We start from the raw sequence: 56,163 nt of genomic DNA, 5'->3' as shown, positions 1-56,163 counted from the left end.
ACGAGACTTCTGCTGCTAGTGTTGCTGGGTCTGCTGACCACTGCCTGTGCACCTTACGAGGGGCCAGCCTATTACCGCACCGACGTGTATGCCGGCGGTGCCTATCCCTACGGCTACTACCCCTACGGGTCGACGTACTACAACTCCGGTTACTACGTGCGTTCGCCGCGTTATTACGCACCGCCCCCGCACTATTATCGTCCACCGCCTGGCCCCGGCTACCGCCCGGGTGGTTGGGGTGGCCCGGGCTGGGGTGGGCATCGCCCCCCTGGCCCACCACCAGGCCGCGGCCCTGGCCGGGGCAACTGGCAAGGGCATGGTGACCATGGTGACCACGGCGGGTTTGGTGGGCCTGGGCGGCGCTAATGGCGCACTGGAAGGGCGCGAAACACTGTAGCCGCTGCCGCCAGGCTGCGCTGGCCCATACAACCGCTGGAGATCTTCAGCGGCCCTGATGGCCAGCGCAGCCTACGGCAGCGGCTACGGTGTGGTGTAGCTGCCGCTGAAGTTCAGTAATCAGACAAATCTGCCAGCGGATGCCGGCCTTCCCACGCCTTGCTGAAATGCGCGTCCACCACCGCTTGCGGGATGCTGGCGACGTCAGGCCAGTGCCAACGCGGCTTCTGGTCCTTGTCGATCAGCCGCGCACGCACGCCCTCGCTGAACTCGGGGTGGCGGCAGCAGTTCAGGCTCAGGGTGTACTCCATCTGGAACACCTGGGCCAGGGACAGGTAGCGCGCCCGCTGGATCTGCTCCCACACCAGGTGTGCGGTCAACGGGCAGCCTTCTTCAAGGGTGTGCGCAGCCTTCGCCAGCAGCACGTCGTCGCTGTGGCGCTGGTGCACCAGCGCGCGCCAGGCGGCGGCCACGTCGCTTGTGTCCAACAGGCTGTCGATGCGCGTGCGCCGCGGCAGCCACTGGGCTTCGGGCAACTCGCCCAGCGCTTCCTGCTGCAGCGCCTTGAGCAGGCTGTTGAGCTGCACGGCGGTCTGTTCCTGCCAGTTGAGCTGCAACAGCCCCTCGATCAGCGCCGGTTGTTGGTCGTCGCGCAGGAAGCGGTCGGCCAAATCCAGGTCGAGGGCGTCGCGGCCGTTGATGTGCGAGCCGGTGAGGCCCAGGAACAGCCCCAGCTTGCCGGGCAGCCGCGACAGGAACCAGCTGGCGCCCACGTCCGGGTACAGGCCGATGCTGATCTCCGGCATGGCCAGGCGGCTGCTGGGGGTGACGATGCGGATATTGGCGCCCTGCAGCAGGCCCAGGCCACCGCCCAGCACGTAGCCGTGGCCCCAGCAGATCAGCGGCTTGGGGAAGGTGTGCAAGCGGTAGTCCAGGCGGTATTCGCCGGCGAAGAAGTGCGCAGCCAGCGGCGGCACCTCGCCGGGGTGGGCGCGGCACGCCTGCACCAGGCTGCGCACGTCGCCGCCGGCGCAGAAGGCCTTGGCACCGTTGCCGCGCAGCAGCACGCAGACAATCTGATCGTCCTTTTCCCAGCGTTCCAGCTGGTCGTTGAGGGCCTCGACCATGGGCAGCGACAACGCGTTGAGGGATTTTTCAGCGTCCAGGGTAGCCACGCCAAGGCGTGCGCCGTCGACGCCGACAAGCTCTTCGAATTGCAGATTCATCCTGACCTCTTGAGTGACGCGAATGGGGCAGTGTCCAATTCAGCAGTATGGCCCGCCGTCGGCACGGCGTCAGTCTCCGGTTACATTGATTGACAATCAGGGGCGGCTTTCCTAGTGTCCGCCCCATTGTTTGCCAGGCTATGCCCATGACCACCGACGACCGCATCAAACTCGAACCCAGCTGGAAACACGCCCTGCGTGACGAATTCGACCAGCCGTACATGAACCAGCTGCGTGAGTTCCTGCGCCAGGAACACGCCGCCGGCAAGGAAATCTACCCACCCGGCCCGCTGATCTTCAACGCGCTGAACCTGACGCCGCTGCCGCAGGTGAAGGTGGTCATCCTCGGCCAGGACCCGTACCACGGCCCGGGCCAGGCCCACGGCCTGTGCTTCTCGGTGCAGCCGGGCATTGCCACGCCGCCGTCGCTGGTGAACATCTACAAGGAATTGAAGCGCGACCTGAACATCGACATCGCGCCCCATGGCTGCCTGCAGCACTGGGCCGAGCAGGGCGTGCTGCTGCTCAACACCACCATGACCGTGGAGCGCGCCAACGCCGCGTCCCATGCGAAGAAGGGCTGGGAGTCGTTCACCGACCGCATCATCCAGACCGTCAGCGACCAGCAGTCGAGCGTGGTGTTCCTGCTGTGGGGCGCCCATGCCCAGAGCAAGCAGAAGCTGATCGACAGCAGCAAGCACCTGGTGCTGACCTCGGTGCACCCCTCGCCGCTGTCGGCCTACCGCGGTTTTATCGGCAATGGGCATTTCAGCCGTACCAACAAGTTCCTGCAGCAGAGCGGCCTGGCGCCGATCGACTGGCAGTTGCCGCCCGTGTGATGCCATCGCGGCCAAGGCCGGCTCCTACCACGGACAGTGTAGGAGCCGGCCTTGGCCGCGATGCGGGCAACGCGGTCTAGGCAACAGCCGACACCGCGCGCTTGCGCCACAAGCGCAGCAACGGCAACAGCAGCATCAGCGCCGTCAGCACCCACACCCCCGCGGTGATCGGGCTGGACCACAGGATATTCAGCGCCCCGTCCGAGATCGACAGCGCGCGCCGCAGGTTCTGCTCCATCAGCCCGCCCAGGATGAACCCCAGCAGCACCGGCGACAGCGGGAAGTCCAGCTTGCGCAGGATGTAGCCGAAGATACCGATGCCCACCATCAGGAACAGGTCGAAGGTGGTGGCATGCACCGCGTACACGCCGATGCCGGTGATGATCGCGATGACCGGCACCAGTGCCCAGTTGGGCACCGAGAGGATGCGCGTGAAAATTCGGATCATCGGGATGTTGAGGATCACCAGCATGATGTTGGCGATGAACAGCGAGGCAATCAGCCCCCAGACGATGTCCGGCTGCTGCTGGAACAACAGCGGCCCGGGGGTGATGTTGTACAGCGACAGGGCGCCGATCATCACCGCCGTGGTGCCCGAGCCGGGCACGCCCAGGGTCAGCATCGGCACCAGGGCGCCACAGGCCGAGGCGCCGATGGCGGTTTCCGGCGCCGCCAGGCCGCGCTTGTCGCCCTGGCCGAAGGTGCCGCTGGCGCCGGCCATGCGCTTCTCGGTCATGTAGGCCACGGCGCTGGCCAGGGTGGCACCGGCACCGGGCAGCACGCCCATCACGAAGCCCAGCAGGCCGCAGCGAATGTTCACCACGAACACCGAGGCCGCTTCCTTGACGTTGAACATCATGCGCCCGGTGGCCTTCACGGCTTCCTGGCCACGGTGGGTCTTCTCCAGCAACAGCAGAATCTCGCTGACCGAGAACAGCCCCAGCACCAGCACCACGAACTGGATGCCGTCGGCCAGGTGCACGTTGTCGCCGGTGAAACGGTACACGCCGCTGTTGGCGTCGATGCCCACGCAGGCCAGGAACAGGCCGATCAGCGCGGCAATGAAGGTCTTCAACGGCCGGTCGCCGGCCATGCCGCCCAGGCAGACGATGGCGAACACCATCAGCACGAAGTATTCGGCGGGCCCGAAGGCAATGGCCCATTGCGCCAGCAGCGGCGCGAACAGCACCATGCCGCAGGTGGCGATGAAGGCGCCGATGAACGAACTCCAGGCCGACAGCGACAGCGCCACCCCGGCCAGGCCCTGGCGGGCCATGGGGTAGCCGTCGAGGGTGGTCATCACCGTCGAGGCTTCGCCGGGGATGTTGAGCAGGATCGAGCTGATGCGCCCGCCATACTCGCAACCCAGGTACACCGCTGCCAGCAGGATCAGCGCCGACTCGGGTGGCAAGCCCAGGGCGAAGGCAATCGGGATCAGCAGCGCCACGCCGTTGATCGGCCCCAGGCCCGGCAGCAGGCCGACCACGGTGCCGATCAGCGTGCCGCACAGGGCAGTGACCAGGTTGTAGGGGCTCAGGGCCACGCCGAAACCCTGGCCCAGGTAGCTGAAGGTATCCATATCAGTTCTCCAGTACGTCGAGCAGGCCCAGGGGCAGGGGTACGTCCATGGCCTTGTCGAACAGCAGGTACAGGGCAACGCTCATCAGGCTCACCACCACCGCGCTGGGCAGCCAGCGGCCGCCGTACAGGCGGGCCATGGGGATGCCGGTCAGCACGCTGGCAAGAATGAAACCCAGGGGTTCGAAGGTGCCGGCGAACACCAGCAACAGCACCACGCAGGCGCCAATCTTGCCCAGGGTGGCGCGGTCCAGTGGCGGTGCCTCGTCGCTGTGGATGATGGCGCTGGGGCGCACGGCCATGTACAGCAGGGCTGCGGCCATCAGGCCCAGCATCAGCAGTGGGTAGGCGCGCGGGCCCACGGGTTCGTAGGAAAAAGCGGCCTGGTAGGGCCAGGCCATCACCGCCAGCACGGCGCAGGCCAGCAGCAGGGCAATGGCAAACAGTCGTTGCAGGGCCATGGTCGAAACTCCTTGGCGAGAGGGGGCTGCCTCGGGACGAGGCAGGCCGCAGGTCACTGCACCAGGCCGAATTCCTGGGCCAGGGCCTTGTACTCGGTTACCTGTTTCTTCACGTAACCGTCCAGCTCGGCGCCGGTCATGGCGAAGGGGAACAGCGCGCGCTGGGTGCGCAACGTGGCGAAGTCGTCGGACGCCAGCATCTGGTCGAACGCTGTTTTCCACCAGTCGTATTCGGCATCGCTGACCTTTGGCCCCAGGTAGAAGCCGCGCACCACCGGCCAGACGATGTCGTAGCCCTGCTCGCGGGCGGTGGGGATGTCTTTCATGCCCGGCTCGTCGATGCGCTTGTCGGCAAACACCGCCAGCATGCGCATGTCGCCGCTCTGGATGTGCGGCATGGAGTCGGAAATGTCCGTACTGCCCACCTGAATGTGCCCGCCCAGCAACGCGGTGGCGATTTCACCGCCGCCTTCCAGGGCCACGTAGCGCAGCTGGCGCGGGTTGATGCCGGCGGCCTTGGCAATCAGTGCAGTCTGCATCCAGTCCTGGCTGCCGACCGTGCCGCTGGCACCGATCACTACCTTGCCGGGCTCTTTTTTCAGCGCCTGCACCAGGTCGTCGAGGTTCTTATAGGGCGAATCGCTCTTCACCGCGATGGCGCCGTAGCTGGTGCCCACCGCCGCCAGCCAGCGCACTGCGTGTTCGTCAAAACGACCGAACTTGCCCTGGGCCAGGTTCAGCAGCGAACCGCTGGACCAGGCCACCAGCGAGCCGCCATCGGCCGGGCGCTGGGCGACCACGGCGTTATAGGCCACGGCGCCCACGCCGCCAGGCATGTAGGTGACGCGCATGGGTTTGGTGAGGATTTTCTCGTTGACCAGGGCGCTTTGCACCAGCTTGCAGGTCAGGTCGAAACCGCCGCCGGGGGAGGCCGGGGCAATGCATTCGGGGCGCTTGGGTTCGGCGGCGAACGCCGTGTTGGCCAGCAACAGGCAGCTGGCCGCCAAGGCCAGCTGGCGCAGGGTAGGGCTCATGTGATGTCTCCAGTTCTTGTTCTTGTTATGGCGAAAACGCATCGTGGCGTCTTGCGCGGCAGGCCCATGGCGGACCTGTCGTGGCTCGATCCTAGGGGCTCAACCTTTCGCCAACCTTTCAGCCGAAAATTGCCCTTCGCAGCCCTTCACAGCCGTGGATCGGGGCGTACACTGCCGCGTCGATACCTACAACAAGAGATACCTGACCATGCGCGTCCTACTTGCCGAAGACCACTTGCCGCTGGCTGAAAGCGTGGCCCAGGCGCTCAAGCATACCGGCCTGACGGTGGATGTGCTGCACGACGGCGTGGCCGCCGACCTGGCGCTGGGCAGCGAGGAGTACGCCCTGGCCGTGCTCGACGTCGGCCTGCCGCGCATGGACGGTTTCGAGGTGCTGGCGCGCCTGCGCGGGCGTGGCAAGCACCTGCCGGTGCTGATGCTGACCGCGCGCAGCGACGTCAAGGACCGCGTCCACGGCCTCAACCTGGGCGCCGACGACTACCTGGCCAAGCCCTTTGAGCTCAGCGAGCTGGAGGCGCGGGTCAAGGCGCTGTTGCGCCGCAGCGTGCTGGGTGGCGAGCGCCAGCAGCGCTGCGGCGCGCTGGTGTACGACCTGGAGACCCGGCGCTTCACCCTCGGCGATGAGTTGCTGACCCTGACCTCTCGCGAGCAGGCCGTGCTCGAAGCCCTGATCGCCCGGCCGGGGCGGGTGATGAGCAAGGAACAGCTGGCGGCCCAGGTGTTCGGCCTGGACGAGGAGGCCAGCGCCGACGCCATCGAGATCTACGTGCACCGCCTGCGCAAGAAACTCGATGGCCAGGCCGTGGCCATCGTCACCTTCCGCGGCCTGGGCTACTTGCTCGAAGGTCGCGATGCGTAAGCTCGACAGCCTGCGCGGGCGCCTGCTGTGGAACCTGGCGTTGCTGCTGGTGGTGCTGATGCTGGCCAGCGGCCTGAGCGCCTACTGGAACGGCCGCGAGGCCGCCGACACCGCCTACGACCGCACCCTGCTGGCGTCGGCGCGGACCATCGCTGCCGGCCTGTCCCAGCGGGACGGCAGCCTGAGCGCCGACGTGCCCTACGTGGCGCTGGACACCTTCGCCTACGACAGCGCCGGGCGCATCTACTACCAGGTCAACGACATTCACCAGCAGCTGATCTCGGGCTACGAAAACCTGCCGGCACCGCCGCCGGGCACGCCGCGCACCGACGACTACCCGGCGCTGGCGCGTTTCTACAACGGCCGCTACCTGGGCCAGGACGTGCGCGTGGTCAGCCTGCTCAAGGCGGTCAGCGAGCCGGAAATGAACGGTATGGCCGAGATTCGCGTGGCCGAGACCGAGGAGGCGCGCATCCGCATGGCCCGCGGGCTGATGGCCGACACGCTGCTGCGCCTGGGCATGCTGGGGCTGGGCGCGCTGATGCTGGTGTGGTACGCGGTCAGCGCCGCGCTACGCCCGCTGGAACGCTTGCGCGCCGAGGTTGAAGCACGCCAGCCTGATGACCTGCGGCCGCTGCCAGAGGTCAGCGTGCAGCGCGAACTGGTGCCGCTGGTGGCCTCGCTCAACCACTTCACCGAACGCCTGCGCGGGCAGTTCGAGCGCCAGGCGCAGTTTATCGCCGACGCCGCCCACGAGCTGCGCACGCCGCTGGCAGCGCTGAAGGCGCGCATTGCCCTGGGCCAGCGGGCCGAGCAGGGCGAGGTGTGGCGCCAGACCCTGGACGCCGCCGGCCAGGACGCCGACCGCCTGACCCACCTGGCCAACCAGCTGCTGTCCATGGCGCGGGTGGAGAACGGTGCCCGCGCCATCGCCGAGGGCGGCGCCCAGCGCTTGGACCTGAGCCAAGTGGCCCGCGAACTGGGCATGGCCATGGCGCCCCTGGCCCATGCCCGTGGCGTGGCCCTGGCGCTGGAGGCCGAGCAGCCGGTGTGGCTGCGCGGCGAGCCGACGCTGCTCAACGAGCTGCTCAGCAACCTGCTGGATAATGCCCTGGCGCACACGCCGGTGGGCGGCAACGTGATCTTGCGGGTCAGCGCCCCGGCCGTGCTGGAAGTCGAAGACGACGGGCCGGGTATTCCCGAGGGCGAGCGGGGGAAGGTGTTCGAGCGTTTCTACCGGCGCAGCGCCAAGGGCTCGGGGTTGGGCCTGGCGATCGTCGGCGAGATCTGCAAGGCCCACCGGGCGCAGATCAGCCTGCACGATGGCGCGCAGACCGGCTTGAAGGTGCGGGTGAGTTTTGTCGCCGATTAGCGGAACATCGCCATCGCTGCGTCCAGCTCGAGCCTGTCCAGCGGCACTTCGTCGCCCACGCCCAGGTGCTGGTAGGCCGCCAGGTCAGGCAGGCGATGGACGTCATGCTGGCGCAGCAGCCGGGCGATCTGGATCAGCCCCGTGTAGTCCAGCTGAACGCTGGGGCGGTTGAGGTCGAGGTATTCGCCCGGCACCTGCACCAGCGCCTGGGAAAATTCCCACTCGGCGAGGATCTTGCTGCCCAGCACCGGCTGGATGCGCTCGATGACGTGGTTCAGGCACACCGGGTCGGCCAGCAGCTCATTGTGCTCTTCGGCGTAGGTGAGAATCGGCAGCACGCCGATCTGGTGCACCAGGCCGGCCAGCGCCGCCTGGTCCGGCTTGAGCCGGGTGTAGCGGCGGCAAAGCTCGTAGCTGATGCCGGCCACTTCCAGGCTGGCCTTCCACACCTCATGCAGCTTGGCCTGCACCACGGGTGCGCGGGCGTTGAAGATCTGCTCGATCACCAGGCCAATGGCCAGGTTGCTGCTGTAGTTGATGCCCAGGCGGTTGATGGCGCCGGTCAGGTCGGTGACTTCCTGGGTGGCGCGCAGCATCGGGCTGTTGACCACCTTGATCAGCCGCGCCGCCAACGCCGGGTCGCGACCGATGACCTTGCCCAGGGCAGGAATGCTGATATCGACGTCCTCGGCGGCCTCGCGAATCTGCAAGGCCACTTCGGGCAGGGTGGGCAGCACCAGGTCATCGTTGGCGATGGCCGTCAGCAAATGCTCTTGGACTGTCTCGGCCAGCTCGCTCATGGGGACTTCCTGGACGCGGTCGCGGGGGCGGGGCAATGTAGCCTAGCGTTGGATCTCGCGGTCGCGATCCAGTTCATACGGCAGGTCCAGCAGGCTCAGGCGCGGGCCTTCCGGGCTGCCCAGGTGCAGGTTGCCGTCTTCCACGGCGTCGGCCTGCAGCACGGCCAGCAGCTCCACGCCTTGCTCGGCAGCGGCCGCCAGGGCCACTTCGCCCACGGCGCTGGCGTGGTTGGGCGAGAACAATGCGGTGCCTGGCGCCGGCGGCTGGCCGTCAGCCAGCGACAGGCGGTACAGGCGGCGCTTGAGCTTGCCCAGGTACTGCATGCGCGCCACGATTTCCTGGCCGGTGTAGCAGCCTTTCTTGAAGCTGACGCCACCCACGGCCTGCAGGTTGAGCATCTGCGGAATGAACGTCTCGCGGGTTTCCGGCATCACCTGGGCGATACCGGCGCGCACCTGGCCCAGCAGCCAGGCGTCCAGCTCGCCCTGGGGCAGGTGCTGCGCAAGCTGCTGGCGCACGGCCTCGGCCTGCTCGGCTGGCACCCACAGCTCGGCACGCTGGGGCGACACGCGCACGGCGATCAACGCTTCGTTGCGGGTGGCGACGTTGCTCTCTTCGCCCAGTTCCAGGCCCAGGGCCGCCAGCGCCGGCTGGCCGTCGACCAGGCCGAAGCGCACCCAGGCGTCACTTTCGTCGGTGAGCTTGGACTTGGAGAACACCGCGTACTTCTTCAGGTCCGCCAGTTGCGGCTCCACCAGCTCGCGGGCCATGGCCAGCAGCACGCCATCGCCTTGCAGCAGGATGCGGAAGCTGGACTGCATGCGGCCCTTCTGGGTACAACGCGCGCCCAGGCTGGCGTACTGCTCGGTGAGGTAGTTGATGTTGCAGGTCAATTGACCCTGCAGGAACTTGCCGGCATCGGAGCCGCGTACGGCGAGGACGCCTTCGTGGGACAGCGCGCAGAAAAAAGCAGAATTGGCCATGGGGCATCGCAAGGGCTAAAAGACTGGGCTCCATCATAGAGCGCTGCCGGGAAAATAGGTAGGTGACTATGGTTGAACAGCGTGTTGGTGCCGGACGCCGCCTGCGGCAGCTGCTACGGGTTGGAGGTGTGCCGCAGGCCGGCGCCGAACCGGATCGGTGGCACCCCGCATCCGGATTGGCGACACCCCACACACCTGTAGCAGCGGCCGCAGGCCGCGTCCCGCGCACCCCACACATATATAGACATGCGTCCAAGTGCCGCGCGGCGCAGGTCGCTGTATACTGCGCGCCTATTTGAGGAGCGCTCCATGGTCGAAGATATTGAACTCAACCGGCTCTACTGGCATAGCCGCCGCGGCATGCTGGAGCTTGACGTGTTGCTGGTGCCTTTCGTCAAGGAGGTGTACCCCAGCCTCAATGACGTGGACCGCGAATGCTACCGCCGCCTGCTGGAATGCGAAGACCAGGACATGTTCGGCTGGTTCATGGAACGCACCGAATCCGAGGACCCGGAGCTGCAGCGCATGGTTCGCATGATCCTGGACCGTGTCCAGCCCAAGTAAGCTGTTCCATTGCCGCTGGCACGCCTCGCGGCGATTGCTGGCGGCCTACCTGGCGGCATTGGGGCTGGCTCTGTTCAGCCTGGTGCTGCTCGATGCGCCGTTCGCCTGGCGTGGCCTGGGCATGTTGATGTGCCTGGCCCACGCCGCCTGGCACCTGCCCCGCAGCCTTCTGCTCAGCCACCCCCGCGCCTGGCGCGCCCTGCGCCGTGATGCCGGCGGCTGGGCGCTGTGGAACCGTGGCCAGGGCTGGCAGGCGGTGCAACTGCTGCCCGACAGCATGGCGTTGCCGGGCCTGGTGCTGCTGCGCTTCCGCCTGCCGGGGCAGTGGTGGCCGCGCAGCCTGTGCCTGCCCGCCGACACCCTGGGCACCGACGAGCATCGGCGCCTGCGGGTGCGGCTCAAGTTCAGTCGTCGAAGGTGGGCGGCACCAGGATAGTGTCCAGCGCCTCGGGCAGCATCTCCGGGTAATCGAGCGTGTAGTGCAGCCCGCGGCTTTCCTTGCGCTGCATGGCCGAGCGGATCATCAACTCGGCCACCTGGGCCAGGTTGCGCAGCTCGATCAGGTCGCGGCTGACTTTATAGTTGCTGTAGAACTCGTCGATCTCGTCCAGCAGCAACCGCACCCGATGCTCGGCACGTTGCAGGCGCTTGGTGGTGCGCACGATACCCACGTAGTCCCACATGAAGCGCCGCAGCTCGTCCCAGTTGTGGGCGATGATCACGTCTTCGTCCGAATCGGTCACCTGGCTGGCGTCCCACTGCGGCAGGCGCTCGGGCAGCGCGGTATGCGGCAGTTGCTCGACGATGTGCGCGGCGGCGGAGCGGCCGTACACGAAGCATTCGAGCAACGAGTTGCTGGCCATGCGGTTGGCGCCGTGCAGGCCGGTGAAGGTGGTTTCGCCGATGGCGTACAGGCCGGGCACGTCGGTGCAGCCGTGCTGGTCGATCATCACGCCGCCGCATGTGTAGTGCGCGGCCGGCACCACCGGGATGGGCTGGCGGGTGATGTCGATGCCGAAGGCCAGGCAACGCTCGTACACAGTGGGGAAGTGGCTGGTGACGAACTCGGCCGGCTTGTGGCTGATGTCGAGGAACACGCAGTCCACGCCCAGGCGCTTCATTTCATGGTCGATGGCGCGGGCGACGATGTCCCGTGGCGCCAGCTCGGCGCGCGGGTCGAAGCGTGGCATGAAGCGTTCGCCGTTGGGCAGTTTCAGCACCGCGCCTTCGCCGCGCAGGGCCTCGGTCACCAGGAAGCTCTTGGCCTGGGGGTGGTAAAGGCAGGTGGGGTGGAACTGGTTGAATTCCAGGTTGGCCACCCGGCAGCCGGCGCGCCAGGCCATGGCAATGCCGTCGCCGCAGGCGCCGTCGGGGTTGCTGGTATAGAGGTAGACCTTGGCCGCGCCGCCGGTGGCGAGGATGGTGAAGCGCGCGCCGAAGGTGTCGACCTCGCCGGTGTTGCGGTCCAGCACGTAGGCGCCCAGGCAGCGGTCGCCGGCCAGGCCCAGGCGCCGCTCGGTGATCAGGTCGACCGCCACGCGCTGTTCCAGCAGCTCGATGTTGGGCCGCAGGCGGGCCTGGGCCAGCAACGTCCGGAAGATCGCCGCGCCGGTGGCGTCGGCAGCGTGGATGATGCGCCGGTGGCTGTGGCCGCCCTCGCGGGTCAAGTGGAACTCGAAGCTGTTCTCGTCGTGGGCCGGGTCGTCGTCACGGGTGAACGGCACGCCCTGGTCGATCAGCCACTGGATGGCCTCGCGGCTGTGCTCCACGGTGAAGCGCACCGCGTCTTCATGGCACAGGCCGCCGCCGGCGTTGAGGGTGTCCTCGACGTGGGACTGCACGGTGTCGGTGTCGTCGAGCACCGCGGCCACGCCGCCCTGGGCCCAGAAGGTGGAGCCGTTGGACAGGTCGCCCTTGCTCAGTACCGCAATGCGCAAATGCCCGGGCAAGGTCAGGGCCAGGCTAAGCCCGGCGGCACCGCTGCCAATCACTAGAACGTCGTGTTGATACTGCTGGCTCATGTCTTTATTCCGCGGGGGCGACTATTGTTTTCGGCGCAGTCTCCTCCAAGCGGCCCTGCGCGCGCAATCCTCACTTCGTAGCGGTTGGTACAGGACGCCGCCTTTGGCAGCTGCTACTGGCGCATGAGCATCGCGGATCGGTCATGGGCTACTAGTATATAGAGGGGGGTATCGGCACAATAGCCAAGCCTTCATGGCGTTGTGGAACTATACCGTTGGTCGGGCTATCTGATACACGAACCGACGGATGGGGCGCTTGCGCCTGATCGACCGGGCTTGAGCCTTGTTTCATGGCTGAAACACCGGCGGTCAACGCACAATCGCGCAATGTCCGCGGGCGATCCCTGCAAATACCGGGAACTTTATTCAACACCCCGGTATCCATAGACGGTCGCCCATGAGAAGGGAAACGGCGTCGGCTTTATGTGGGGCTGAAGTCGCTGGCCACTGCAAGCGGATTCGACGACAAGATTATTGACGCAGCCGGCCATGACCGCGCTGCGGTTTTCGTGCAGGTCAAATCATGGCGTGCAGGAAACTTGCTTGGAGGGGAGAACTTTTGCGAAAAGCCCGAGTCTATGATTGCAAGCCTGAACGATGGCTTAAGCAATGCTCCTCCCGGCTCAACGAGGAGTGTTCATGCTAACCCAGGAAGAGGATCAGCAACTGGTCGAGCGTGTTCAACGCGGCGACCGGCGAGCTTTCGATCTGTTGGTGCTGAAATACCAGCACAAGATTCTCGGGTTGATCGTGCGATTCGTGCACGACACCCATGAAGCCCAGGACGTGGCGCAAGAGGCCTTTATCAAGGCGTATCGGGCGCTTGGCAATTTCCGCGGTGACAGTGCCTTTTATACATGGCTGTACCGCATCGCCATCAACACGGCGAAAAACTACCTGGTGTCCCGCGGTCGTCGGCCGCCAGATAGCGATGTAAGTTCCGAGGATGCCGAGTTCTACGACGGCGATCATGGCCTCAAGGATCTGGAGTCTCCGGAGCGCTCCCTGTTACGAGATGAGATCGAGGGCACCGTCCACCGGACCATCCAGCAACTGCCAGAAGATTTGCGTACGGCGTTAACTTTACGTGAATTCGACGGTCTGAGTTACGAGGACATTGCCAGCGTCATGCAATGCCCGGTGGGTACCGTGCGATCTCGGATTTTCCGCGCTCGGGAGGCCATAGATAAAGCCCTGCAGCCTTTGTTGCAGGAAACCTGAGACAGCGGCGACAGCCAAGAGAGGAACCGCCATGAGTCGTGAAGCTTTGCAGGAATCGCTGTCCGCGGTGATGGATAACGAAGCGGACGAACTGGAACTGCGCAGGGTCATCAACGCCCTGGAAGATCCAGAAACACGTGCAACCTGGAATCGCTACCAGATTGCCCGTGCGGTAATGCACAAGGACTTGCTCGACCCACGCCTGGACCTGGCCACCGCCGTATCGGCAGCCATTGCCGAGGAAATCGCACCGGTCAAGGCCACTCGTGGTCCATGGCGCAGCCTGGGCCGCCTGGCCGTGGCAGCCTCGGTCACCGTGGCGGTGTTGGCAGGCGTGCGCCTGTACAACCAGGACGAAATCGCCGGCAACCAGCTGGCCCAGCAGCAACCGGCTACCCAGCAGGCACCTTCCGTGCCGCAGGTGCAGGGCCCGGCCGTGCTGGCAGGCTACACTGAGAGCAACGACCAGAGCACTGGCCCCATGGCCAACGGTGTTCTGCAAGGTCAGGCTGGCATGCATGACCAGCGCTTGCCAGGCTACCTGCGCCAACACGCCCAGGAAGCTGCGTTGAAAGGGACCGAAAGCGCGTTGCCATACGCACGTGCCGCGAGCCTTGAAAACCGCTAAGGAGGACCATGCGCGCCATACCGCTACTACCGCTATTGCTCGGTTCCTGTCTGAGCGTCCCGGCCTTCGCGGCCAGCGACGCTTCGCAGTGGCTTAACCGCCTGGCCCAGGCCGAGCAGCAGCAGAGCTTCCAGGGTACCTTCGTCTACGAACGCAACGGCAGTTTCACCACCCACGACATCTGGCATCGCGCCCAGAACGGCAAGGTCAGCGAGCGGCTGTTGCAGCTCGATGGCTCGGCCCAGGAAGTCGTGCGCGTGGATGGCCGTACCCAGTGCGTGAGTGGCGCCCTGGTTCCCGGTGTGAGCGAGACGCCTGATTCCTCTGGCCGCGTGCTCGACCCCCTCAAGCTGATGTCCTGGTACGACCTTGCTGTCGCGGGGCAATCACGCGTGGCCGGGCGCGATGCCACCATCGTTACGCTGACCCCCAAGGATCAGCACCGCTACGGTTTCGAATTGCACCTGGACAGCAAGACTGGCCTGCCGCTCAAGTCGTTGTTGCTCGACGACAAGGGGCGCCTGCTGGAACGCTTCCAGTTCACCCGCCTGGACACCGACGTGCCCACGGATGCGGAGCTGGCTGCCAGCGACAACTGCAAGCCCCTGGGGCCGGCCGTTGTCGCCCAGGCCTCGGCGCCCGCCGCCGGCCATTGGCGTTCGGACTGGCTGCCGCCGGGCTTCGAGTTGGCCGGCAGTTCCTCGCGCAAGGACCCCGACACCAAGACCACCGTCAGCAGCCTGATGTATGACGATGGCCTGGCGCGCTTCTCGGTGTTCCTCGAGCCGCTCAATGGCAGCGTCGGGGCTGACACCCGCACGCAGCTGGGGCCGACCTCGGCCGTGTCGCGGCGCCTCACCACCCCCAATGGGGAAGTGATGGTCACCGTGGTGGGTGAGATTCCCATCGGCACCGCCGAGCGCATCGCCTTGTCGATGCGTGCCCAAGACGCCCAGGCGAAGAATTGAGGCGCCTGTGCTGAGCAGGAGTGGGCGTGCAGGGAGCGCGTCACATAGTGCGTCACGGCATCCGTTACAAAGGATGACGAAATGAAACTTCTGTCAGTCAGGTTGCAAAACCCCCTGAATTTTTCTATAGGTCAGACCCTCAAGGGTCTGGCCTTGTCTGCTGTTTCAGGATCGCCACTGCCGACACCCCCGGACCCGGACATTGCCTTGCGGCAGTGCCCGGGTTTTGTGCGTCTGGCGAACCCACTTGCTAAACCTAGCTCGTTAAATACGGGAGCCGTATGTCGATACTACGCTTGAAGCATTACCTGACCGTGTGCGCCGCCGTGCTGATGCTCGGCCAGGTCGTTACCGCCCAGGCCGAGGCGCTGCCTGACTTCACCAACCTGGTGGAGCAGGCCTCGCCCGCGGTAGTCAACATCAGTACCACCCAGAAGCTGCCCGACCGCAGCGCCGGCGCCGGCGACATGCCGGACCTGGACGACCTGCCCCCGGCCTTCCGCGACTTCTTCCGCAACATGCCGCGTTCGCCGCGCAGCCCCAAGGGCGGTGATCGCCAGCGTGAGGCCCAGTCGCTGGGCTCGGGCTTCATCATCTCGCCCGACGGCTATGTGCTGACCAACAACCACGTGATCGCCGACGCCGATGAAATCATCGTGCGCCTGTCCGACCGCAGCGAACTGAAAGCCAAGCTGGTGGGCACCGACCCGCGCACCGACGTGGCCCTGCTGAAAATCGACGGCAAGAACCTGCCTACGGTCAAACTGGGTGATTCCGACAAACTGAAGGTGGGTGAGTGGGTGCTGGCCATCGGCTCGCCGTTCGGCTTCGATCACTCGGTCACCAAGGGCATCGTCAGCGCCAAGGGCCGTACCCTGCCCAACGACGCCTACGTGCCGTTCATCCAGACCGACGTGGCCATCAACCCGGGCAACTCCGGCGGCCCACTGTTCAACATGAACGGCGAGGTGGTGGGTATCAACTCGCAGATCTTCACCCGCTCCGGTGGCTTCATGGGCCTGTCGTTCGCGATCCCGATCGACGTGGCCATGGACGTGTCCGACCAGCTGAAGAAAGACGGCAAGGTCAGCCGCGGCTGGCTGGGCGTGGTCATCCAGGAAGTGAACAAGGACCTGGCTGAATCCTTCGGCCTGGACAAGCCGGCCGGCGCCCTGGTGGCGCAGATGGTCGAGGACGGCCCTGCGGCCAAGTCCGGCCTGCAGGTGGGTGATGTGATCCTGAGCATGAACGGCCAGCCGATCGTCATGTCGGCAGACCTGCCGCACCTGGTGGGCGGCCTCAAGGCCGGCGCCAAGGCCAGCCTGGAGGTGGTGCGCGAGGGCAAGCGCAAGACCATCGACGTGACCGTCGGTGCCATGCCGGCCAATGACGACGACATCCTCGCCGGTGGCGCCGCCAAGTCCCAGGCCGAGAGCAACAGCAACCGCCTGGGCGTCTCGGTGGCCGACCTGACCGCCGATCAGAAAAAGTCCCTGGACCTGCAAAGCGGCGTGGTCATCAAGGACGTGCAGGACGGCCCTGCAGCGCTGATCGGCCTGCAGCCGGGTGACGTCATCACCCACCTGAACAACCAGGCCATCGGTTCGGCGAAGGAGTTCACCGACATCGCCAAGGGCCTGCCGAAGAACCGCTCGGTGTCCATGCGCGTGCTGCGCCAGGGCCGTGCAAGCTTCATCACCTTCAAGCTGAGCGAGTGATAAGCTGGCGTTGAAACAGGGGAGGGCGGCCGGTGGGCCGCCCTTTTTTGTGAGCGGATGTCGATGGGGGTGGGCTTCCCCAGGATGTTCATGATCAACCGTCTCCCACATCGCCCCGTAATTCAGGTACAATTCCCGGCTATTTTTCGTTGGGCGTCCGGCCCGCAGCCTTTTTGAGTGTTGATCCGTGAGTGATTTGAGTCATATCCGCAATTTCTCCATCATCGCCCACATTGACCATGGCAAGTCGACGCTGGCCGATCGGTTCATCCAGATGTGCGGCGGCCTGGCCGATCGCGAGATGGAAGCTCAGGTGCTGGACTCCATGGACCTGGAGCGTGAGCGTGGCATCACCATCAAGGCCCACAGCGTCACGCTGCATTACAAGGCGCAGGACGGCAAGACCTACCAGCTGAACTTCATCGACACCCCCGGCCACGTCGACTTCACCTATGAAGTCAGCCGTTCGCTGGCCGCCTGCGAGGGCGCGCTGCTGGTGGTCGATGCCGGTCAAGGCGTGGAGGCCCAGTCGGTCGCCAACTGCTACACCGCCATCGAGCAGGGCCTGGAAGTCATGCCCGTGCTGAACAAGATGGACCTGCCCCAGGCCGACCCCGATCGCGTCAAGGACGAGATCGAGAAGGTCATCGGCATCGACGCCACCGACGCCGTGGCCTGCAGCGCCAAGAGCGGCATGGGCGTGCTCGACGTGCTCGAGCGCCTGGTCCAGGACATTCCGGCCCCTACCGGCAACATCGAAGATCCGCTGCAAGCGTTGATCATCGACTCCTGGTTCGACAACTACCTGGGCGTCGTCTCCCTGGTACGCGTGCGCCACGGCCGCGTGAAGAAGGGCGACAAGATCCTGGTCAAGTCCACCGGCAAGGTGCACCTGGTCGACAGCGTGGGCGTGTTCACCCCCAAGCACACCGCCACCGCCGACCTGAAAGCGGGCGAAGTGGGCTTCATCATCGCCAGCATCAAGGACATCCACGGCGCGCCGGTGGGTGACACCCTGACCCTGAGCAGCACCCCGGACGTGCCGGTGCTGCCTGGTTTCAAGCGCATCCAGCCACAGGTCTACGCCGGCCTGTTCCCGGTCAGCTCCGAAGACTTCGAAGACTTCCGCGACGCGCTGTCCAAGCTGACCCTCAACGACTCGTCGTTGCAGTACCTGCCGGAAAGCTCCGACGCCCTGGGCTTCGGTTTCCGCTGTGGCTTCCTGGGCATGCTGCACATGGAAATCATCCAGGAGCGCCTGGAGCGCGAGTACGACCTGGACCTGATCACCACCGCGCCAAGCGTAATCTTCGAGGTGGTGCTGAAAACCGGCGAGACCATCTACGTCGACAACCCGTCGAAGCTGCCTGATGTGTCCTCGGTGGAAGATTTCCGCGAGCCGATCGTGGCCGCTACTATCCTTGTGCCTCAAGAGCACCTGGGCAACGTCATTACCCTGTGCATCGAGAAGCGTGGCGTGCAGCGCGACATGCAGTTCCTCGGCAGCCAGGTGCAGGTGCGCTACGACCTGCCGATGAACGAGGTGGTGCTGGACTTCTTCGACCGCCTGAAATCCACCAGCCGCGGCTATGCTTCCCTGGACTACCATTTCGATCGCTACCAGTCGGCCAACCTGGTCAAGCTGGACGTGCTGATCAACGGTGACAAGGTTGACGCCCTGGCCCTGATCGTTCACCGCGACAACGCCCACTACAAGGGCCGCGCGCTGACCGAGAAGATGAAAGAACTGATTCCTCGGCAGATGTTCGACGTTGCGATCCAGGCCGCCATCGGCGGGCAGATCGTGGCCCGGACCACTGTCAAGGCGCTCAGAAAGAACGTACTGGCCAAATGCTATGGCGGTGACGTCAGCCGTAAGCGCAAGCTTCTGGAGAAGCAGAAGGCCGGTAAGAAACGCATGAAACAGGTCGGTAACGTGGAAATTCCACAAGAAGCCTTCCTCGCCGTGCTCAGGTTGGATAGTTAGGTCCTATGTCTCTAAATTTCCCGCTGTTGTTGGTCATTGCTGTCGCCGTCTGCGGTTTGCTGGCCCTGTTCGATCTGGTCTTCCTGGCTTCGCGCCGCAAGACCGCGATCGCAACCTACCAGGGTAGTGTCAGCGAGCCGGACCCGGTGGTGCTCGAGCAGTTGAACAAGGAACCGGCGCTGGTCGAATACGGCAAGTCGTTCTTCCCGGTGCTGTTCATCGTGCTGGTGCTGCGCTCGTTCCTGGTCGAACCCTTCCAGATCCCGTCGGGTTCCATGAAGCCGACCCTGGAAGTGGGTGATTTCATCCTGGTCAACAAGTTCTCCTACGGCATCCGCCTGCCGGTGATCGACCAGAAGATCATCCAGATCGGTGACCCGCAGCGTGGCGATGTCATGGTGTTCCGCTACCCAAGCGACCCGAACGTCAACTACATCAAACGCGTCATTGGCCTGCCGGGCGACAAGATCCGCTACACCAATGACAAGCGCCTGTACGTCAACGACCAGCTGGTGGCCGAGCAACTGCTGGGCGAAGAGCCCAACAGCCTGGGCACCGCCGAGCTGTATCAGGAAAAACTCGGCGACGTCGAGCACCTGATCCGCAAGGAAATGGGCCGTTACCACATGCCGCCGGACAATCAATGGACCGTGCCTGCCGGGCACTACTTCATGATGGGCGACAACCGCGACAACTCCAACGACAGCCGTTACTGGGATGACCCGCGTATTCCCAAGGAACTGCTGGGCATGGTCCCGGACCGCAATATCGTCGGCAAGGCCTTCGCGGTCTGGATGAGCTGGCCGGAGCCGAAGATGAGCCACTTGCCGAACTTCTCGCGAGTCGGGCTGATCAAGTAACACCAGGCGGCGCTGTCCAGTGGACAGCGCCGAATGCTTTTCAGGCGGCAGCAGGGATGGAGAGCTTGAGCATGAACGCAGCCAGTTCGCAGAAAGGTATTTCGCTGCTGGGAGGGCTGGTACTGCTGGCCATACTGGGGTTTGTCGCCAGTACGGCCTTCAAGGTGCTGCCGCACTATTTCGACTACTGGACGATGAAGAAGATCATCGAATCGGCAGCGACCGACAAGGCGGAGAAAATCGACACGGTTGGTGATTTCTACAACCATGTGGACAAGGGCATGAGTGTCAATAACATCCGTGACCTGCAAGCCCGCAACATCATGAAAGTGACACTGGACGACGACGTGTTCGCCGCCCATTTGCAATACGAACAGCGTGAGCCACTGATCGGCAACGTCGATCTGGTGGTGAAATTTGACCACGAATTCAGCGTGCGTAAACCGTGAGTGTTTCCTTGAGCCGTCTCGAGCGTCAGCTCGGCTATACCTTTAAAGACCAGGACCTGATGGTGCTGGCCTTGACTCACCGCAGCTTCGCCGGGCGCAACAATGAGCGCCTGGAGTTCCTCGGTGATGCCATCCTCAACTTCGTGGCCGGTGAATCGTTGTTCGAACGTTTCCCCCAGGCCCGCGAAGGCCAGCTGTCGCGCCTGCGCGCCCGGCTGGTGAAAGGCGAGACCCTGGCCGTACTGGCCCGTGGTTTCGACCTGGGCGAATACCTGCGCCTGGGCAGCGGTGAATTGAAGAGCGGCGGTTTCCGTCGCGAATCGATCCTGGCCGATGCCCTGGAAGCGCTGATTGGTGCCATCTACCTGGATTCGGGCATGGAAGTGGCCCGCGAGCGTGTGCTGTCCTGGCTGACCAGCGAGTTCGACAGCCTGACGCTGGTGGACACCAACAAGGACCCGAAAACCCGCCTGCAGGAATACCTGCAGTCGCGTGGTTGCGAACTGCCGCGTTACGAAGTGGTGGATATCCAGGGCGAACCGCATTGCCGGACGTTTTTCGTCGAATGTGAAGTGACCCTTTTGAACGAAAAAAGCCGAGGTCAGGGTGTGAGCCGTCGTATTGCCGAACAGGTAGCGGCCGCTTCAGCCCTGATTGCCCTGGGCGTGGAGAATGGCAATGACTGATACAACCCCAACCCGCTGTGGCTATGTCGCAATCGTCGGCCGCCCGAACGTGGGCAAGTCCACGCTGCTCAACCACATCCTGGGCCAGAAGCTGGCGATCACCTCGCGCAAGCCGCAGACCACCCGCCACAACATGCTGGGCATCAAGACCGAAGGCGAGATCCAGGCCATCTACGTCGACACCCCCGGCATGCACAAGAGCAACGAAAAGGCGCTCAACCGCTACATGAACAAGACCGCCTCGGCGGCCTTGAAAGACGTGGACGTGGTGATCTTCGTGGTGGACCGCACCAAGTGGACCGACGAAGACCAGTTGGTGCTGGAGCGCGTGCAGTACGTGCAGGGCCCGGTGATCCTGGCCATCAACAAGACCGACCGCATCGAGGACAAGGCCGAGCTGATGCCGCACCTGGCCTGGTTGCAGGAACAGCTGCCCAACGCCGAGATCGTCCCGGTGTCGGCCCAGCAGGGTCACAACCTCGACGCCCTGGAAGGCCTGATCGCCAAGCACCTGCCGGAAAACGATCACTTCTTCCCGGAAGACCAGATCACCGACCGCAGCAGCCGCTTCCTGGCCGCCGAACTGGTACGCGAGAAGATCATGCGCCAGCTGGGCGCCGAGCTGCCGTACCAGATCACCGTCGAGATCGAAGAGTTCAAGCAGCAGGGCAAGACCCTGCACATCCACGCCCTGATCCTGGTGGAGCGTGATGGTCAGAAGAAGATCATCATTGGCGACAAGGGCGAGCGCATCAAGCGCATCGGCATGGAAGCGCGCAAGGACATGGAGCTGCTGTTCGACTCCAAGGTCATGCTCAACCTGTGGGTGAAAGTGAAAGGCGGCTGGTCCGACGACGAACGCGCCCTGCGCTCGCTGGGTTACGGCGACCTCTGATCTGCGCCACATTCCCCCTTGGGGGAATGGTTTTTTGTGGGAGCTGGCTTGCCAGCGAGCTTTTGAGGCCCGAAAGCTCGCTGGCAAGCCAGCTCCCACAATTGTTTGGAACGCCTGAAACCGAGTGCCGACCCATGTCCACCCTCGTCCTTTACCCCGCCTACGTCCTGCACTCGCGCCCCTACCGCGAGAACAGCGCCCTGGTCGACTTCCTCACCCCGGGCGGCCGCCTGCGCGCCGTGCTGCGCAGCGCCCGGGGCAAGGCCGGCAGCCTGGCGCGGCCGTTCGTGCCGCTGGAAGTGGAGTTCCGTGGCAAGGGTGAGCTGAAGAACGTCGGGCGCATGGAAGCGGTGGGCGTGGCCTCCTGGATGGTCGGCGACGCGCTGTTCAGCGGCCTGTACCTGAACGAACTGCTGACCCGCCTGCTGCCGGCCGAAGACCCCAACCAGGTGATCTACGACAGCTACGCCGCCACTTTGCAGGCGCTGGCCGCCGGCCTGCCGCTGGAGCCGCTGCTGCGCGCGTTCGAATGGCGGCTGCTGGACGAGCTGGGCTACGGCTTCGCCATGGACAGCGACGTCAACGGCGACCCGGTGGAGGCCGACGGCCTGTACCGCCTGCAGGTGGACGCCGGCCTTGAGCGCGTGTGGCTGATCCAGCCCGGCCTGTTCAAGGGCAGCGAGCTGCTGGCCATGGCCGAAGCCGACTGGACTGCCCCCGGCGCATTGAGCGCTGCCAAGCGCCTGATGCGCCAGGCGCTGGCCGTGCACCTGGGCGGTCGTCCGCTGGTCAGTCGGGAACTGTTTCGCAAGCCGTGAGCACCACGTATCCTTGGGGTCTCAATTCCAAGGAGCGCTCCCGTGACCACCAGCAATCGCATTCTTCTCGGCGTCAACATCGACCACGTGGCAACCCTGCGTCAGGCCCGCGGCACCCGCTACCCTGACCCGGTCAAGGCTGCGCTGGACGCCGAAGAGGCGGGCGCCGACGGCATCACCGTGCACCTGCGCGAAGACCGCCGGCACATCCAGGAACGCGACGTGCTGCTGCTCAAGGACGTGCTGCAGACGCGCATGAATTTCGAAATGGGCGTTACCGAAGAGATGCTGGCGTTCGCCGAACGCATCCGTCCGGCCCACGTGTGCCTGGTGCCGGAAACCCGCCAGGAGCTGACCACCGAAGGCGGCCTCGACGTGGCCGGCCAGGAAGCGCGTATCCAGGCGGCGGTAGAGCGCCTGAGCAAGATCGGCTGTGAAGTGTCGCTGTTCATTGACGCCGACGAGCGCCAGATCGCTGCCTCCAAGCGCGTGGGCGCGCCGGCCATCGAGCTGCACACCGGCCGTTACGCCGATGCCGAGACTCCGGCTGAGGTGGCTGAAGAGCTCAAGCGCATCGCCGATGGCGTGGCGTTCGGCGTGGCCCAGGGGCTGATCGTCAATGCCGGCCATGGCCTGCACTACCACAACGTGGAAGCGGTGGCGGCCATCAAGGGCATCAACGAGCTGAACATCGGCCACGCGCTGGTGGCCCATGCGTTGTTTGTTGGCTTCAAGGCGGCGGTGAGCGAGATGAAGCAGCTGATCGTGGCTGCTGCTCGCTGATTGCGTAGGCCTTGGACGCGGCCTTCGGCCGCTGCTACGGGTTGCGGTTTCGGACGCGGCCTTCGGCCGCTGCTACGGGAGGGGGAGGGCACAATCCTCCGTAGCAGCGGCCGAAGGCCGCGTCCGCGGTTTCAACCTTTCAAATAACCTTCCACCAACCCCACCCAGCACGCCGCGCCCAGCGGGATCACCGCGTCGTCGAAGTCGTAGTGGTCGTTGTGCACCGAGCACCCGGTGAACTCGCCGGTGCCGTTGCCCAGGATGAAGTAGCAGCCCGGCTTCTCGTGCAGCATCCAGGCAAAGTCCTCGCTGCCCATGATGCGCACCGGCATTTTCTCCAGCACGTTCTGCGCGCCCAGCACCTCACGGGCCACACCCAGCATGCGCTCGGTCTCGGCCTTGCTGTTGACCAGCACTGGGGCCAGCAGGCAGTAGTCGATCTCGGCCTTCACGCCGAAGCTGGCGGCTTGCCCCTCGACAATCTCGCGAATGCGCTTCTCCACCCGCTCACGCACAGCCGGGTCGGCGGTGCGCACGCTGAGCATCACCTTGGCCGTCTCGGGAATGATGTTGTACGCGGTGCCGGCCTGCACCATGCCCACGCTGAGCACAGCGGCGTCATCGGTGGACAAGTTGCGCGAGATCACCGTCTGCAGCGCGGTGATGATGCTGGCCAGCGCCGGCACCGGGTCAATGGCCCGCTCGGGCATGGCGCCATGGCCGCCACGGCCGGTCAGGGTGATGGTGACGCGCTCGGACGAGGCCATGAAACCGCCGGCCTGCACCACGGCCTGGCCCACGGGCAGGCCGGGCATGTTGTGGTAGGCGTACACCGCGTCGCAGGGGAAGCGGGTGAACAGGCCGTCGTCGATCATCTGCTTGGCGCCGCACAGGCCCTCTTCGTCCGGCTGGAAGATCAGGTTCAGGGTGCCGTCGAACTCAGCGTGCAGCGCCAGTTGCTCGGCCGCGGCCAGCAGCGTGGCGGTGTGGCCGTCGTGGCCGCAGGCGTGCATGCGCCCCTGGTACTGGCTGGCCCAAGGCAGGCCGTTCTTTTCCAGGATCGGCAGGGCGTCCATGTCGGCACGGATGCCCAGGGTGCGCGCGCCGTTGCCGCGCTTGAGCACGCCCACCACGCCGCAGCCGCCCACCCCGGTGTGCACCTCGTAGCCCCAGGCACCGAGCATCTCGGCCACCAGGCCGGCGGTGCGTGGCACCTCGCCGCCCAGCTCGGGGAAGCTGTGAATGTCGCGGCGAATGGTGGCGAAATGTTCAGCGCTGGCTTGCAGTTTCTGGTTGATGATCAGGTTGCTCACGGTTGCTTCCTTTTTCTGGCAGTAAAGGGGGGAGTCAGTCGCGGCCCGGGTGTTCGGGGAACAGGCGCAGGGCGATCAGGCTCATGATCAGGGTGGCGATCAGGTACAGGGCCGGGGTCAGCGGGTTGCCCGTCAGGCCGATCAGCCAGGTCACCAGCAAGGGCGAGAAGCCGCCGAACAGGGTCACGCCGAAGCTGTAGATAACCGACAGCCCGGTGACGCGCTGCTCGCGGGGGAAGGCCTCCATCAGCATGGCGAAGCTGGCACCCACGCCCACGGCCATGGGCATGATCAGCAGGGTGATGGCCAGCATGCACAGCCAGGTGCTTTGCAGGCCCAGCAGCAGGAACGCGGGGTAGGCGAACACCAGTGCCAGGCCGGCGATCCAGTACAGCAATGGCTTGCGCCGGGGCAGGCGGTCGGCGTAGCGCGAGGCAATGGGCGGAATCACCGCCAGCAGGGCGCTGGCCAGGCCCACCAGGGCGAAGGCAAAGCTGCTCGGGTAATGCAGGGTGCGCACCAGGTAGGTGGGCATGTAGAACACCACCATGTACATGCTCACGGTGGAGGCGGCCATCCACATGATGCCCAGCAGCAGCGTGCCTTTGTGCTCGCGCAGCAGTTGCATCAGCGAAGGCGTGTTGGTGGTCTCGGTATGGGTTTCCTCCAGGTGCTGGCGAATGAACCAGCCCACCGGACCAATCAGCAGGCCGATCACGAACGGCACGCGCCAGCCCCAGCTTTCGAGCGATTCGGGGCTCAGGTTGCTGCTCAACAGCAGGCCGGTGAGGGCGCCCAGCAGCGCCGCCGCGCCCTGGCTGGCGCCTTGCCAGCTGACCATGAAGCAGCGGTTGTCGGTGTGCCCCGATTCCATCAGGAACGCCGAGGCGCTGCCCACTTCGCCGCCGGCCGACAGCCCTTGCAGCAGGCGGCCGAACACCAGCAGCAGGGTGGCGGCGATGCCGATGCTCGAATAGGTGGGGGTGAAGGCGATGATGCCGGTGCCCAGGGTCATCAGCGCGATGGTCAGCGACAGCGCCGCCTTGCGGCCCTTGCGGTCAGCCACGCGGCCGATCAGCACCGCGCCCAGCGGGCGCATCAGGAAGCCCACGGCGAAGGTCGCCAGGGACATCAGCAGCGAGGCCAGCGCCGACTCGCCGGGGAAGAACAGCTTGCCGATGATCACCGCGAAGAAACTGTACACGGTGAAATCGTAGATCTCCAGGCCGTTGCCCAGGGACGAGGCAATCACCACGCGGCGCATCCTGCGCGCTTGCAGCGAGGCCTGGGCCGGGCTGGGTTGGAGGGGCAAATCACTGGCGGGGGTGCTCTTCATGGCGATGTTCCTGTACCCGGGATCGTGGTGGTCCGCAGTGTTGAACAGCGCCGGTGAAAGTGCACATCGCTTTTATGCAAGCCCCCAACCGTTGGTGCGGGTCAGGGGCGGCGCAGGAAATGGCGGGAGCGCCGGGTGGGCATTTTCGACTCGCGGTGCGCGAATGTGGTGCCCTTGAGGTGGGCAGATGGGTAACGCGAGACGCTCTCCAGACAGGACGCCGGTATTTGCGTATCAGAACAAACCCCGTGGCAGAGGCCCCACCCGCCTCATCCAGCGCGCCGTGCAACCCCTTGCGCAATGCTCCATTGGGATGCCGGATCGTTTTTGTGGGAGCTGGCTTGCCAGCGAGCTGTTCAAGTGCCAAAAGCTCGCTGGCAAGCCAGCTCCCACCCGATATCGTTGTTACGGATTAGACGATGGCGGGCTTGTTGGCCAGTTGTTCCTGCAACTGGGCAAACAGCTGCCCTGCGGTCTTGGTCAGGTAGCTGCGGTTCACGCACACCAGGTTCACCGAGTATTCGGGCACCGGCTCCTGAATGTCGACCTTCAGCAGGTGCTTGGACATGTCGCTCAGGCCCACCAGGTCATGCCCCAGCGCCGGCTGGCTCATGATCATCACCGCGTCGCTGTCGATCAGCATCTTGATCGCCAGGTTCATGGCCGTGCATTCGAACACCTTGCGCGGGCGGCCCAGGGCGCTGCCTTCGAACAGCTGGTTGAACTGCGACTGGCTGTCGGTGAGCGGGTCGACGCTGATCCAGTGCGCCTGCTGCAACAACCGCAGCGAGCGCACCATGCGCAGCGGGTGGTCCTTGCGCACCACCACCACGCCGGGAATGCGGCACAGCGGCTGCCAGTCCAGGCCCACGGCGTTGGCCGGCACCTGGGAGGTCAGGGCAAAGTCCAGCAGGCCGTCGCGCAGGTGCTGCAGCAGCTGGGTGGGGCGCATTTCCAGCACCTTCAGCGTGGCGTTGGGGTAGCTGTGCTGGAAGTCCACCAGGCTCTGCTTGAGCGGCTGCAGCAAAGCGGTGACGGGCGTCACGCCGATGGTGATCTCGCTCACCACCAGGCCCTTCATGTCTTCGATTTCCTGGCGCGCGCGGCGCACGCTTTCCAGTGCCTGGCGGGCATGGCCGAGCATGCGCTGGCCGTATTCGGTGAGGGTCATGCCCTTGTTGGAGCGCACCAGCAAGGTGATGCCCAGCTCGTTTTCGAGCTCCTTGATGGCGCGGCTCAGGGCCGACTGGGTCAGGTGCAGCACTTGCGAGGCGTCTTGCAGGCTACCGGTTTCGTGGATGGAGACTAAAGCGCGAAGTTGATGCAGTTTCATTGTTATTCCCGACATGGGCCCGCAGGCCTGCTAGGTTGCCCTACTTGGCAGTTCTTCCGGGCGAAGTGTGCCAGAGGGCAACCCGGCCCGACTAGCGGCCGTATACCGGGAAGTCGCGGCTTAGTGCCGCAACCTGGGCGGCTACCTCGGCTTCCACGTCGGCATCGCCCAAATGATCCAGCACGTCGCAGATCCAGCCGGCCAGGCGCGTGCACTCGGCGGTACCGAAGCCGCGGGTGGTGACCGCCGGGGTACCGATGCGCAGGCCCGAGGTCACGAACGGCGACTGCGGGTCGTTGGGCACGGCGTTCTTGTTGACGGTGATGTGCACGCGGCCCAGGGCGGCGTCGGCGTCCTTGCCGGTGAGGCCGTGGCGGATCAGGCTGACCAGGAACAGGTGGTTGTCGGTGCCGCCGGACACCACATCGTAGCCACGGTCAACGAACACCGCGGCCATGGCTTGGGCGTTGTCGATGACCTGCTGTTGATACGCCTTGAATCCGGGCGCCAGCGCCTCCTTGAAGCACACCGCCTTGCCGGCGATGACGTGCATCAGCGGGCCGCCCTGGCCGCCGGGGAACACCGCCGAGTCGAGCTTCTTCTCCAGCGCCGGGTTGCTGCGCGCCAGGATCAGGCCGCCGCGCGGGCCGCGCAGGGTCTTGTGCGTGGTGGTGGTGACCACGTCGGCGTAAGGCAGCGGGTTGGGGTACAGGCCGGCGGCCACCAGCCCGGCGACGTGGGCCATGTCGACGAACAGGTAAGCGCCGATCTTGTCGGCGATGGCGCGGAAGCGGGCAAAGTCCAGGGTGCGCGAATAGGCCGAGAAACCGGCAATCAGCATCTTTGGCTGGTGCTCCACGGCCAGGCGTTCCACTTCGTCGTAGTCGATCAGGCCCTGGTCGTCGATGCCGTACTGCACGGCGTTGTACAGCTTGCCGCTGAAGCTCACCTTGGCGCCGTGGGTCAGGTGCCCGCCGTGGGCCAGGCTCATGCCCAGCACCGTGTCGCCCGGTTGCAGCAGGGCCAGGAACACCGCGGCGTTGGCCTGGCTGCCCGAGTGCGGCTGCACGTTAGCGTAGTCGGCGCCGAACAGCTGCCTGGCGCGGTCGATGGCCAGTTGCTCGACCACGTCGACGAACTCACAGCCGCCGTAGTAGCGCTTGCCCGGGTAGCCTTCGGCGTATTTGTTGGTCAGCACCGAGCCTTGGGCCTCGATGACCTGCGGGCTGGTGTAGTTCTCGGAAGCGATCAGCTCGATGTGCTGCTCCTGGCGGCGCGCCTCCAGGGCGATGGCGTCGTGCAGGGCGGGGTCGAAATCGGCGAGGGTGAGGCTTTTGGAGAACATGGCGCGGTCCTTGTGTTCTGTTTGGAATGAGGTTGAACAGAGCAAGGGCAGTGCCAGAAATTAAATCGTTATAAATCAATTATTTACGGTTTTACGTCTTTAAGAGTGCAATGAAATCATTACGGCTCCAAAGCCACCGAGGTCCGGTATCGCTCGATAAGCCGGACGCTCGGTTCATTTCGTATTGATTTCATTCCTTTGGAGTGAAATCAATACGGCCTAGCGCTCCGACAACCGAATCACCCACCGCGCCAGCCACGCGCCCGTCACGATCACCCCGAACAGCCGCAGCGTCTGCATCGCCAGCACCAGCCCTACGTCCGAATGGGTGTCCACCGCGATGATTGCCATGGAGTCCAGGCCGCCCGGGCTGGTGGCCAGGTACACCGAGAGGAAGTCCTTGCCCAGCAGGTCTGCCACCAGCCACGCCGACAGCGCGCACAGCACGATCAGCAGCAGCGAGCCGCTGATCATCGCCGGCAGGCGCTTGAACACGTAGCGGATGGTGGTGCGGTCGAAACGCAGGCCCACGTAGCAGCCTACCGTGGCATAGGCCAGGCTCAGCACCGGCGCTGGCAGCACGATGTGGATCAGCCCGCACAGCTGCAGCACGCCGCCCAGCAGCAACGGCCCCAGCAGGGCGCCGGCCGGCAGGCGCGTGCCCAGCAGCACGCCGATGACGATCACCGCCAGGCTCAGCGCCAGGTCCAGTAGCGGCGCGCCCTGCAGGCTGACCACCGCGCCGTGGGCCTGGGTGCCGCTGCCGTCGGCGCCCAGCAGGCGGCTGACCAGCGCGCCGATCATCACCACGCACACCACCCGCACGTATTGCATGGTGGCGACGATGCGGCCATCGAGACCATGGCCGAGGCTGCCCCCGGCGAGGTGCCCCAGGCCGCGGTGCGGGCGCCGATGCCACCGTAGCGGGCCATCACCAGGCCCACTGCGGTGCTCAGCAGCACGGTGAGGGCGGTGGCGAACAGCATCACCGGCCAGGACTGCACCACGGCGGTCAGCACGGCCATGCTGATGGAGTGCGCCACCAGCAGGCCGATGGTGCCCTGGCACAGGCGGAACGCCTGGCGGTGGATGCGCAGGGTGGTGCCGCAGACGCCGAAGCCGATGGCCACCAGCATGGGGCCGACGAATTGCCCGGCGGGCAGTTGCAGGTGGTTGAGCAATTGGCCGGCGCTGCCGGCAAGGATGATCAGGGCGAACCACTGGGCCCAGGTGGGCCAGTAGCGTAGAGCGAGGGAAGGGGCACGCGACACGGTTTCAAGTCTCCAGGCGCCCTGGTCAAGGCAGGACGCGGAAGAATTATCGACCTGGCAACCGATCAAGTCTATTTTCTAATACTGATGAAACGATAACTGGCGGTTATGAATTATGGACCTGCGCGACCTCACCTACTTTGAAACCATCGCCGAGCTCGGCCACCTGGGCCGGGCCGCCGATAAGCTCAACCGCAGCCAGCCGGCGCTGACCAAGAGCATCCAGCGCCTGGAAGAATCCCTGGGCACCCAACTGTTCCGGCGCGAGGGCCGCGGCATCAAGCTCACCGACGTCGGCGAGCTGCTGCTGGCCCGTGGCCGCGAGCTGCGCCAGAGCATCGCCGAGACCGAGCGCGAGGTGAAGGACTTCGCCAGCGGCACGGTGGGCACCATTCGCCTGGGCTGCGCCGCGTCCATGGCCGACCACCTGCTGCCGCAGCTGACCGCGGCACTCCTGGAACGGGCGCCGGACATCACCCTGAACCTGACCATCGGCCAGGACGACGTGCTGCGCGAATCGCTGGTGGCGGGGCGCCTGGACCTGATCATCAGTTCGTTCATCGCCAGCGAAGGGCCGCTGGCCAGCTACCCGCTGCTGCGCGACGAGGCGGTGGTGGTGGCCAGCGCCAGCCACCCGATCTTCGACGGCCCCTACACCCTGGCCGACCTCAACCGTTACCGCTGGGTGCTGCCGGGGCCCACGGTGTCGTCGCGGCGCTGGCTGGATAACCTGTTCAGCAGCCGCGAACTGCCGCCGCCGGTGGTGCAGGTGGAGAGCAATACGGTGTCGGTGTTGCCGCGGCTGATCGCCCACACGCACCTGCTCAGTTTCTTCTCGCGTGAGTCGCTGGAGCATGGCATTGGCATGAACCTGCTGCGCGAGGTGGAGCTGGCGGAGACCACGGTGACGCGCACCATGGGGGTCACGGTGCGCATCGATGGCTACCTGTCGCCGGCGGCGCAGGTGCTGCTGGCCTTGCTCAAGGAGCGCGGCCAGCACGTGCTGGCGGGTTAAGGCGCGAACGGCAGCTCGCGCTTGTGCTGGCTGTTGTCGTAGGTGCGGACGATGATGGCGTAGGCCTCGTCGCTCACCTTCAGGCCGTGCAGGAAGGCGTCGATCTGCGCGTAGGTGACGCCGTGGGCCTCTTCGTCGGGCTTGCCTGGGCGCAGCTCCTCGAGGTCGGCGGTGGGCACTTTTTCCACCAGGTTTTCCGGCGCGCCCAGGTGCCGGGCAATGGCCCGTACCTGGTGCTTCACCAGGCCGCTGAGCGGGGCCAGGTCGCAGGCGCCGTCGCCGAATTTGGTGAAGAAGCCCATCACCGCCTCGGCGGCGTGGTCGGTGCCGATCACCAGGCCGTTGTTGGCGTTGGCGATGGTGTACTGGGCCACCATGCGGATGCGCGCCTTGGTGTTGCCGATGACGAAGTCACGGCGGGCGTCGGTGAGGCCGTGCAGGTGGGCGACCTGCTCGGACAGGCCCAGCACGGCGCCGGCGATGTTCACGGTGTCTTCCACGTCGGCGCGGATGAACTGCATCGAGGCGGCGGCGTCGTGCTCGTCGTGCTGGATGTTGTACGGCAGGCGCACGGCGATGAATTTATAGCCCTGGTCGCCGGTTTCGGCGCGCAGTTCTTCCACCGACAGCTGGGCCAGGCGGCCGGCGGTCAGCGAGTCGACGCCGCCGCTGATGCCCAGCACCAGCACCTTGACGTGGGCGTTGCGCAGGCATTGCTTGATGAAGGCCTTGCGACGGTCGATTTCCGCTTCCAGCGCGGCAGCGTCGGCGAAGGGCGGCACCACGTTGAGGGCCTTGGCGATTTCGATTTGACGGTTGCTCATGTCGAACTCCTGAGGGTGCGATTCAGACGCGAAATACATGTTTGAGGTAGGTGACGAAGTTCTCGTCCAGGCACTGGGTCTTGCCCGGCGTATCGGAAATCTTCGCCACCGGATGGCCGTTGCAGGCGGTCATCTTGATCACGATGTTCATGGGCTCGACCCCGGGTATGTCGCAGGTCAGGTTGGTGCCGATGCCGAAGCTTACATTGATCCGCCCGTGCAGCGCTCTATACAGTTCCAGCGCCTTGGGCAGGTTCAGGCCGTCGGAGAAGATCAGGGTTTTGCTCAGCGGGTCGATGCCCAGGCTTTCATAGTGTTGGATGGCCTTTTCCGCCCACTGCAGCGGGTCGCCGGAATCGTGGCGCAGGCCGTCGAAGAGCTTGGCGAAGTACAGGTCGAAGTCCTTGAGGAAGGCATTCATGGTGATGCAGTCGGTCAGGGCGATACCCAGCAGGCCACGGTATTCGCGCACCCAGCAGTCGAGGGCGGCGATCTGGCTGTCGATGAGGCGCGGGCCCAGTTGCTGGTGGGCCATGAACCACTCGTGGGCCATGGTGCCGATGGGCTTCACGTCCAGTTCGCGGGCCAGGTGCACGTTGCTGGTGCCGACGAAACGGCCGGGGAAGTCGCGCTTGAGGATGTGCACCACCTCTTCCTGCACCCGGTAGCTGAAACGCCGGCGGGTGCCGAAGTCGGCCAGCTGGAAGCCGGCCAGTTCGCTGGCGCTGGCTTCGCCCTTGAGCCAGTCGAGCTTCTTGTACAGCTGCTCGCTGGCCTGCTCCATGACGATATTGCCGTAGCGCTGGCGGTTGCGCACCTCGCTGATGATCGCCAGCAGCGGGATCTCGTAGAGAATCACGTGCAGCCACGGCCCGCGCAGGCGAATGCACAGCTGGCCGGCCTCGACGCTGGTGTGCACGTAGCGCAGGTTGAAGCGGAACAGGCTGAGGAAGCGGATGAAGTCCGGCTTCATGAACGGAATGCGTTCGAGAAACGCCAGCTGGTCGTGGGTGATGGAAATGTCGGCCAGGCGCTCGATCTGGTAGCGGATCTCGGCCAGGTACGGGGTCAGGTCCTCGGCGTTGCGGCAGCGGAATTCCCACTCCACCTCGGCGTTGGGGTAGTTGTGCAGCACCGCCTGCATCATCGTCAGTTTGTAGAAGTCGGTGTCCAGCAGGTTCTGCACGATACGGTCGGCAAATACGCTCTCGGCCATGCTCAGGCCTCCTTGTTCACGGCAGCAGCCAGTTCAGCGGCGCTGGCATAGAGTTCGATGCCCGCGGCCTGCATCTGCTGGCAGGCGGCGGTGGCAGTGGCTTGGGCGATGGCGCGGCAGGCGGGCAGGTACACGCCGACGCGGAAGCCGGCGTTGCGCAGCTGCAGGGCGGTGGTCTTTACGCAGTAGTCCAGCGCCAGGCCGCCCACCAGCACGAAGCCCACCGCCTGCTGGCGCAGGAACTCGATGGCGCCGGTGCTGCGGGTGTCGGCCAGGTCGTGGTAGCAGGCGCCGTAGGGGTGCAGGTCGGGCTCGATGCCTTTCCACACGAAGAAATCGTAGTCCAGCGGCTTGGGTAGCTCGTCCAGCAGCTCGAAGCCGGTGGTGCCGGGCACGCAGTGGCTGACCCAGGTGATGTCGGCGTTGGGCAGGGCCAGCGGCTGGAGCATTTTTTCCGGGCTGTCGACCACCCAGGCCGCTTGCGGCGAGTGGGCGTCCTTGCTGCCCAGGCGCAGGCTGGCGAAGCTGGCCAGGTGGTTGAGCGCCGCACCGATCAGATGGCCTTCGGGCACCGGCAGCTCGGCCGGGCAGAGGGGGGTGAAGCCTTTCTGGGCGTCGATGTCGAAACTGGCGATCTTCATGGGGCAACTCCTTGCTTCGCTGTGCGTGACTACATATTCCACCTGATGTAATATGTGGTCAAGCAGAAATTTGCATCGAACCTGCTGGCCTCATCGCGAGCAAGCTCGGCTCCTACGGGACGGCGTGTACGCTGTAGGAGCCGAGCTTGCTCGCGATAGGGCCATCAGCCGCACCCCAACAGGACCTGCCACCCATGAACAACGCGCAGATACTGGCCAGCGTCGACATCGTCGCCCTGCGCCTCAACCCGCAGCAGCGCCTGGAGCTGCTGCTGATTCGCCGCGCCCGCGAGCCGTTCAAGGACCAGTGGGCGCTGCCCGGCGTGCTGGTGAACGGTCGCTGCGCCGATGCCAGCCTGGACGCCGCCGCCACCCGCGCCCTGGACGAGAAGGCGCGGGTGGTGCCGCGTCACCTGGAGCAGGTGGCCACCGTGGGCAGCGCCAGCCGCGACCCGCGTGGCTGGTCCATGAGCACCATTTACCTGGCGCTGCTGTGCCCGACCACGGCGCTGGAAGGCGATGACCTGCGCTTCTTCGCCCTGGACGCCATCCCGGCGCTGCCCTTCGACCACGCCGAACTGGTGGCCCAGGCCCACGCCCGCCTGTCGGCGAAGGCGGTGTACACGGCCTTGCCGCTGCACCTGCTGCAACCGCGCTTCACCGTCACCGAGGCCCTGGCCGCGTTCGAGGCCAGCCTGGGCCAGGCGGTGCAGCACACCACCTTGCGCGGGCGCCTGGAACGCATGAAGGACAAGGGCTGGATCGTCGACACCGGGGAAAAGAACCGCCCGCCCATGGGCCGCCCGCAGACCCTGCTCGAGCACCGCCCGGAGCCGGGCAAGGTGTTCGTGTTCGACCGCAGCGTGCTGGTGTGAGCCACACCTGACACATGTTTCACGGAGTTAAGAATCATTGGCAGTTAAAATCGGCGGCGTTTTTCATCCGACCGAGGTGTCCCGATGCAACGCCGTGCAACCCGTTCCACCCGCGCCAAAGGCCTGCTGGCCGCCCTGGCCCTGAGCCTGTTCAGCCCGTTGCTGCTGGCGCAGACGGTCACCGACATCGCCGGGCGCACGGTGCAGGTGCCGGACAACCCCCAGCACGTGCTGCTGGGCGAGGGGCGGATGATCTACGCCATGGCGCTGCTGGACGGCAAGCAGCCGTTCCAGCGCGTGGCCGGCTGGCAGGGTGAACTGAGCTCGGTGGACAAGCCCGGCTACGACGCCTTCAAGGCCATTTACCCGGCCATCGCCAAGGTGCCCACCATTGGCACCACCTCCGAAGCCAGCGTCAGCGCCGAGAAGGTCCTGGCCCTGAACCCCGACGTGGCCATCTTCGGCATCGCCGGCCATGGCCCGAGCCTGGACAACCCCATCGTCAAGCAGCTGCAGGACGCCGGCGTGCCGGTGGTGTTCATCGACTTCCGCCAGCACCCGATGCAGAACACCGTGCCCAGCATGCGCCTGCTGGGCCAGGTGCTGCACCGCGAGCCACAGGCCCAGGCCTACATCGATTTCTACCAGCAGCACCTCAAGCACGTGCAGGATGTGGTCAACGCCATTCCCCATGAACAACGCCCCACTGTGTTCCTCGAGATGCTCGCAGGGGTGGGCAAGGGCGGCATTCCCTGCTGCCACACCGCCGGCAACGGCAACATGGGCGACTTCATCGAGGCGGCTGGCGGCAACAACATTGCTGTCGGGTTGCTGCCGGGGATCATTGGCGATATCAACCTGGAAAAACTCATCGCCACCGATCCACGCTTCTATCTGGTCGACGGCACCCGCGACAACACCGCCACCGACCCTGGCTACAAGGCCGGTATCGGCGTGAGCGTGGCGAATGCCCGCGCCAGCATGCAGCCGCTGGTGGCCCGCGAAGGCATCAACAGCCTTACCGCCGTGCGCGAAGGCCGGGTGCATGGCCTGTGGCACAACTTCTACAACTCGCCGCTGAACATCATGGCGGTGGAAGCCATGGCCAAGTGGTTCTACCCGCAACAGTTCAAGGACCTCGACCCGCTGAAGACCCAGGCGGAGCTGCAGAAAATGTTGCCTGAAGACATCAGCGGCGCCTTCTGGGCCGACCTGAAGGCTGCGCCATGAACATGGAGGTTGCAACGCAGCAGGCGATCACCGACGACTACCAGCGCGTGCTGCGCCGGCGCCTGGTGCTGCTGGGGCTGTTCGCGGTGGCCATCGTCGCCTCGCTGCTGCTGGACTTCACCCTCGGGCCATCGGGCCTGACCTTGCACGACCTGTGGCAGACCCTGGTGCACAAGGCCTCGGTGAACCCTGGCCAGCAGGTGATTGTCTGGAGCATTCGCCTGCCCCAGGCGCTGATGGCAGTGCTGGTGGGCGCCGCCCTGGGCCTGGCCGGCGCCGAGATGCAGACCATCCTCAACAACCCGTTGGCCAGCCCGTTCACCCTGGGCGTGTCCCATGCCGCGGCGTTTGGCGCAGCGTTGGCGATTGTGCTGAACCTGGGCATTCCCGGCGTGCCGGACGAGTGGCTGGTGGCGATCAATGCCTTCATCTTCGCCCTGATCGCCACCCTGGCGTTGGACCTGCTGGCGCGCTGGCGCAAGGCCGACACCAGCGTGGTGGTGCTGTTCGGCATTGCCCTGGGCTTCACCTTTGGTGCGTTGGTATCGCTGATTCAGTTCGTGGCCACCGAGGACTCGCTGCAGGCCCTGGTGTTCTGGACCCTGGGCAGCCTGGCACGGGCCAGCTGGATGAAGGTCGGCCTGCTGGCGCTGGCCGTGGCGGTGGCCTTGCCCCTGGCCCTGCGCCGGGCCTGGCAGCTGACCGCGCTGCGCCTGGGTGAAGACCGCGCCGCCAGCTTCGGCATCGACGTCAAGCGCCTGCGCCTGGGCACCTTGCTGCGGGTCAGCGTGCTGTCGGCGCTGGCGGTGGCTTTCGTCGGCACCATCGGCTTCATCGGCCTGGTGGGCCCGCACATCGCGCGGCTGCTGTTCGGCGAGGACCATCGCTTCTACCTGCCGGGCAGCGCCCTGGCCGGCGCGTTGATTCTGTCGCTGGCCTCGGTGGCGTCGAAGAACATCATCCCCGGGGTGCTGATTCCCGTGGGTATCGTCACCTCGCTGGTGGGCATTCCCTTCTTCCTGTCCATCGTGCTGCGCCGCAGCGGAGGCCACTGATGCTTGAAGTACGGCAACTGGACGTCAGCTACGGCAAGCGTCGCATCATCGAGCAGCTGTCGCTGGCCGGCATCGGCCGGGGCCAGGTCACCGCGTTGCTGGGGCCCAACGGCTGCGGCAAGTCCACCCTGCTCAAGGCCATCGCCGGCCTGACGCCGGCCAGCGGCCAGGTGTTGCTGGAAAGCGACGACCTGCTCAAGGCCAGCTACGCCGCCCGCGCCGAGCGCGTGGTGTACCTGCCCCAGAGCCTGCCGGCCAGCGTGCACCTGCGGGTGTTCGAATCGTTGCTGGTGGCGCGCCGCGCCAGTGGCAACACCCCGCGCCAGCAGGACATCGACGAAGCCCGGGCGCTGCTGGAGCGGCTGGGCATCGCCCACCTGGCCATGAGCTTCCTCGACCAGCTGTCAGGCGGGCAGAAGCAGTTGGTGGGCCTGGCCCAGGCGCTGATCCGCAAGCCGCTGCTGCTGTTGCTGGACGAGCCGCTGAGCGCGCTGGACCTCAACCACCAGTTTCACGTGATGGAGGTGATTGGCCAGGAGACCCGCGAGCGCAACATGGTGACCCTGATCGTGCTGCACGACATCAACATCAGCCTGCGCCAGACCGACCGGGTGCTGATGCTCAAGGGCGGGCGGTTGATTGCCCATGGGGCGCCGGCCGAGGTCATCGACAGTGACAGCCTGGCGGCGGTGTATGGCGTGCGCGGGCGGGTGGAGCGCTGCTCGCAGGGCAGCGCCCAGGTGATGATCGACGGGTTGGTGTAACCCTTGTGGGAGCTGGCTTGCCAGCGAGCTTTTCGGGGCAGCCACAGCTCGCTGGCAAGCCAGCTCCCACAGGTGGATTACTTGCGGGCCTTGATCACCGCGCGCATCGGCGCCGGCAGGCCTTCGATGGTGCGGCTGTGGTCGTTGGGGTCGAGGAAATCACCCAGCGACTGGTATTTCATCCACTCGGTGCTGCGCTGTTCCTGCACGGTGGTCAGGCTCACGTCCACGCACTCGATGTCAGTGAAACCGGCGCGCCGCAGCCACAGTTCCAGGGCCGGCACCGAGGGCAGGAACCACACGTTGCGCATCTGCGCGTAGCGGTCCTCGGGCACCAGCACCTGGTGCTTGTCGCCTTCCACCACCAGGGTTTCCAGCACCAGTTCGCCGCCCTTCACCAGGCAGTCCTTGAGGGCCAGCAGGTGTTCGATGGGCGAGCGGCGGTGGTAGAACACGCCCATGGAAAACACCGTGTCGAAGCCTTCCAGGTTCGCCGGCAGGTCCTCCAGGGCGAACGGCAGGTGCCAGGCAGGCAGGTCCGGCAGGTAGCGCTGCACGGCCTGGAACTGGCAGAAGAACAGCCAGTTGGGGTCCACGCCGATGACGCTGTCGGCGCCGGCGCCGAGCATGCGCCACTGGTAGTAGCCATTGCCGCAGCCCACGTCCAGCACGCGCTTGCCCTTGAGGTCGAGGTGCGGGGCCACTCGCGACCACTTCCAGTCCGAGCGCCATTCGGTGTCCACGTGCACGCCGAACAGGTTGAACGGGCCCTTGCGCCAGGGCGACAGGCCCATCAGCGCGCTGCGCATCTGTGCGCGGGTGGCGTCGTCGCAGGCGCAGTCCAGGGTCAGGCTGCTGGCCAGCTCGACTTCGCTGGGCACCAGGGCGGGCAGGGCGTCCAGGGCCGCTTGCCAGCGTTCCAGGTCACCGTGGCCTTTTTCCATCTTGGCGTCGAGCTGGGCCTGCAGGCCCTCGCTCCACTTGGCCAGGGGCGTGCCCGCCATGCGGCGGACCAGGGGGGCTAGATCAATCATGGCAGGGCAATCAACGAGGCAAAGTTAAGGCATTGGAACCAAGGCACCACCTTGGAGAAACCGGCGGCCAGCAGGCGCTCGCGGTTTTCCTCCAGGCTGTCGGGCTTCATCACGTTCTCGATGGCGCTGCGCTTCTGGGCAATTTCCAGTTCGCTGTAGCCATTGGCACGCTTGAAGGCGATGTGCAGGTCGGTGAGCAGTTCGTGTTCCTGTTCATCGGCGAAGCGCAGCTTCTCCGACAGAATCAGCGCGCCGCCCGGCACCAGGGCCTGGCGGATGCGTTGCAGCAGGCCCAGGCGCTGGTCGGGGGCGATGAACTGCAGGGTGAAGTTCATGGCGATGACCGACGCCGGGGCGAAGTCCAGGCTGAGGATGTCGCCTTCGATGACCTGCACCGGCAGCAGCTCCTGGAACATCGAGTCCTGGGCGTTGAGGTATTCGCGGCAGCGCTCGACCATGGCGCTGGAATTGTCCACGGCGATCACCCGGCAGTCGTCGCTGCGCACGTGGCGGCGCAACGACTGGGTGACGGCGCCCAGGGAACTGCCCAGGTCGTACAGCGCGGTGTGCGGCTGGGCGAACTGCGCGGCCAGCACGCCGAGGTTCTCGACAATGGTCGGGTAGCCGGGCACCGAGCGCTTGATCATGTCCGGGAACACCCGCACCACGTCTTCGTTGAAGGCGAAGTCGGGCACCTGGGCCAGGGGCTGGGCGAAAAGGCGGTCGGGTTCTTTGCTCACGGCGGTTCCGGCGGGTCGGTAAAAAACGAAGGCCGGGATTTTACCGGGATTGGCGGTTTATTGCAGGTGAGATAGACAGACTGTGGGAGCTGGCTTGCCAGCGAGCTGTTGGGACCCTCTAAAAGCTCGCTGGCAAGCCAGCTCCCACAAGGGCTATTTGACGCTGATGGAACAATCAAACACCTGCACCGGCTTCACCTCCGGCGCCCACGGCTGCTGCAACACCAGCAGCAAGTGCCCGTCGCCCGCGGCCTTGGCCTGGAAGCGCCACACCGACTGGCCGGCCGCGCCGACCAGGCCGGCGTCCTCGGGGTTGGTGTAGACCTCGGGGCTGAGCACCTGCAGCACGTTGGGCGCAGGGTTCTGCACCAGCCAGCGGTAGCCGGTGGTGGGGTTGCTGGGCAGGGCCAGGGTCAGGGTCTGGCCGGTGACCAGTTTCAAGGGGCATTGGCTTTGCTTGGCCAGGTCGACGTTGTGCGTCGGTTGCTGGGCGCAGGCGGCCAGCAGCGCGAGGCTGGCAGGCAGGAGGAGGCGGGCAGCGGTCATGGACGGCTCCAGGTGAACGGGATGGCCGCCAGCATAACCGAAGATGTGTGTCATGGCGCACAGCTGTAGCCGCTGCCGCAGGCTGCGCTGGCCCTGGGGTTCACCGAATATCTTCAGCGAGGCAGAGGGCCAGCGCAGCCTGGCGGCAGCGGCTACAGATTGCGTGCGGCGGACTTAGAACAGTACCTTGGCTACATCAGCGAAGCGCTTGGCGAAGTGCACCGTCAGCCCCTGCTTGAGGTAATCGGGCAGCTCTTCGAAGTTGCCACGGTTGGCCTCCGGCAGGATCAGTTCGTTGATCTTCTGCCGGCGTGCGGCGATGACTTTCTCGCGCACCCCGCCAATGGGCAGCACGTGCCCGGTCAAGGTCAGCTCGCCGGTCATGGCCACGCCTTTCTTCGGCGCCTGGTCGCGGGCCAGGGACAGCAGGGCGCTGGCCATGGTCACGCCGGCGCTGGGGCCGTCCTTGGGCGTGGCGCCCTCGGGCACGTGCAGGTGCACGAAGGCCTCGTCGAAGAAGGTGGTGTCGGCGCCGAACTGCTTCAGGTTGGAGCTGATGTAGCTGTGGGCGATCTCCGCCGACTCCTTCATCACCTCGCCCAACTGCCCGGTCAGCTTGAAGCCACGGTTGTGGGTGTGGATGCGCGTGGCCTCGATGGGCAGCGTGGCGCCGCCCATGCTGGTCCAGGCAAGGCCGGTGATCACGCCCTTGCCCGACAGCACCTGCTCGCTGCGGAACACCGGCATGCCCAGCGAGGCTTCCAGGTCCTTGGGCCCCAGCTTGATGACCTGGTCCGGCTCATCCAGCAGTTTCACCACGGCCTTGCGCACCAGCTTGCCCAGCTGTTTCTCCAGCTGGCGCACGCCGGCCTCGCGGGCGTAGCCCTCGATCACCGCGCGCAGGGCGCTGTCGCTGATGCTCAGCTTGCTCTTGTCGACGCCGGCCTTTTCCAGCTGCTTGGGCCACAGGTGGCGCTTGGCGATGGCCAGCTTTTCCTCGGTGATGTAGCCCGACAGGCGAATCACTTCCATGCGGTCCAGCAACGGCCCGGGGATGGAGTCCAGGGTGTTGGCGGTGCACACGAACAGCACCTTGGACAGGTCCAGGCGCAGGTCCAGGTAGTGGTCGAGGAAATCGACGTTCTGTTCCGGGTCCAGGGTTTCCAGCAGCGCCGAGGCCGGGTCGCCCTGGTAGCTCTGGCCCATCTTGTCGATCTCGTCGAGCATGATCACCGGGTTCATCACCTCCACGTCCTTCAGCGCCTGCACCAGCTTGCCCGGCTGGGCGCCGATGTAGGTGCGGCGGTGGCCCTTGATCTCGGCCTCGTCGCGCATGCCGCCGACGCTGAAGCGGTAGAACGGCCGCCCCAGGGATTCGGCGATGGACTTGCCGACGCTGGTCTTGCCCACGCCCGGCGGGCCCACCAGCAGCACGATGGAGCCGCTGATCTCGCCCTTGTAGGCGCCCACGGCGAGGAATTCGAGGATGCGGCTCTTGATGTCATCCAGGCCGGCGTGGTGCTGGTCCATTACCTTGCGGGCGAACTTGAGGTCCAGCTTGTCCTTGCCGTACACGCCCCAGGGCAGGGCGGTGGCCCATTCCAGGTAATTGCGGGTGACGGCGTATTCCGGCGAGCCGGTCTCCAGGATGGCCAGCTTGCCCATTTCCTCGTCGATGCGTTTCTGCGCTTGGGCGGGCAGGGTCTTGCCTTCCAGGCGCTGCTGGAACTGTTCGAGGTCGGCGCTGCGGTCGTCCTTGGTCAGGCCCAGCTCCTGCTGGATGACCTTGAGCTGTTCCTTCAGGAAGAACTCGCGCTGGTGCTCGCCGATCTGCCGGTTCACCTCGGCGGAGATCTCTTTCTGCAGCCGCGCCACTTCCACTTCCTTGCGCAGCATGGGCAGCACTTTTTCCATGCGCTTGAGCATCGGCACGCAGTCCAGCACCTGTTGCAGCTCGGCCCCGGTGGCCGAAGTCAGGGCGGCGGCAAAGTCGGTGAGCGGCGACGGGTCGTTGGGGCTGAAGCGGTTGAGGTAGTTCTTCAGCTCCTCGCTGTAAAGCGGGTTGAGCGGCAGCAGTTCCTTGATCGCGTTGATCAGGGCCATGCCGTAGGCCTTCACCTCGTCGGTGGGCTCGGCCGGCTGGTGCGGGTATTCGACTTCCACCAGGTACGGCGGGCGGTGGTGCTTGAGCCAGGAGCGGATGCGCACCCGCGACAAGCCCTGGGCCACGAACTGCAGCTTGCCGTTCTCGCGGCTGGCGTGGTGGATCTTCACCAGGGTGCCGTACAGCGGCAGGTTGGAGGTGTCCAGGTGGCGGGTGTCCTGGGGCGTCTCCATGAAGAACAGAGCCAGCGAGTGGTGCGGCTCCTTGGCTACCAGGTCGAGGGTCTCGGCCCAGGGCTCCTCGTTGACGATGACCGGCAGCACCTGGGCCGGGAAGAACGGCCGGTTGTGGATCGGGATGATGTAGACCTTGTCCGGCAGGTTCTGGTCGGGCAAGGCCAGCTCGGTGCTGGAATGGGGCGAATGCTCGATGTGCTCGTGGTCCGGCTGCTCGTTCGGGTGTTCGGGGAAATCCTGCTGGTCGCTCATGGGGCACCTGCGCAAATGACTATGGCGGTTAGATGGGGCAGATGCCCGGTGGTTTCAATGGCGGCACTCCAGCTTTACCAAAAGCTGACGATAACCTTCATATACCCACCGGCACGTGCACATGAGCTGTGTTGCAGGCCACGGAATAGACGTTCAAGTGCTATTCTCGCGGCCTGGCTCGCCGCCTTTCGTCGGGAAAATTCAGTGATGGCTATTTGCCTCTTTTTTCCGCGTGATCTCTTTGTCCGGTACGGTTAATCTGCCGGAGCACGCGATTGCCAAGGCTGGCGCATTCTGATTTCTGACCTTGGGTGCCGCTATGGCGAAATTGTTCAAGCATGTTGCTGCAACGCTGCTGGGCCTGGGTATGGCCGCCGCGTGCGTGGCCGCGCCATTGAAGGTGCAAATCGTCGACCCCGCCGGCAAGCCGCTGCCGGGCGCGGTGCTCAGCCTGCAAGGGCAGGGCCCGGGCAACGCCGCGCCGAACGCCGACATGGACCAGGTCAAGCAGGAGTTCGTGCCCCACGTGCTGGCCGTGCACACCGGCACCAACATCAAGTTTCCCAACAGCGACAACATCCGCCACCAGGTGTATTCGTTCTCAACCCCCAAGCGTTTCGAACTACGCTTGTACGAAGGGACGCCGACCAAGCCACTGCTGTTCGACAAACCCGGGGTAGTGGTGCTGGGTTGCAACATTCATGACTGGATGCTGGGTTATATCTACGTGACCGATGATCCATGGTTTGCCGTCAGTGGTGCCGACGGCAGCCTCAGCCTGGACGTGCCGCCAGGCCATTATCAGGTCACCCTGTGGCACCCGCAGTTGCCCGACATGCAGACCGTCAGCGGTGGCGCCATCGACGTCGCCGCCAGCGGCCTGCAGCGTTCCTGGAACCTCACGGTGACGCCGCCTGCGGCCGACACCCCCCATGCTCCTGAAACGAGTGGCTTCGGCGATGCCTTCAATAAAGCTGTCCGTGAAACTGAGAAGTAGTTTCCAGGCACGCATCGCCTGCGTGCTCATCCTCTTGCTGCTGGTGGTGATCGCCGCGCTGACCCTGTCGGTGAAGCTGGCCACCACCGATGCGGTGCGGGGCCAGGCTGCCGATCAGTTGCAGCTGGGCGCGCGGGTATTCGAACGCCTGCTCGACGCCCGCGGCAAGCGCCTCAAGGACGCCGCGCAGCTGCTGGCCGCCGACTTCGGCTTCCGCGACGCGGTGGCCAGCGGCGACTCGGCGACCATTCGCTCGGCCCTGGCCAACCATGGCTCGCGCATTGGCGCCAGCGACATGATCCTGCTGGGCATGGACGGCAAGGTCATGGCCAGCACCGTGGCCGGGCTTGCAGATGGCACGGCGTTCCGTTTCGACCAGGCGCTGCGCGATGCGCGGCGGCAGAACCAGGCCATGCTGATCGTGCCCCTGGGGGGCCAACCGCACCTGCTGGTGGAGGCCCCGGTGATGGCGCCGCTGCCCATCGGCCGGGTGGTGGTGGGCTTCGTCATGGACGACGCGCTGGCCCAGGAACTGCACAGCCTGACCAACCTGCAGGTGTCGTTCCTGTCCCGTGACGGCGGCCAGCTGGGCACGTTGGTTAGCACCCAACCGCCCGCGCTGCTGCCGTCGATTACCGAGTGGATGCTGGCCAACGGCGCCAGCCACCAGGTGTCGCTGGCCAGCCACGACCAGCGCCGCTACCTCAGCCAGCCGCTGATGCTCGATGACAACGACGGCGGCCAGGTCATCGCCCTGCTGCAAAGCCCGCTGGACGACGCCCTGCACGCCTTCGCGACGCTGGACAACACTATTCTGGTGATCGCCCTGGCGGCGCTGGCGGCGTCCCTGGCCGGCGCCTTGCTGCTGGCGCGCAGCGTGTCGCAGCCAGTGGAAGTGCTGGCCCAGGCGGCCCAGCGCATCGGCAACGGCGACTACCAGAGCCCGGTGCACCTGGAGCGTCGCGACGAGCTGGGGGTGCTGGCCAAGGCCTTCAACCACATGCGCGAGGGCATCGCCGAGCGCGAACTGCAGCTGGCGCACAACGCCCTGCACGACAGCCTCACCGGCCTGCCCAACCGCACCCTGGCCATGGAACGCCTGAGCAGCGCCATCGCCGCCAACCGGCCCATGGCCCTGCTGTACCTGGGCGTGGACAACCTGCGCGCGCTGAGCGAAGGCGCCGGCCCGGCGTTCGTCGACGGCCTGTTGAAACAGGTCAGCCAGCGCCTGCAGGCGACCCTGACGCCCGGCGACACCCTGGCGCACCTGATCGCCGACGAATTCCTGCTGCTACTGGAGCACACCGACAGCGACAGCGCCGTGGCCCGCGCGGACAAACTCCAGCAGCTGCTGCTCAAGCCGCACCGCTTCAACGGCCACGACGTGGCCCTGGACTGCCGCATCGGCATCGCCGCGTTCCCCGCCGATGGCGCCAACGCCGAGGAGCTGCTGGGCCGCGCCGCCGTGGCCCTCAAGGACGCCTCGCAGATGCCTGGCCGCCTGCAGGTCTACGAGCAGGGCCGCGACCTGGCGCACCAGCGCCAGATCCGCCTGATCCGCGACCTGCGCCGCGCCGCCGACAACGGCGAGCTGCTGCTCAACTACCAACCCAAACTGGACATCCGCCAGGGCCAGGTGCGCCAGGCCGAGGCGCTGTTGCGCTGGCACCACCCGCAGCTGGGCATCGTCTCGCCGGGCGAGTTCATCGAACTGGCCGAACGCACCGGCAGCATCCAGATCCTGACCCGCTGGGTGATCGAGGAAGGTATCCGCCAGCTCAGCGAATGGAACGGCCGCGGCCTGCGCGTGCAGCTGTCACTGAACATCTCCGCCGACGACTTGCTGGGGCAGGACCTGGCAGAGCGCGTCTTGGCGCTGCTCAAGGTGTACGACGTGCCGGCCGGGCAGCTGATTTTCGAGATCACCGAAAGCGCCATCATGCGCGAGCCGGAGTCGGCGCTCAAAGTGCTGTACCGCCTGCGCGAATGTGGCATCAGCCTGTCGGTGGACGACTTCGGCACCGGCTACTCGTCGCTGGCGCACCTCAAGCGCCTGCCGGTGCAGGAGCTGAAGATCGACCAGTCGTTCGTGCGCAACCTGGATGAAACCAGCGAAGACGCGGTAATTGTGCGTTCCACTATCGAGATGAGCCACAACCTGGGGCTCAAGGTGGTGGCCGAGGGCGTCGAATACGAACACAGCCTGCGCCTGCTGGAGCGCTGGCACTGCGACACGGCCCAGGGCTACCTGATCAGCCGCCCGCTTACCGCCATGGCCTTCGAGGCCTGGCTCAAGCAACCCCTGCCTTCATTGTCTGCCATGGTCCACTGAAATATGACCCGTCGATTGTCCCTGTTGCTGTGTTCGTTGTGCCTGTCTTCGGTCGCCGTCGCGGACCAGGGGCGCCTGTTGGCCACCGGTGGCGCCTCCAGCCTGGATGGCGCCGCGGGTGGCGGCATCAACCCCTGGGCGGTGCTGGCCGGCTACGGCGAGCAGGGCGAGTGGGGCGCTACGGCGTTCGGCACCCACGTCGACCTGCCCGACTACAACCTGGACGTGGTGGGCCTGGCGGCCAGCTACGACAACCGCGTGGAAGTCTCCTACGCGCACCAGCGCTTCGATCTCGGCACCCTGGGGCACAAGCTCGACCTGCCCCAGAGCAGCCTGGGCCAGGATATCTTCGGGGTGAAGGTGCGGCTGTTCGGCGACCTGATCTACGACCAGTTGCCCCAGGTGTCCCTGGGCCTTGAGTACAAGCACGACAACAATTTCGAAATTCCGCAGATGGTCGGCGCCAGGCGCGACTCCGACGTGGAAGGCTACCTGGCGGCCAGCCGGCTGTTCCTCGGCGGCGCGTTCGGCTACGACCTGCTGGTGAACGGCAACCTGCGCTACAGCCGCGCCAACGAACTGGGCGTGCTGGGCTTTGGCGGCGACCGCCGCGACACCCGCAGCGTGCTCAAGGAGGGTTCGGTGGCGGTGCTGTTCAACCCGCGCTGGGCAGTGGGCCTGGAATACAAGGAAAAGCCTGACAACCTGTCGTTCTCCGGCGAGAGCGACTGGGCCGACCTGTTCGTGGGCTGGTTCCCCAACAAACACGTGTCCGTGGTGCTGGCCTACGCGCGCCTGGGCGAAATCGCCACCCTGGACAACCAGAACGGCACGTACCTGTCGATCCAGGGGAGCTACTGACATGCGCCGCCTGTTGCTTGCCACCGCCTTGCTGCTCGGCGCCTGCACCGCCAACACCCAGCCGCCCAAGGACGACAGCCTCTACCGCGACCTGGGCGCCAAGCCTGGCATCACCCGGATCGTCGAGGGCATGCTGCTGCACATCGCCCACGACGAGCGCATCGTCGAGCACTTCCGCAACGTCAACATCACCCGCCTGCGTGACAAGCTGATCGAGCAGTTCTGCGTCGAGGCGGGCGGGCCGTGCACCTACACCGGCGACACCATGGCCGAGTCGCACAAGGGCCAGCACCTGACCCGCAGTGATTTCAACGCGCTGGTGGAGGACCTGATCAAGGCCATGGAAGACCAGGGCGTGCCGGTGACGGCGCAGAACCGGCTGATTGCGCGGTTGGCGCCAATGCGTGGGGAAGTCATCGAGAAGTAGCGGCGCCCGCGAACCCGCTCTTGATCTCGATCTTGATCCCGTGAGGCCGTTGATCTTGATTGTGTGCCCCATAAAGCGCCAGGGCCGACTGGAGGCGTTGGCCGAGCGGTCCACGGCGTAGCCGGGGAAGACGGAACCGGAGGCGCTTCTATTCCGGGCCGTCGGCCGCTTGGGCGACGCCGGAGGGAGGGGACCCGCAGCGAAGCGGAGGGACCAAGCAGGGGCAAGCCTTTTTTGCTTACTTTTTGTGGCGTTTGACAAAAAGTGAGCCGGCGTAAGGCCGGAAAGGTGATTCTGCATCACCCTTGATATTGGATATGTGCATGGCTTTCGAATCTCGCTTCTGAGGGATTCGGACATATCCATTTTCGCGGTGCGATCACCGACCGTTTCGGCCTTACGCCGACTCACTTTTTTTCAGACGCCAAAAAAAGTAAGCAAAAAACGCTTGCCCCTGCTTGGGCCCTCCGCTGCGCTACGGGTCCCCTCCTTCCGGCGCCGCTCAACGGGCAGACGGCACCCGCTATAGAAGCCTGCGGGTTACCGTCTCTTCGGCCTGCGGCCTCGGCCCTTCGGGCAGCCCGTTGAGCGACGCCTCCAGTCGGCCCGGGCGCTTAACGGGGCATACAATCAAGATCACAAGCCAGATCAAGATCACAAGCAGATCAACAGCAGATCAACAGCCAGATCAACATCAAAAGCAGATCAAGAGCCGTCGCCGGATCGGAGTTGTTTGGGCTTTTGGGCATAAAAAAACGGCTCCCGAGGGAGCCGTTTTTCGTTACATCACAGCGTTACTTGGACAGCTTGTAGGCAATGATGTAGTCGCCCATCTTGGTGCCCAGCGAACCGTGACCACCCACCACGGACAGCACGTACTGTGCGCCATCCTTGCCGGTGTAGGTCATCGGGGTCGACTGGCCACCTGCTGGCAGGCGGCTTTCCCACAGCTTCTTGCCGTTTTTCACGTCATAAGCGCGGATGTACTGGTCCAGGGTGCCGCTCAGGAAGCCAACGCCACCGGCAGTGACCATCGAGCCGCCCATGCTAGGCACGCCCAGGGTCAGGTTCAGCGGGATCGGCGAGCTGTCGCGGCTGGTGCCGTTCTTGTGCTTCCAGATCACCTTGGCGGTGGTCAGGTCGACACCGGCCACGTAGCCCCAGGCCGGAGCCTGGCATGGCACGCCGAACGGCGACATCAGTGGGTGCATGATCACGGCATACGGGGCGCCAGTGTTTGGCTGCACGCCGCTGGTTTCGCTTTCACGCTTGCTGCCCGCTTCCACCTGGGCGCGAGGCACCAGCTTGGAGACGAACGCCATGTAGTTGGGGCTGGTGAACAACATCTGGCGAACCGGGTCCACCGACACGGCGCCCCAGTTGAACACACCGACGTTGCCCGGGTAGATGATGCTGCCCTGGGTCGACGGAGGGGTGTACTGGCCTTCATAACGCAGCGACTTGAACTGGATGCGGCACAGCAGCTGGTCAAATGGAGTCACGCCCCACATGGCTTTTTCGTTCAGCTCCGGCGGCAGCAGGTTCAGCTCCGAGCGGGCCTGGGTTGGCGCGGTGTGGTCGCCTTCCACGGCACCTTTCGGCGCGTCCACTTCCTGGATCGGCACGATCGGCGCGCCGGTGGTGCGGTCCAGCACGTACAGGCTGCCTTGCTTGGTCGGCTGCACCAGGGCGTGTTTCACGCCTTCGGCAGTCTTGATGTCGACCAGGGTAGGCTGGCTTGGTACGTCCATGTCCCACAGGTCATGGTGAGTGAACTGGTAGTTCCACTTCAGCTTGCCGGTGTCGATGTCCAGGGCCACGGTGCCGGCGCTGAATTTCTCCGACTCTGGGGTGCGGTTGCCGCCCCACTGGTCAGGCATCTGGTTGCCCAGTGGCAGGTAGATCATGCCCAGCTTCTCGTCGACGCTGGCCAGCGACCACATGTTCGGCGAGTTGCGGGTGTAGAACTTGCCTTCGGCGATCGGCGCGGTGTCGTCCGGGTTGCCGGCGTCCCAGTTCCAGACCAGGTGGCCGTCGTGCACGTCGAACGCACGGATTACGCCCGAAGGCTCGTCGGTGGATTCGTTGTCGGTCACGTGGCCGCCGATGATCACCAGGTTACGGGTGATGGCGGCAGGCGAGGTGGCGTAGTAGCCGCCAGGGGTGAACTTGCCGATGTTGGAGCGCAGGTTCACGACACCCTTGTCGCCGAAGTCTTCGCAGACTTTACCGGTGTCGGCGTTCAGCGCGATCAGGCGAGCGTCGGCGGTCGGCAGGAACAGGCGGCGTGGGCAGCTGGTGGCCACGGCCTGGCCAGCGGTGGACAGGGCGGCCGGCGCGCTTGGCACGTCCGACTTGCTGTAGGCGGCTTCGTCGTAGTACGACACGCCACGGCAGGTCATGTGCGCCCAGCCGCGGAAGTCATTGCCGTTCGGGCCTTGAATCTGTGGGTCGTAGCGCCAGATTTCCTTGCCGGTGTCCGGGTCCAGGGCCAGCACCTTGCTGTGGGCGGTGCAGGCGTACAGCATGCCGTTCACCTTCAGCGGGGTGTTCTGGTTGGTCAGCTCGACCGGATCCTTGTCGGTAGGCATGTCACCGGTGCGGATGCGCCAGGCTTCGGTCAGGTTACCCACGTTGGCCGGGGTGATCTGCTTCAGCGGGGAGTAGCGCTCGCCAAACTCGGTGCGGCCGTAAGACTGCCACTCGCCATCGGGCTGGGCAGCGGCGGCGCTGGTCATGTCGGTGTCGTCGCGACCCAGGTCGCCACTGATGTCACCGTAGCTGGTGAATTGCGCAGCCACGGCGCAGGCGCCGGCCAGCACAACGGCTACGCCCAGTACCGAAGTACCTTTTGGCGCGGCTTCACGCAGTACCAGTGGCTTGCGGAACCATGGCAGCCACAGCAGCAGGCCCAGCACGAACCACAGCGACAGGCGTGGCACCAGTTGCCACCAGTCCAGGCCGGTCTCGGCCAGCGACCAGACGGTGCTGCCCAGCAGGAACACGGCGTAGATGCCCAGTGCCACGGAACGACCCGTCAGCAGCAGGACACCGGTGACGACCAGGAACAGGCCGGCGATCACGTAGTACAGGGAGCCGCCCAGGGTGACAAGCTTGACACCTCCGGCCAGCAGGGCGAGGCCCATTAGCAGCATCACCAGGCCGAGCAAGCTCGGCGCGAGGCGACCCCGACTGAAAGCACTGTCAGTGCTCATAGTGTGGTTTCTCCGTTACGTTTGAGTAGTCGAGCGTAGCCCGGGAGGGCCTACGCTCGTGGTCTGGTTAACTTCTTCCGTAAAGTTGAATTGTTGTTAGAAAGAGCTCTGCACCTTGATGCCGGCGACCAGGGCGTTGTCGACCTGATCCACGCCGCCTGGGTGCTTGATGTATTGCAGGTTCGGGCGCACGGTCAGCCAGTTGGTCACGTGCACGCCGTAGTTCAGTTCGGCGCTGGTTTCAGTGCGCTGGATTGGCATGTAGGCAGGATCGTTGTAGTCGGTCACGCCATTGGCGGCGTTGGTCGCTTCTTCGTTCTTGCGGTAAGCCGGGTTCACGTGAATGCGCGCCAGGGCGAAGCCGATGTCATCCTTTGGACGGGCATCGAACAGGCCTTTGTAGACGACGCCGGCCTGGACATAGTTGTCGACCATGTTGGTCTTCTTGTCGTGCACGGTGACGTTGCCGAACACGCTCAGGCCGCGCGAGTTGTCGCTGGCCTGGGCGGTCAGTTGCTGGTTCAGGGTCAGCCAGTAGCCGTGCTTGCTGGAGCTGGAGCGGTAGTCGTCACCGCTCAGGGCGGCCGGCTGGCCGTTGCTGTCCTTGTAGACATCCTTGGCGTTGGCGGTGCTGTAGTAGTAACCCACGCGGTATTCGCCCGGCAGGTTGTTGATCTTCGGCGTGAACACCAGCTCGACCGGCAGCACGGCGCCGGTAGTACCGGCGTTGTTCAATTTGAAACCGTTACCATTTTCCAGGTTGGACGGGTTCAGGGCGTAGGCGCCGATCTGGGCGTACACTTCGCTGTTCAGGTGGTATTTCACCCGTGCAGCCCATTGGCTGACCGGCCAGTTGTACCAGATGCCAGTGGCCCAGTTGCCCACCTGCGAGCCGCAGAAGCCCAGGTTCTGGAAGTCGCACTGGAAGCTGTTGAAGTCTTCGCCTTCACCGAAGCGGCCGACCTTGATGTCCAGCGCCTGGTCGAAGAACTTCTGCTCGTAGTACATCTGCGTGATGCGCACGATGCTGCCACGGCCATACACTTCCTGGGACGAGCTGATGCCGCCGGTGCGTGGGTCGGCCACGCGGTCGTTGGTGATGTTGTCACCGTTGCGGTCGGTCAGGGTCAGCTGGAACTCGGCGTCGTGCCAGCCCAGGATCTTCTGCAGGTCCATGTGCATGCCCAGCGCGAACTGGTCGCTGTAGCGGGTGGCGTGGTCATGGTTGTAGCCGCCGTGCAGGTTCGAACCCGATTCGCCCACGTACTCCATCTTGAAGTCGTAGCCCAGGTCGTGCAGCTCGGTGCGCTTGCCGCCCCAGTCGCCCAGCATGTAGGGCGAGTCGGCGTCGAAGGCCGGTGCTGCCTGGACGCAGGAAGCCAGGCCCAGGGCAGTCATGCCGCCCAGCAGGCGCAGGGTCGGCGATACGTTGATGCGGCCGGCGACGCGGGCGCGGCGAAGTTCGAATTTTGGCATTTATTAAGGATCTTTAATTATTAACCAAACGGTACATTCTTCGATGGCATTAATGTCAATGAAGAATGTAGGTTTTATTACGCAAAAAAATCGTTTCAGTTGCGGGTGGCGGAGGATATAGAGGTTTTTTTGTTATTAAAAGACGCTTATGCAACATGCATAGTTGCTAGTGGCGTAACAATAGCCGGACCCCGCCGAACCGCCTGAATATCGACCTTTCGCAGCCATGAAAATTTCTTCAGTGTCCCTTGGCGAACGTGCGCGGTGGCTTAATCTTTAGTCATGCACCCGCGAACAAGCGTCGCCCGCCCCCGTGGCAGCGGCCACAGGGCCGCGTCACGCCGCCGCGGTTAAATCTGCCAACCGCCGCCAGCCCGGCCCCACAGTGGTAAATTAGGAAATATCCTACAAGGTGCGCAGAAAGCGCCTATTAGCCAGCCCGGGCCGCGGCGCTAAGGTCTTCCCGCTGCCGTACGGCTCGGCTATGGTGCGCACCCCTCACACGGCTGGAGCCAGGCATGACCCAAACCACAAACAACCCGCTGCACGGTGTCACGCTGGAGCAGATTCTCACTGCGCTGGTCACCCACTACACCTGGGAAGGGCTGGCCGAGCGCATTGATATCCGCTGCTTCAAGAGCGACCCCAGCATCAAGTCGAGCCTGACCTTCCTGCGCAAGACGCCCTGGGCGCGGGAGAAGGTGGAGCGCCTGTACGTGAAGCTGGCCCGCACCAAACGGCCTGTCGAGGACTGACCTGTATGCATAACCCCCTGCCATCGCGCCCGCTGCGCCTGTTCGTCACCCTGTCGGCCTGGGCCGCCTGGCTGGCCCTGACGATGCAGCTGCTATTGATCCTGCAGGGGCGGCTGGCCGACCAGGCGAGCCTGGTGGGCGGGGTGCTGCACTTCTTCAGCTACTTCACCATTCTCACCAACACCCTGGTGGCCATCGTGCTGACAGCCACGGCGCGGGCGCAGGGTGGCAACGCGGCGTCGTTCTGGCTGCGGCCCTGGGTGAGTTCGGGGGTGACGGCGAGCATTATCCTGGTGGGCGTGGCCTACAGCCTGCTGCTGCGCAACACCTGGCACCCGCAAGGGGTGCAGTGGGTGGTGAACGAGCTGCTGCATGACATCTTGCCGCCGGTGTTCGTGGCGTTCTGGTGGTGGTGCGTGCCCAAGGGCAGCCTGCGGGCCCGGCACGTGGTGGCGTGGATGGTCTATCCCATCGTGTATTTCGGCTATTGCCTGCTGCGCGGAAGCGAGATTGGCGTGTACCCCTATCCGTTCATCGACGTGGGCACGCTGGGGTATGGGCGGGTGGTGGTGAATGCGCTGGTGATTCTGCTCGGCTTCGTGGCCATTTCCTTCACGCTGGTGGGCGTGGACCGCTGGCAAGCCCGCCGCACAGTCGCGTAGCAGCGGCCAAAGGCCGCGTCCCAGGCGCCGCGGTTTAGCGGATGGCCTCGGACGCAGCCTTCGGCAGCTGCTACGGGGGTGTCAGCCTTCGTCGTTTTCGTCGAGGCGCCAGTAGCCCACGGCCTTGACCTCGGCAGACTCGCCCAGGTGATGGTGGTCCAGCAGCACCTTGCGCACCTGGCGCGACAGCGCCGCTTCGGTGGCCACCCAGGCGTACAGCTCGCCCGTGGGGATGGTCAGGTCGGTGACGGCGGCCAGCAGCGCGTGTTCGCTGGCGTGGCGCTCCACCCAAATCACTTCCACTTGCGCGGCGCTGCTGAGCACCTGCTGCTCCTGGGCGTTCTCGATTTCAATCACCACCAGCGCCTTGCGGTTGGCCGGCAGTTCTTCCAGGCGCCGGGCGATGGCCGGGATGGCGGTTTCGTCGCCGATCAGCAGGTAGCTGTCGAAGATATCCGGGACGATGGTGGAGCTGCGCGGGCCGCCGATGTACAGGTGCTGGCCCGGTGCGGCCTGCTCGGCCCAAGTGGAGGCAGGGCCGTCACCGTGAATCACGAAGTCGATGTCCAGTTCGCCGGCGGCCAGGTCGATGCGCCGCGGGGTGTAGTCGCGCATGGCCGGTTTCGGGCCTTCGCTGGGGCCGCCCAGTTTCAGGGTCAGCAGGGCCGCCTGTTCCTCGGCGTTGCGCGGGAACATCAGCTTGATGTGGTCGTCGGCGCCCAGGCTCAGGAAACCCTCCAGCTCCGGGCCGCCCACGGTGATGCGGCGCATGCGCGGGGTCAGCTGGGTAACGCGCAACACGTCCAGGCGGCGGCGCTTGATTTCGTGCATGACGCGGTGCACGCCGTGAGTGTTCTCTACCTTCATACGGACTTCTCCTGAGCGGGGTAAGCAGTGGCGGGGCCATCGACGATGGCCTTGGCAGTACTGGTGAGCAGGTCGCGGACCCGCACGATCTCTTCAGGGCTCCAGCGGCCGTGGTGCAGCTGCAGGGCATGGCGGAGGTTATGCACGGCTTCGTGAATCTCGGCCGGGCGGTCGTGGCCGCGCAGGGCGCGCTTGCTCACGTCGATGCGGGTACGCACGCCTTCCAGGGCAATGGCCTGGTCGCCCAGCGAGGCGCGGCCGGCGTCGGTGGCGGTGTAGAGTTTCTTGCCGCCCTGGGCGTCGCCCTGGACCAGCTCGCTTTCTTCCAGGAACGTCAGGGTCGGGTAGATGACGCCAGGGCTTGGGCTGTAGGCACCGTCGAACATGCCTTCGATCTGGCGGATCAGGTCATAGCCGTGGCAGGGCTGCTCGGCCACCAGGGCCAGCAGCAGCAATTTCAGGTCGCCGGGGGCGAACACACGGGGGCCGCGGCCGCCGCGCTCGCGGCCGGGGCGGCGTTCCAGGCCGTCATGGCCGTCGCCGAACTCGCGGCGGGGGTGGGGGTGATGGTGGTCTCTCATCGTCTTTTTCTCTTCGCTTGGTTACTTAAGATATACCGTAAGATATATCTTAGAATTGCGCAAGCACAAAAGACGAATGGTTCTCATCTGGGCAATGCACGGGACGCCTGGGCCCCGTAGCCGCTGCCGCAGGCTGCGCTGGCCCCATCATTCACCAAAGATCTCCAGTGAACTCAAGGGCCAGCGCAGCCTTCGGCAGCGGCTACGCAGATTGGCGTAGGGTTTACCTGGCGGCGGTGCTTTGGTTGGGCACCTTGCATTGGGTGGCGGCGCCCGGCTGCACGTACGGCGTCAGCATTGGCGCCATGCCCTTGAGCACCTGCACCGGCAGTGCCGAGGTGAAGCGGAAGCCTTCGGCGGCGCGGCCGGGGACGAAGGCGGTGAGGGTGCCGAAGTGGTTCTGGCCAATGTAGAACACGAAGGTGGCGGTGCGGTTGATGGCCTTGGAGCCCAGCACCCGGCCACGCGCGCCGAAGCTCTCGATGCGGTTGTCGCCGGTGCCGGTCTTGCCGCCCATCACCAGCGCGGTGCCGTCGGCGGTCTTGAAGCTGCCCGACACGCGCCGCGCGGTACCGGCGTCCACCACCTGCGACAGCGCTTCGCGCATGGCCTGGGCAATTTCCGGCTTGAGCACCTGGCGGGCCTTGTCCGGCGCTGCGGTTACCTCGGTTTCATACGGGGTGCCGGCGGCGAAGTGCAGGCTGTCGATGCGCAGCACCGGCAGGCGCACGCCGTCGTTCTGGATGATACCGATCAGCTCGGCCAGGGCGGCGGGGCGGTCGCCGGAGCTGCCGATGGCGGTGGCCAGCGACGGTACCAGGTGGTCGAACGGGTAGCCCAGGCGCGCCCAGCGCCGGTGGATGTCGAGGAACGCCTCGATTTCCAGCATGGTGCGTATGCGGCTGTCGCGGGCGCTCTTGTGGCGGCTTTTGAACAGCCAGCCGTAGACTTCCTGGCGCTCGAAGTGGCTGGCGGTCACCGCCTCGCTGAACTTGGCGTCGGGGTGTTGCATCAGGTAGCCCACCAGCCACAGGTCCAGCGGGTGGACGCGGGCGATGTAGCCCTGGTCGGGCAGGTCCCAGTGGCCGGGGCCATAGCTGTCGTAGTACTCGCCCAGGCGTTTTTCAGTGACCGTCTCGCCCTTGCCCAGGTGCGAGCGCACGAAGCTTTCGAAGGTGGCCTGGCTGGCGGTGGGGTACAGGTAGCGGTGCACCGCGGCCAGGTGCGAGGCGGTGGGGTGCAGGCCGTCGAGGAAGGTGTCCAGGCGTTCCTGGGCGCTCTTGCCCTGGTAGCGTTTATAGAAGCGCAGCAGGAAGTCGCTGCCTTCCTTGTCGGCGAAGCGCGCCAGGTATTCCTGGCGGCGGGGGTCGCCGTCGTCCTTGAGCAGTTCGGCGCTGTTGTTGGGGCCGTTGTAGGTGGTGTAGCGGACGATGTCGCGCATCAGCCGTATGAACGGCAGGTTGATGGATTCGCGCAGGGCTTCCTTGAGCGTGGGAATGCGCCCGTTGTCCTCGTTGCGGAAGTTCTTGAAGGTGTGCATGCCGCCGCCGGTGAAGAAGCTTTCGCCGGGGCTGGCCGAGTATTTGCGCTCCAGGGCGGCGTCGAGCATGGGCTTGAGGGCGTGGTCCTTGTTCTGCATCAGGTAGTCCACGGCCCAGCGGCTGAGGCGGTCCTGCTCGTTGATGTCGGCTT

The 56,163-nt window shown here is 65.2% G+C and carries 51 protein-coding genes and 1 pseudogene (1 of these 52 running past the window's edge); 28 read left to right on the top strand and 24 right to left on the bottom strand.

The features are described from left to right. Positions 1-253 precede the first annotated feature (253 nt). Positions 254-397, top strand: coding sequence for a hypothetical protein (locus RAM80_RS11735; protein ID WP_416426644.1), 144 nt, complete (start codon positions 254-256; stop codon positions 395-397). A 112-nt stretch (positions 398-509) separates the two neighbouring features. Here RAM80_RS11735 and RAM80_RS11730 read toward each other — a convergent pair whose 3' ends face one another. After that, positions 510-1,622 carry an enoyl-CoA hydratase/isomerase family protein gene (locus tag RAM80_RS11730; protein ID WP_416426642.1) on the bottom strand — a complete coding sequence of 371 codons (1,113 nt, stop codon included), beginning with the start codon at positions 1,620-1,622 and terminating at the stop codon, positions 510-512. Between the two features lie 146 nt (positions 1,623-1,768). On the opposite strand from RAM80_RS11730, the gene ung reads away from it, so the two are divergent. Next, positions 1,769-2,461, top strand: a complete 693-nt coding sequence (ung, locus tag RAM80_RS11725; RefSeq protein ID WP_416426640.1) for a uracil-DNA glycosylase — start codon at positions 1,769-1,771, stop codon at positions 2,459-2,461. Between the two features lie 76 nt (positions 2,462-2,537). Here the strand turns inward: ung and RAM80_RS11720 are convergent, their stop codons facing one another. Genes RAM80_RS11720 through RAM80_RS11710 form a run of 3 tightly spaced genes read right to left on the bottom strand, consistent with a single transcriptional unit; the run spans position 2,538 to position 5,534 of the window. Then, complete coding sequence (locus RAM80_RS11720; RefSeq protein WP_416426638.1) at positions 2,538-4,040, bottom strand: tripartite tricarboxylate transporter permease; 1,503 nt, start codon at positions 4,038-4,040, stop codon at positions 2,538-2,540. 1 nt (position 4,041) lies between these two features. After that, on the bottom strand, positions 4,042-4,500 hold the full coding sequence (locus RAM80_RS11715; protein ID WP_416426636.1) for a tripartite tricarboxylate transporter TctB family protein: 459 nt from the start codon (positions 4,498-4,500) through the stop codon (positions 4,042-4,044). 53 nt (positions 4,501-4,553) lie between these two features. Further along, the gene (locus RAM80_RS11710; RefSeq protein ID WP_416426634.1) at positions 4,554-5,534 is read right to left on the bottom strand and encodes a Bug family tripartite tricarboxylate transporter substrate binding protein; all 981 of its coding nucleotides are present in this window, start codon (positions 5,532-5,534) and stop codon (positions 4,554-4,556) included. A 208-nt stretch (positions 5,535-5,742) separates the two neighbouring features. Between RAM80_RS11710 and RAM80_RS11705 the strand changes: the two genes are divergently transcribed. Both RAM80_RS11705 and RAM80_RS11700 read left to right on the top strand, forming a co-directional pair. Beyond that, positions 5,743-6,414 (top strand): response regulator, encoded by a 672-nt coding sequence (locus RAM80_RS11705; protein WP_416426632.1) that lies wholly within the window; start codon positions 5,743-5,745, stop codon positions 6,412-6,414. Further along, a complete protein-coding gene (locus RAM80_RS11700; protein ID WP_416426630.1) occupies positions 6,407-7,786 on the top strand; it encodes a sensor histidine kinase in 1,380 nt (459 codons plus the stop codon). Before RAM80_RS11705 ends, RAM80_RS11700 begins: the two co-directional genes overlap by 8 nt. Here the strand turns inward: RAM80_RS11700 and RAM80_RS11695 are convergent. Both RAM80_RS11695 and RAM80_RS11690 read right to left on the bottom strand, forming a co-directional pair. Continuing rightward, positions 7,783-8,586 carry an HDOD domain-containing protein gene (locus RAM80_RS11695; RefSeq protein ID WP_416426628.1) on the bottom strand — a complete coding sequence of 268 codons (804 nt, stop codon included), beginning with the start codon at positions 8,584-8,586 and terminating at the stop codon, positions 7,783-7,785. The genes RAM80_RS11700 and RAM80_RS11695 overlap by 4 nt on opposite strands. Before the next feature lie 42 nt (positions 8,587-8,628). Next, entirely contained in the window at positions 8,629-9,570 is a 942-nt protein-coding gene (locus RAM80_RS11690) for a YgfZ/GcvT domain-containing protein (protein WP_416426627.1), read from the bottom strand. Between the two features lie 309 nt (positions 9,571-9,879). Between RAM80_RS11690 and RAM80_RS11685 the strand changes: the two genes are divergently transcribed. After that, the gene (locus RAM80_RS11685) at positions 9,880-10,134 is read left to right on the top strand and encodes a succinate dehydrogenase assembly factor 2 (protein WP_027976992.1); all 255 of its coding nucleotides are present in this window, start codon (positions 9,880-9,882) and stop codon (positions 10,132-10,134) included. Then, positions 10,118-10,570 carry a protein YgfX gene (locus RAM80_RS11680; protein ID WP_416426625.1) on the top strand — a complete coding sequence of 151 codons (453 nt, stop codon included), beginning with the start codon at positions 10,118-10,120 and terminating at the stop codon, positions 10,568-10,570. The genes RAM80_RS11685 and RAM80_RS11680 overlap by 17 nt, the downstream gene beginning before the upstream one ends. Here the strand turns inward: RAM80_RS11680 and nadB are convergent. Then, positions 10,539-12,155 (bottom strand): L-aspartate oxidase, encoded by a 1,617-nt coding sequence (gene nadB, locus RAM80_RS11675; protein ID WP_416426622.1) that lies wholly within the window; start codon positions 12,153-12,155, stop codon positions 10,539-10,541. The two genes, RAM80_RS11680 and nadB, sit on opposite strands and share 32 nt — an antisense overlap. Before the next feature lie 639 nt (positions 12,156-12,794). On the opposite strand from nadB, the gene rpoE reads away from it, so the two are divergent. The 11 genes from rpoE (at position 12,795) to pdxJ (ending at position 23,168) form a co-directional block, all read left to right on the top strand. After that, positions 12,795-13,376 (top strand): RNA polymerase sigma factor RpoE, encoded by a 582-nt coding sequence (gene rpoE, locus RAM80_RS11670; RefSeq protein WP_003252049.1) that lies wholly within the window; start codon positions 12,795-12,797, stop codon positions 13,374-13,376. Positions 13,377-13,407: 31 nt separating this feature from the next. Continuing rightward, a complete protein-coding gene (locus tag RAM80_RS11665; RefSeq protein WP_416426620.1) occupies positions 13,408-14,004 on the top strand; it encodes a sigma-E factor negative regulatory protein in 597 nt (198 codons plus the stop codon). Positions 14,005-14,012: 8 nt separating this feature from the next. Beyond that, positions 14,013-14,972, top strand: coding sequence for a MucB/RseB C-terminal domain-containing protein (locus RAM80_RS11660; protein ID WP_416426618.1), 960 nt, complete (start codon positions 14,013-14,015; stop codon positions 14,970-14,972). A 332-nt stretch (positions 14,973-15,304) separates the two neighbouring features. Continuing rightward, entirely contained in the window at positions 15,305-16,690 is a 1,386-nt protein-coding gene (locus tag RAM80_RS11655) for a DegQ family serine endoprotease (protein ID WP_416427461.1), read from the top strand. A 187-nt stretch (positions 16,691-16,877) separates the two neighbouring features. After that, entirely contained in the window at positions 16,878-18,677 is a 1,800-nt protein-coding gene (gene lepA, locus RAM80_RS11650; RefSeq protein WP_416426616.1) for a translation elongation factor 4, read from the top strand. A 5-nt stretch (positions 18,678-18,682) separates the two neighbouring features. Continuing rightward, positions 18,683-19,537, top strand: coding sequence for a signal peptidase I (lepB, locus tag RAM80_RS11645; RefSeq protein WP_416426614.1), 855 nt, complete (start codon positions 18,683-18,685; stop codon positions 19,535-19,537). A 71-nt stretch (positions 19,538-19,608) separates the two neighbouring features. Continuing rightward, the gene (locus RAM80_RS11640) at positions 19,609-19,986 is read left to right on the top strand and encodes a DUF4845 domain-containing protein (protein WP_416426613.1); all 378 of its coding nucleotides are present in this window, start codon (positions 19,609-19,611) and stop codon (positions 19,984-19,986) included. Then, positions 19,983-20,672 carry a ribonuclease III gene (gene rnc, locus RAM80_RS11635; RefSeq protein WP_416426612.1) on the top strand — a complete coding sequence of 230 codons (690 nt, stop codon included), beginning with the start codon at positions 19,983-19,985 and terminating at the stop codon, positions 20,670-20,672. The genes RAM80_RS11640 and rnc overlap by 4 nt, the downstream gene beginning before the upstream one ends. Further along, the gene (gene era / locus RAM80_RS11630) at positions 20,665-21,567 is read left to right on the top strand and encodes a GTPase Era (RefSeq protein ID WP_416426610.1); all 903 of its coding nucleotides are present in this window, start codon (positions 20,665-20,667) and stop codon (positions 21,565-21,567) included. The genes rnc and era overlap by 8 nt, the downstream gene beginning before the upstream one ends. Positions 21,568-21,701: 134 nt before the next feature. Continuing rightward, positions 21,702-22,385 (top strand): DNA repair protein RecO, encoded by a 684-nt coding sequence (recO, locus tag RAM80_RS11625; RefSeq protein ID WP_416426608.1) that lies wholly within the window; start codon positions 21,702-21,704, stop codon positions 22,383-22,385. Positions 22,386-22,427: 42 nt separating this feature from the next. Next, positions 22,428-23,168: a pyridoxine 5'-phosphate synthase gene (gene pdxJ / locus RAM80_RS11620; protein WP_416426606.1), complete on the top strand. Its 741-nt coding sequence runs from the start codon at positions 22,428-22,430 to the stop codon at positions 23,166-23,168. A gap of 131 nt (positions 23,169-23,299) precedes the next feature. Here the strand turns inward: pdxJ and RAM80_RS11615 are convergent, their stop codons facing one another. The 5 genes and pseudogenes from RAM80_RS11615 to RAM80_RS11595 all read right to left on the bottom strand — a co-directional run bounded on the left by RAM80_RS11615 (position 23,300) and on the right by RAM80_RS11595 (position 29,766). Next, the gene (locus tag RAM80_RS11615; RefSeq protein ID WP_416426605.1) at positions 23,300-24,481 is read right to left on the bottom strand and encodes a M20 aminoacylase family protein; all 1,182 of its coding nucleotides are present in this window, start codon (positions 24,479-24,481) and stop codon (positions 23,300-23,302) included. Between the two features lie 34 nt (positions 24,482-24,515). After that, complete coding sequence (locus tag RAM80_RS11610) at positions 24,516-25,817, bottom strand: MFS transporter (protein WP_416426603.1); 1,302 nt, start codon at positions 25,815-25,817, stop codon at positions 24,516-24,518. 412 nt (positions 25,818-26,229) lie between these two features. Next, complete coding sequence (locus RAM80_RS11605) at positions 26,230-27,150, bottom strand: LysR family transcriptional regulator (protein WP_416426601.1); 921 nt, start codon at positions 27,148-27,150, stop codon at positions 26,230-26,232. Positions 27,151-27,241: 91 nt separating this feature from the next. Continuing rightward, positions 27,242-28,495 (bottom strand): serine hydroxymethyltransferase, encoded by a 1,254-nt coding sequence (gene glyA, locus RAM80_RS11600; protein WP_416426600.1) that lies wholly within the window; start codon positions 28,493-28,495, stop codon positions 27,242-27,244. A gap of 219 nt (positions 28,496-28,714) precedes the next feature. Beyond that, a pseudogene (locus RAM80_RS11595) lies at positions 28,715-29,766 on the bottom strand (AbrB family transcriptional regulator). 115 nt (positions 29,767-29,881) lie between these two features. Between RAM80_RS11595 and RAM80_RS11590 the strand changes: the two are divergent. Further along, complete coding sequence (locus RAM80_RS11590; protein ID WP_416426598.1) at positions 29,882-30,781, top strand: LysR family transcriptional regulator; 900 nt, start codon at positions 29,882-29,884, stop codon at positions 30,779-30,781. Here the strand turns inward: RAM80_RS11590 and nadE are convergent. The 3 genes from nadE to RAM80_RS11575 are packed head-to-tail and all read right to left on the bottom strand — an operon-like array spanning position 30,778 to position 33,462. Next, positions 30,778-31,605 carry an ammonia-dependent NAD(+) synthetase gene (gene nadE / locus RAM80_RS11585; protein WP_416426597.1) on the bottom strand — a complete coding sequence of 276 codons (828 nt, stop codon included), beginning with the start codon at positions 31,603-31,605 and terminating at the stop codon, positions 30,778-30,780. The two genes, RAM80_RS11590 and nadE, sit on opposite strands and share 4 nt — an antisense overlap. A 22-nt stretch (positions 31,606-31,627) precedes the next feature. Next, a complete protein-coding gene (gene pncB, locus RAM80_RS11580; protein WP_416426596.1) occupies positions 31,628-32,821 on the bottom strand; it encodes a nicotinate phosphoribosyltransferase in 1,194 nt (397 codons plus the stop codon). A gap of 2 nt (positions 32,822-32,823) precedes the next feature. Further along, positions 32,824-33,462, bottom strand: coding sequence for an isochorismatase family protein (locus RAM80_RS11575; RefSeq protein ID WP_416426594.1), 639 nt, complete (start codon positions 33,460-33,462; stop codon positions 32,824-32,826). A gap of 194 nt (positions 33,463-33,656) precedes the next feature. Between RAM80_RS11575 and RAM80_RS11570 the strand changes: the two genes are divergently transcribed. The 4 genes from RAM80_RS11570 to RAM80_RS11555 all read left to right on the top strand — a co-directional run bounded on the left by RAM80_RS11570 (position 33,657) and on the right by RAM80_RS11555 (position 37,386). Continuing rightward, positions 33,657-34,337: an NUDIX hydrolase gene (locus RAM80_RS11570; RefSeq protein ID WP_416426593.1), complete on the top strand. Its 681-nt coding sequence runs from the start codon at positions 33,657-33,659 to the stop codon at positions 34,335-34,337. Positions 34,338-34,421: 84 nt separating this feature from the next. Continuing rightward, on the top strand, positions 34,422-35,567 hold the full coding sequence (locus tag RAM80_RS11565; RefSeq protein WP_416426592.1) for an ABC transporter substrate-binding protein: 1,146 nt from the start codon (positions 34,422-34,424) through the stop codon (positions 35,565-35,567). Then, a complete protein-coding gene (locus RAM80_RS11560; RefSeq protein ID WP_416426590.1) occupies positions 35,564-36,622 on the top strand; it encodes a FecCD family ABC transporter permease in 1,059 nt (352 codons plus the stop codon). Before RAM80_RS11565 ends, RAM80_RS11560 begins: the two co-directional genes overlap by 4 nt. After that, the gene (locus RAM80_RS11555) at positions 36,622-37,386 is read left to right on the top strand and encodes an ABC transporter ATP-binding protein (protein ID WP_416426589.1); all 765 of its coding nucleotides are present in this window, start codon (positions 36,622-36,624) and stop codon (positions 37,384-37,386) included. Before RAM80_RS11560 ends, RAM80_RS11555 begins: the two co-directional genes overlap by 1 nt. Before the next feature lie 77 nt (positions 37,387-37,463). Here the strand turns inward: RAM80_RS11555 and cmoB are convergent, their stop codons facing one another. The 4 genes from cmoB to lon all read right to left on the bottom strand — a co-directional run bounded on the left by cmoB (position 37,464) and on the right by lon (position 42,298). Beyond that, positions 37,464-38,420, bottom strand: a complete 957-nt coding sequence (gene cmoB, locus RAM80_RS11550; protein WP_416426588.1) for a tRNA 5-methoxyuridine(34)/uridine 5-oxyacetic acid(34) synthase CmoB — start codon at positions 38,418-38,420, stop codon at positions 37,464-37,466. Then, complete coding sequence (cmoA, locus tag RAM80_RS11545; protein ID WP_416426587.1) at positions 38,417-39,160, bottom strand: carboxy-S-adenosyl-L-methionine synthase CmoA; 744 nt, start codon at positions 39,158-39,160, stop codon at positions 38,417-38,419. Before cmoA ends, cmoB begins: the two co-directional genes overlap by 4 nt. A gap of 153 nt (positions 39,161-39,313) precedes the next feature. Next, positions 39,314-39,706: a protease inhibitor I42 family protein gene (locus RAM80_RS11540; protein ID WP_416426586.1), complete on the bottom strand. Its 393-nt coding sequence runs from the start codon at positions 39,704-39,706 to the stop codon at positions 39,314-39,316. A 174-nt stretch (positions 39,707-39,880) separates the two neighbouring features. Beyond that, the gene (gene lon, locus RAM80_RS11535) at positions 39,881-42,298 is read right to left on the bottom strand and encodes an endopeptidase La (RefSeq protein WP_416426585.1); all 2,418 of its coding nucleotides are present in this window, start codon (positions 42,296-42,298) and stop codon (positions 39,881-39,883) included. A gap of 319 nt (positions 42,299-42,617) precedes the next feature. Between lon and RAM80_RS11530 the strand changes: the two genes are divergently transcribed. From RAM80_RS11530 to RAM80_RS11515, 4 genes are read left to right on the top strand one after another with little or no spacing between them, the layout of a single operon-like run. After that, entirely contained in the window at positions 42,618-43,295 is a 678-nt protein-coding gene (locus tag RAM80_RS11530) for a methylamine utilization protein (protein WP_416426583.1), read from the top strand. Continuing rightward, positions 43,279-45,627, top strand: coding sequence for a putative bifunctional diguanylate cyclase/phosphodiesterase (locus tag RAM80_RS11525; protein WP_416426581.1), 2,349 nt, complete (start codon positions 43,279-43,281; stop codon positions 45,625-45,627). Before RAM80_RS11530 ends, RAM80_RS11525 begins: the two co-directional genes overlap by 17 nt. 3 nt (positions 45,628-45,630) lie before the next feature. After that, the gene (locus RAM80_RS11520; RefSeq protein WP_416426579.1) at positions 45,631-46,488 is read left to right on the top strand and encodes a DUF3034 family protein; all 858 of its coding nucleotides are present in this window, start codon (positions 45,631-45,633) and stop codon (positions 46,486-46,488) included. A gap of 1 nt (position 46,489) precedes the next feature. Beyond that, positions 46,490-46,915: a group I truncated hemoglobin gene (locus RAM80_RS11515; protein ID WP_416426577.1), complete on the top strand. Its 426-nt coding sequence runs from the start codon at positions 46,490-46,492 to the stop codon at positions 46,913-46,915. Between the two features lie 794 nt (positions 46,916-47,709). Here RAM80_RS11515 and RAM80_RS11510 read toward each other — a convergent pair. Then, positions 47,710-50,130 (bottom strand): glucose/quinate/shikimate family membrane-bound PQQ-dependent dehydrogenase, encoded by a 2,421-nt coding sequence (locus RAM80_RS11510; protein WP_416426576.1) that lies wholly within the window; start codon positions 50,128-50,130, stop codon positions 47,710-47,712. A 96-nt stretch (positions 50,131-50,226) separates the two neighbouring features. Then, entirely contained in the window at positions 50,227-51,606 is a 1,380-nt protein-coding gene (locus RAM80_RS11505) for a carbohydrate porin (protein ID WP_416426574.1), read from the bottom strand. A gap of 518 nt (positions 51,607-52,124) precedes the next feature. On the opposite strand from RAM80_RS11505, the gene RAM80_RS11500 reads away from it, so the two are divergent. Further along, positions 52,125-52,361, top strand: a complete 237-nt coding sequence (locus tag RAM80_RS11500) for a VF530 family DNA-binding protein (protein ID WP_416426572.1) — start codon at positions 52,125-52,127, stop codon at positions 52,359-52,361. Positions 52,362-52,366: 5 nt separating this feature from the next. After that, a complete protein-coding gene (locus tag RAM80_RS11495) occupies positions 52,367-53,023 on the top strand; it encodes a Pr6Pr family membrane protein (protein ID WP_416426571.1) in 657 nt (218 codons plus the stop codon). A gap of 81 nt (positions 53,024-53,104) precedes the next feature. On the opposite strand, the gene RAM80_RS11490 is transcribed toward RAM80_RS11495, so the two are convergent. The 3 genes from RAM80_RS11490 to RAM80_RS11480 form a co-directional block, all read right to left on the bottom strand. Next, positions 53,105-53,890, bottom strand: coding sequence for a siderophore-interacting protein (locus tag RAM80_RS11490; RefSeq protein WP_416426569.1), 786 nt, complete (start codon positions 53,888-53,890; stop codon positions 53,105-53,107). Further along, positions 53,887-54,471 (bottom strand): PadR family transcriptional regulator, encoded by a 585-nt coding sequence (locus tag RAM80_RS11485; RefSeq protein ID WP_416426567.1) that lies wholly within the window; start codon positions 54,469-54,471, stop codon positions 53,887-53,889. The genes RAM80_RS11490 and RAM80_RS11485 overlap by 4 nt, the downstream gene beginning before the upstream one ends. Before the next feature lie 223 nt (positions 54,472-54,694). Further along, on the bottom strand, positions 54,695-56,163 hold the 3' portion of the coding sequence (locus RAM80_RS11480) for a transglycosylase domain-containing protein (RefSeq protein ID WP_416426565.1). The gene runs 1,639 nt beyond the window's last position; the window shows 1,469 of its 3,108 coding nt (coding positions 1,640-3,108); its start codon lies off the right edge, out of view; its stop codon occupies positions 54,695-54,697.

This window comes from Pseudomonas sp. App30 (assembly GCF_047947025.1).
In the GTDB taxonomy this organism is placed as follows: Bacteria; Pseudomonadota; Gammaproteobacteria; order Pseudomonadales; family Pseudomonadaceae; genus Aquipseudomonas.
Note: the sequence above shows the minus strand (reverse complement) of the source record. Positions and strands in the feature narration are given on the sequence as shown.

Coding starts and splice junctions, on each gene's coding strand:
- RAM80_RS11520 (WP_416426579.1), top strand. CDS start 45,631: ATGACCCGTCGATTGTCCCTGTTGCTGTGTTCGTTGTGCCTGTCTTCG.
- nadB (WP_416426622.1), bottom strand. CDS start 12,155: ATGAGCCAGCAGTATCAACACGACGTTCTAGTGATTGGCAGCGGTGCC.
- RAM80_RS11495 (WP_416426571.1), top strand. CDS start 52,367: ATGCATAACCCCCTGCCATCGCGCCCGCTGCGCCTGTTCGTCACCCTG.
- RAM80_RS11665 (WP_416426620.1), top strand. CDS start 13,408: ATGAGTCGTGAAGCTTTGCAGGAATCGCTGTCCGCGGTGATGGATAAC.
- RAM80_RS11540 (WP_416426586.1), bottom strand. CDS start 39,706: ATGACCGCTGCCCGCCTCCTCCTGCCTGCCAGCCTCGCGCTGCTGGCC.
- RAM80_RS11695 (WP_416426628.1), bottom strand. CDS start 8,586: ATGAGCGAGCTGGCCGAGACAGTCCAAGAGCATTTGCTGACGGCCATC.
- RAM80_RS11605 (WP_416426601.1), bottom strand. CDS start 27,150: ATGAAACTGCATCAACTTCGCGCTTTAGTCTCCATCCACGAAACCGGT.
- RAM80_RS11715 (WP_416426636.1), bottom strand. CDS start 4,500: ATGGCCCTGCAACGACTGTTTGCCATTGCCCTGCTGCTGGCCTGCGCC.
- RAM80_RS11500 (WP_416426572.1), top strand. CDS start 52,125: ATGACCCAAACCACAAACAACCCGCTGCACGGTGTCACGCTGGAGCAG.
- cmoB (WP_416426588.1), bottom strand. CDS start 38,420: ATGATTGATCTAGCCCCCCTGGTCCGCCGCATGGCGGGCACGCCCCTG.
- RAM80_RS11710 (WP_416426634.1), bottom strand. CDS start 5,534: ATGAGCCCTACCCTGCGCCAGCTGGCCTTGGCGGCCAGCTGCCTGTTG.
- lepB (WP_416426614.1), top strand. CDS start 18,683: ATGTCTCTAAATTTCCCGCTGTTGTTGGTCATTGCTGTCGCCGTCTGC.
- RAM80_RS11555 (WP_416426589.1), top strand. CDS start 36,622: ATGCTTGAAGTACGGCAACTGGACGTCAGCTACGGCAAGCGTCGCATC.
- RAM80_RS11530 (WP_416426583.1), top strand. CDS start 42,618: ATGGCGAAATTGTTCAAGCATGTTGCTGCAACGCTGCTGGGCCTGGGT.
- RAM80_RS11515 (WP_416426577.1), top strand. CDS start 46,490: ATGCGCCGCCTGTTGCTTGCCACCGCCTTGCTGCTCGGCGCCTGCACC.
- RAM80_RS11690 (WP_416426627.1), bottom strand. CDS start 9,570: ATGGCCAATTCTGCTTTTTTCTGCGCGCTGTCCCACGAAGGCGTCCTC.
- nadE (WP_416426597.1), bottom strand. CDS start 31,605: ATGAGCAACCGTCAAATCGAAATCGCCAAGGCCCTCAACGTGGTGCCG.
- glyA (WP_416426600.1), bottom strand. CDS start 28,495: ATGTTCTCCAAAAGCCTCACCCTCGCCGATTTCGACCCCGCCCTGCAC.
- RAM80_RS11570 (WP_416426593.1), top strand. CDS start 33,657: ATGAACAACGCGCAGATACTGGCCAGCGTCGACATCGTCGCCCTGCGC.
- RAM80_RS11720 (WP_416426638.1), bottom strand. CDS start 4,040: ATGGATACCTTCAGCTACCTGGGCCAGGGTTTCGGCGTGGCCCTGAGC.
- RAM80_RS11700 (WP_416426630.1), top strand. CDS start 6,407: ATGCGTAAGCTCGACAGCCTGCGCGGGCGCCTGCTGTGGAACCTGGCG.
- RAM80_RS11485 (WP_416426567.1), bottom strand. CDS start 54,471: ATGAGAGACCACCATCACCCCCACCCCCGCCGCGAGTTCGGCGACGGC.
- RAM80_RS11560 (WP_416426590.1), top strand. CDS start 35,564: ATGAACATGGAGGTTGCAACGCAGCAGGCGATCACCGACGACTACCAG.
- RAM80_RS11490 (WP_416426569.1), bottom strand. CDS start 53,890: ATGAAGGTAGAGAACACTCACGGCGTGCACCGCGTCATGCACGAAATC.
- lon (WP_416426585.1), bottom strand. CDS start 42,298: ATGAGCGACCAGCAGGATTTCCCCGAACACCCGAACGAGCAGCCGGAC.
- RAM80_RS11590 (WP_416426598.1), top strand. CDS start 29,882: ATGGACCTGCGCGACCTCACCTACTTTGAAACCATCGCCGAGCTCGGC.
- RAM80_RS11610 (WP_416426603.1), bottom strand. CDS start 25,817: ATGAAGAGCACCCCCGCCAGTGATTTGCCCCTCCAACCCAGCCCGGCC.
- RAM80_RS11660 (WP_416426618.1), top strand. CDS start 14,013: ATGCGCGCCATACCGCTACTACCGCTATTGCTCGGTTCCTGTCTGAGC.
- RAM80_RS11685 (WP_027976992.1), top strand. CDS start 9,880: ATGGTCGAAGATATTGAACTCAACCGGCTCTACTGGCATAGCCGCCGC.
- RAM80_RS11510 (WP_416426576.1), bottom strand. CDS start 50,130: ATGAGCACTGACAGTGCTTTCAGTCGGGGTCGCCTCGCGCCGAGCTTG.
- ung (WP_416426640.1), top strand. CDS start 1,769: ATGACCACCGACGACCGCATCAAACTCGAACCCAGCTGGAAACACGCC.
- RAM80_RS11505 (WP_416426574.1), bottom strand. CDS start 51,606: ATGCCAAAATTCGAACTTCGCCGCGCCCGCGTCGCCGGCCGCATCAAC.
- RAM80_RS11730 (WP_416426642.1), bottom strand. CDS start 1,622: ATGAATCTGCAATTCGAAGAGCTTGTCGGCGTCGACGGCGCACGCCTT.
- rpoE (WP_003252049.1), top strand. CDS start 12,795: ATGCTAACCCAGGAAGAGGATCAGCAACTGGTCGAGCGTGTTCAACGC.
- RAM80_RS11640 (WP_416426613.1), top strand. CDS start 19,609: ATGAACGCAGCCAGTTCGCAGAAAGGTATTTCGCTGCTGGGAGGGCTG.
- RAM80_RS11655 (WP_416427461.1), top strand. CDS start 15,305: ATGCTCGGCCAGGTCGTTACCGCCCAGGCCGAGGCGCTGCCTGACTTC.
- RAM80_RS11705 (WP_416426632.1), top strand. CDS start 5,743: ATGCGCGTCCTACTTGCCGAAGACCACTTGCCGCTGGCTGAAAGCGTG.
- RAM80_RS11575 (WP_416426594.1), bottom strand. CDS start 33,462: ATGAAGATCGCCAGTTTCGACATCGACGCCCAGAAAGGCTTCACCCCC.
- RAM80_RS11565 (WP_416426592.1), top strand. CDS start 34,422: ATGCAACGCCGTGCAACCCGTTCCACCCGCGCCAAAGGCCTGCTGGCC.
- era (WP_416426610.1), top strand. CDS start 20,665: ATGACTGATACAACCCCAACCCGCTGTGGCTATGTCGCAATCGTCGGC.
- pncB (WP_416426596.1), bottom strand. CDS start 32,821: ATGGCCGAGAGCGTATTTGCCGACCGTATCGTGCAGAACCTGCTGGAC.
- recO (WP_416426608.1), top strand. CDS start 21,702: ATGTCCACCCTCGTCCTTTACCCCGCCTACGTCCTGCACTCGCGCCCC.